General features: G+C 71.1%; 49 protein-coding genes and 1 tRNA gene (2 of these 50 running past the window's edge). 26 read left to right on the plus strand and 24 right to left on the minus strand.

Annotation, left to right across the window (positions count from 1 at the left end):
- The 4 genes from ACWG52_RS19330 to ACWG52_RS19345 form a co-directional block, all read left to right on the plus strand.
- A protein-coding gene (locus ACWG52_RS19330) for a cytochrome ubiquinol oxidase subunit I (protein ID WP_390139372.1) crosses the window boundary here: on the plus strand, positions 1 to 900 show its 3' portion. Its footprint begins 606 nt before the window's first position; 900 of the gene's 1,506 nt are visible here — the last part of the coding sequence; its start codon lies off the left edge, out of view; the stop codon is at positions 898 to 900.
- Positions 901 to 918: 18 nt separating this feature from the next.
- The gene (cydB, locus tag ACWG52_RS19335; protein WP_389804464.1) at positions 919 to 1,920 is read left to right on the plus strand and encodes a cytochrome d ubiquinol oxidase subunit II; all 1,002 of its coding nucleotides are present in this window, start codon (positions 919 to 921) and stop codon (positions 1,918 to 1,920) included.
- Positions 1,921 to 2,026: 106 nt separating this feature from the next.
- Positions 2,027 to 5,668, plus strand: a complete 3,642-nt coding sequence (gene cydD, locus ACWG52_RS19340) for a thiol reductant ABC exporter subunit CydD (RefSeq protein WP_389804467.1) — start codon at positions 2,027 to 2,029, stop codon at positions 5,666 to 5,668.
- 21 nt (positions 5,669 to 5,689) lie between these two features.
- On the plus strand, positions 5,690 to 7,507 hold the full coding sequence (locus tag ACWG52_RS19345) for a GAF domain-containing sensor histidine kinase (RefSeq protein WP_390139373.1): 1,818 nt from the start codon (positions 5,690 to 5,692) through the stop codon (positions 7,505 to 7,507).
- 15 nt (positions 7,508 to 7,522) lie between these two features.
- On the opposite strand, the gene ACWG52_RS19350 is transcribed toward ACWG52_RS19345, so the two are convergent.
- Positions 7,523 to 8,407, minus strand: coding sequence for a Cof-type HAD-IIB family hydrolase (locus ACWG52_RS19350; RefSeq protein WP_389804472.1), 885 nt, complete (start codon positions 8,405 to 8,407; stop codon positions 7,523 to 7,525).
- A 106-nt stretch (positions 8,408 to 8,513) separates the two neighbouring features.
- On the opposite strand from ACWG52_RS19350, the gene ACWG52_RS19355 reads away from it, so the two are divergent.
- The gene (locus ACWG52_RS19355; RefSeq protein ID WP_389804474.1) at positions 8,514 to 9,419 is read left to right on the plus strand and encodes an LLM class flavin-dependent oxidoreductase; all 906 of its coding nucleotides are present in this window, start codon (positions 8,514 to 8,516) and stop codon (positions 9,417 to 9,419) included.
- Positions 9,420 to 9,476: 57 nt separating this feature from the next.
- Here ACWG52_RS19355 and ACWG52_RS19360 read toward each other — a convergent pair whose 3' ends face one another.
- The 3 genes from ACWG52_RS19360 to ACWG52_RS19370 form a co-directional block, all read right to left on the minus strand.
- On the minus strand, positions 9,477 to 12,521 hold the full coding sequence (locus tag ACWG52_RS19360) for a tetratricopeptide repeat protein (protein ID WP_453125435.1): 3,045 nt from the start codon (positions 12,519 to 12,521) through the stop codon (positions 9,477 to 9,479).
- On the minus strand, positions 12,518 to 14,395 hold the full coding sequence (locus ACWG52_RS19365; RefSeq protein WP_389804479.1) for an HSP90 family protein: 1,878 nt from the start codon (positions 14,393 to 14,395) through the stop codon (positions 12,518 to 12,520). Before ACWG52_RS19365 ends, ACWG52_RS19360 begins: the two co-directional genes overlap by 4 nt.
- 133 nt (positions 14,396 to 14,528) lie before the next feature.
- Positions 14,529 to 15,068, minus strand: a complete 540-nt coding sequence (locus ACWG52_RS19370; RefSeq protein ID WP_389804482.1) for an RNA 2'-phosphotransferase — start codon at positions 15,066 to 15,068, stop codon at positions 14,529 to 14,531.
- A 143-nt stretch (positions 15,069 to 15,211) separates the two neighbouring features.
- On the opposite strand from ACWG52_RS19370, the gene ACWG52_RS19375 reads away from it, so the two are divergent.
- On the plus strand, positions 15,212 to 16,009 hold the full coding sequence (locus ACWG52_RS19375; protein ID WP_389804484.1) for an aquaporin: 798 nt from the start codon (positions 15,212 to 15,214) through the stop codon (positions 16,007 to 16,009).
- Positions 16,010 to 16,226: 217 nt separating this feature from the next.
- Here the strand turns inward: ACWG52_RS19375 and ACWG52_RS19380 are convergent, their stop codons facing one another.
- The 4 genes from ACWG52_RS19380 to ACWG52_RS19395 are packed head-to-tail and all read right to left on the minus strand — an operon-like array spanning position 16,227 to position 20,725.
- Positions 16,227 to 17,141, minus strand: coding sequence for a MerR family transcriptional regulator (locus ACWG52_RS19380; RefSeq protein WP_389804487.1), 915 nt, complete (start codon positions 17,139 to 17,141; stop codon positions 16,227 to 16,229).
- A gap of 10 nt (positions 17,142 to 17,151) precedes the next feature.
- A complete protein-coding gene (locus tag ACWG52_RS19385; RefSeq protein ID WP_390139377.1) occupies positions 17,152 to 18,072 on the minus strand; it encodes a metal-dependent hydrolase in 921 nt (306 codons plus the stop codon).
- Complete coding sequence (locus tag ACWG52_RS19390; RefSeq protein ID WP_237545428.1) at positions 18,069 to 19,859, minus strand: SDR family oxidoreductase; 1,791 nt, start codon at positions 19,857 to 19,859, stop codon at positions 18,069 to 18,071. Before ACWG52_RS19390 ends, ACWG52_RS19385 begins: the two co-directional genes overlap by 4 nt.
- Positions 19,856 to 20,725, minus strand: a complete 870-nt coding sequence (locus tag ACWG52_RS19395; RefSeq protein ID WP_389804496.1) for a M24 family metallopeptidase — start codon at positions 20,723 to 20,725, stop codon at positions 19,856 to 19,858. Before ACWG52_RS19395 ends, ACWG52_RS19390 begins: the two co-directional genes overlap by 4 nt.
- A gap of 217 nt (positions 20,726 to 20,942) precedes the next feature.
- Between ACWG52_RS19395 and ACWG52_RS19400 the strand changes: the two genes are divergently transcribed.
- The 5 genes from ACWG52_RS19400 (at position 20,943) to ACWG52_RS19420 (ending at position 25,171) form a co-directional block, all read left to right on the plus strand.
- The gene (locus ACWG52_RS19400) at positions 20,943 to 21,932 is read left to right on the plus strand and encodes an ABC transporter ATP-binding protein (RefSeq protein ID WP_030713789.1); all 990 of its coding nucleotides are present in this window, start codon (positions 20,943 to 20,945) and stop codon (positions 21,930 to 21,932) included.
- Positions 21,922 to 22,809: an ABC transporter permease gene (locus tag ACWG52_RS19405; protein ID WP_375936889.1), complete on the plus strand. Its 888-nt coding sequence runs from the start codon at positions 21,922 to 21,924 to the stop codon at positions 22,807 to 22,809. The genes ACWG52_RS19400 and ACWG52_RS19405 overlap by 11 nt, the downstream gene beginning before the upstream one ends.
- Positions 22,806 to 23,717: an ABC transporter ATP-binding protein gene (locus ACWG52_RS19410; RefSeq protein WP_033215037.1), complete on the plus strand. Its 912-nt coding sequence runs from the start codon at positions 22,806 to 22,808 to the stop codon at positions 23,715 to 23,717. Before ACWG52_RS19405 ends, ACWG52_RS19410 begins: the two co-directional genes overlap by 4 nt.
- 15 nt (positions 23,718 to 23,732) lie before the next feature.
- Positions 23,733 to 24,452 carry an ABC transporter permease gene (locus ACWG52_RS19415; RefSeq protein WP_453125441.1) on the plus strand — a complete coding sequence of 240 codons (720 nt, stop codon included), beginning with the start codon at positions 23,733 to 23,735 and terminating at the stop codon, positions 24,450 to 24,452.
- Positions 24,453 to 24,535: 83 nt separating this feature from the next.
- A complete protein-coding gene (locus tag ACWG52_RS19420) occupies positions 24,536 to 25,171 on the plus strand; it encodes a rhomboid-like protein (protein WP_389804501.1) in 636 nt (211 codons plus the stop codon).
- A 14-nt stretch (positions 25,172 to 25,185) separates the two neighbouring features.
- Here ACWG52_RS19420 and ACWG52_RS19425 read toward each other — a convergent pair whose 3' ends face one another.
- Positions 25,186 to 25,851: a response regulator gene (locus ACWG52_RS19425; protein ID WP_389804504.1), complete on the minus strand. Its 666-nt coding sequence runs from the start codon at positions 25,849 to 25,851 to the stop codon at positions 25,186 to 25,188.
- 10 nt (positions 25,852 to 25,861) lie between these two features.
- A complete protein-coding gene (locus ACWG52_RS19430) occupies positions 25,862 to 26,851 on the minus strand; it encodes a sensor histidine kinase (protein WP_389804507.1) in 990 nt (329 codons plus the stop codon).
- A gap of 163 nt (positions 26,852 to 27,014) precedes the next feature.
- Between ACWG52_RS19430 and ACWG52_RS19435 the strand changes: the two genes are divergently transcribed.
- The gene (locus ACWG52_RS19435) at positions 27,015 to 27,578 is read left to right on the plus strand and encodes a hypothetical protein (protein WP_389804510.1); all 564 of its coding nucleotides are present in this window, start codon (positions 27,015 to 27,017) and stop codon (positions 27,576 to 27,578) included.
- 118 nt (positions 27,579 to 27,696) lie between these two features.
- Here ACWG52_RS19435 and ACWG52_RS19440 read toward each other — a convergent pair whose 3' ends face one another.
- From ACWG52_RS19440 to ACWG52_RS19480, 9 genes are all read right to left on the minus strand, one after another.
- Complete coding sequence (locus tag ACWG52_RS19440; protein WP_030713758.1) at positions 27,697 to 28,509, minus strand: HAD family hydrolase; 813 nt, start codon at positions 28,507 to 28,509, stop codon at positions 27,697 to 27,699.
- Complete coding sequence (serS, locus tag ACWG52_RS19445; RefSeq protein ID WP_033215046.1) at positions 28,506 to 29,783, minus strand: serine--tRNA ligase; 1,278 nt, start codon at positions 29,781 to 29,783, stop codon at positions 28,506 to 28,508. The genes ACWG52_RS19440 and serS overlap by 4 nt, the downstream gene beginning before the upstream one ends.
- A 526-nt stretch (positions 29,784 to 30,309) precedes the next feature.
- A complete protein-coding gene (pheA, locus tag ACWG52_RS19450; RefSeq protein WP_389804515.1) occupies positions 30,310 to 31,245 on the minus strand; it encodes a prephenate dehydratase in 936 nt (311 codons plus the stop codon).
- 42 nt (positions 31,246 to 31,287) lie between these two features.
- Positions 31,288 to 32,565: an iron uptake transporter deferrochelatase/peroxidase subunit gene (gene efeB / locus ACWG52_RS19455; RefSeq protein WP_389804518.1), complete on the minus strand. Its 1,278-nt coding sequence runs from the start codon at positions 32,563 to 32,565 to the stop codon at positions 31,288 to 31,290.
- A 5-nt stretch (positions 32,566 to 32,570) separates the two neighbouring features.
- Positions 32,571 to 34,667 (minus strand): copper resistance CopC/CopD family protein, encoded by a 2,097-nt coding sequence (locus tag ACWG52_RS19460; protein ID WP_453125445.1) that lies wholly within the window; start codon positions 34,665 to 34,667, stop codon positions 32,571 to 32,573.
- Between the two features lie 22 nt (positions 34,668 to 34,689).
- The gene (locus tag ACWG52_RS19465) at positions 34,690 to 35,169 is read right to left on the minus strand and encodes a copper chaperone PCu(A)C (protein WP_389804524.1); all 480 of its coding nucleotides are present in this window, start codon (positions 35,167 to 35,169) and stop codon (positions 34,690 to 34,692) included.
- On the minus strand, positions 35,166 to 35,819 hold the full coding sequence (locus tag ACWG52_RS19470) for an SCO family protein (RefSeq protein WP_033215054.1): 654 nt from the start codon (positions 35,817 to 35,819) through the stop codon (positions 35,166 to 35,168). The genes ACWG52_RS19465 and ACWG52_RS19470 overlap by 4 nt, the downstream gene beginning before the upstream one ends.
- Positions 35,820 to 35,887: 68 nt before the next feature.
- Positions 35,888 to 36,613: a YcnI family copper-binding membrane protein gene (locus ACWG52_RS19475; RefSeq protein ID WP_453125448.1), complete on the minus strand. Its 726-nt coding sequence runs from the start codon at positions 36,611 to 36,613 to the stop codon at positions 35,888 to 35,890.
- 108 nt (positions 36,614 to 36,721) lie between these two features.
- Entirely contained in the window at positions 36,722 to 37,564 is an 843-nt protein-coding gene (locus tag ACWG52_RS19480; protein ID WP_389804529.1) for a hypothetical protein, read from the minus strand.
- 209 nt (positions 37,565 to 37,773) lie between these two features.
- Between ACWG52_RS19480 and ACWG52_RS19485 the strand changes: the two genes are divergently transcribed.
- Positions 37,774 to 38,217, plus strand: coding sequence for an ATP-binding protein (locus ACWG52_RS19485; RefSeq protein ID WP_033215060.1), 444 nt, complete (start codon positions 37,774 to 37,776; stop codon positions 38,215 to 38,217).
- Positions 38,218 to 38,349: 132 nt separating this feature from the next.
- On the opposite strand, the gene ACWG52_RS19490 is transcribed toward ACWG52_RS19485, so the two are convergent.
- Together ACWG52_RS19490 and ACWG52_RS19495 are read right to left on the minus strand one after the other, a co-directional pair.
- Positions 38,350 to 39,816, minus strand: coding sequence for an aminopeptidase P family protein (locus tag ACWG52_RS19490; RefSeq protein ID WP_389804533.1), 1,467 nt, complete (start codon positions 39,814 to 39,816; stop codon positions 38,350 to 38,352).
- Positions 39,817 to 39,936: 120 nt separating this feature from the next.
- Entirely contained in the window at positions 39,937 to 41,493 is a 1,557-nt protein-coding gene (locus tag ACWG52_RS19495) for a PP2C family protein-serine/threonine phosphatase (protein WP_389804536.1), read from the minus strand.
- Positions 41,494 to 41,889: 396 nt separating this feature from the next.
- Between ACWG52_RS19495 and ACWG52_RS19500 the strand changes: the two genes are divergently transcribed.
- Entirely contained in the window at positions 41,890 to 42,663 is a 774-nt protein-coding gene (locus tag ACWG52_RS19500) for a bifunctional DNA primase/polymerase (protein WP_390139387.1), read from the plus strand.
- Between the two features lie 109 nt (positions 42,664 to 42,772).
- Positions 42,773 to 43,345, plus strand: a complete 573-nt coding sequence (locus tag ACWG52_RS19505; RefSeq protein ID WP_453125451.1) for a hypothetical protein — start codon at positions 42,773 to 42,775, stop codon at positions 43,343 to 43,345.
- Positions 43,346 to 43,525: 180 nt separating this feature from the next.
- On the opposite strand, the gene ACWG52_RS19510 is transcribed toward ACWG52_RS19505, so the two are convergent.
- From ACWG52_RS19510 to ACWG52_RS19520, 3 genes are all read right to left on the minus strand, one after another.
- Complete coding sequence (locus ACWG52_RS19510; RefSeq protein ID WP_033223326.1) at positions 43,526 to 44,500, minus strand: DUF5926 family protein; 975 nt, start codon at positions 44,498 to 44,500, stop codon at positions 43,526 to 43,528.
- A gap of 194 nt (positions 44,501 to 44,694) precedes the next feature.
- Positions 44,695 to 45,210, minus strand: a complete 516-nt coding sequence (locus ACWG52_RS19515; protein ID WP_453125454.1) for an ATP-binding protein — start codon at positions 45,208 to 45,210, stop codon at positions 44,695 to 44,697.
- A gap of 180 nt (positions 45,211 to 45,390) precedes the next feature.
- Complete coding sequence (locus tag ACWG52_RS19520) at positions 45,391 to 46,179, minus strand: glycerophosphodiester phosphodiesterase (protein ID WP_202505833.1); 789 nt, start codon at positions 46,177 to 46,179, stop codon at positions 45,391 to 45,393.
- A gap of 240 nt (positions 46,180 to 46,419) precedes the next feature.
- On the opposite strand from ACWG52_RS19520, the gene ACWG52_RS19525 reads away from it, so the two are divergent.
- From ACWG52_RS19525 to ACWG52_RS19575, 11 genes are all read left to right on the plus strand, one after another.
- A complete protein-coding gene (locus ACWG52_RS19525; RefSeq protein WP_389804547.1) occupies positions 46,420 to 47,880 on the plus strand; it encodes a S1C family serine protease in 1,461 nt (486 codons plus the stop codon).
- Between the two features lie 100 nt (positions 47,881 to 47,980).
- Positions 47,981 to 48,886, plus strand: coding sequence for a LysR family transcriptional regulator (locus ACWG52_RS19530; RefSeq protein WP_033223332.1), 906 nt, complete (start codon positions 47,981 to 47,983; stop codon positions 48,884 to 48,886).
- Between the two features lie 79 nt (positions 48,887 to 48,965).
- Positions 48,966 to 49,514, plus strand: coding sequence for a cysteine dioxygenase family protein (locus tag ACWG52_RS19535; protein ID WP_389804551.1), 549 nt, complete (start codon positions 48,966 to 48,968; stop codon positions 49,512 to 49,514).
- Positions 49,514 to 50,560 (plus strand): YeiH family protein, encoded by a 1,047-nt coding sequence (locus ACWG52_RS19540; RefSeq protein ID WP_389804554.1) that lies wholly within the window; start codon positions 49,514 to 49,516, stop codon positions 50,558 to 50,560. Before ACWG52_RS19535 ends, ACWG52_RS19540 begins: the two co-directional genes overlap by 1 nt.
- 279 nt (positions 50,561 to 50,839) lie before the next feature.
- The gene (locus ACWG52_RS19545; RefSeq protein ID WP_389804557.1) at positions 50,840 to 51,787 is read left to right on the plus strand and encodes a trypsin-like serine peptidase; all 948 of its coding nucleotides are present in this window, start codon (positions 50,840 to 50,842) and stop codon (positions 51,785 to 51,787) included.
- Between the two features lie 51 nt (positions 51,788 to 51,838).
- Positions 51,839 to 51,923 (plus strand) — tRNA-Ser (locus ACWG52_RS19550).
- A 383-nt stretch (positions 51,924 to 52,306) separates the two neighbouring features.
- Positions 52,307 to 52,762 carry a DUF6344 domain-containing protein gene (locus ACWG52_RS19555; RefSeq protein ID WP_390168561.1) on the plus strand — a complete coding sequence of 152 codons (456 nt, stop codon included), beginning with the start codon at positions 52,307 to 52,309 and terminating at the stop codon, positions 52,760 to 52,762.
- Between the two features lie 768 nt (positions 52,763 to 53,530).
- Positions 53,531 to 53,842, plus strand: coding sequence for a hypothetical protein (locus tag ACWG52_RS19560; RefSeq protein WP_386235377.1), 312 nt, complete (start codon positions 53,531 to 53,533; stop codon positions 53,840 to 53,842).
- A 165-nt stretch (positions 53,843 to 54,007) separates the two neighbouring features.
- Entirely contained in the window at positions 54,008 to 55,159 is a 1,152-nt protein-coding gene (locus ACWG52_RS19565; RefSeq protein ID WP_389804564.1) for an acyl-CoA dehydrogenase family protein, read from the plus strand.
- A complete protein-coding gene (locus tag ACWG52_RS19570; RefSeq protein WP_390139393.1) occupies positions 55,156 to 56,154 on the plus strand; it encodes a bifunctional MaoC family dehydratase N-terminal/OB-fold nucleic acid binding domain-containing protein in 999 nt (332 codons plus the stop codon). The genes ACWG52_RS19565 and ACWG52_RS19570 overlap by 4 nt, the downstream gene beginning before the upstream one ends.
- Positions 56,154 to 56,995: the 5' portion of an acyl-CoA dehydrogenase family protein gene (locus ACWG52_RS19575; protein WP_453125458.1), read on the plus strand. Its footprint extends 217 nt past the window's final position; only the first 842 of its 1,059 coding nucleotides appear in the window; the start codon lies at positions 56,154 to 56,156; its stop codon lies off the right edge, out of view. Before ACWG52_RS19570 ends, ACWG52_RS19575 begins: the two co-directional genes overlap by 1 nt.

The following is a 56,995-nucleotide window of genomic DNA, read 5'->3' on the forward strand; positions in this document are numbered from 1 at the left end:
GCCGGAATATCGGCCTTCCACCTGGCGCGCAAGAAGCACATCCCCGTGATGCGGAGCTCGCTGCGCCTCGGCCTGATCGTCCTGATCATCGCCGGTACGGGTACCGCGATCAGTGGTGACCTGCTCGGCAAGGTGATGTTCAAGCAGCAGCCCATGAAGATGGCCGCCGCCGAGGCGCTCTGGGACGGCGAGGCGCCGGCTCCCTTCTCGGTCTTCGCCTACGGCGACGTCGAGAAGGGCCACAACAAGGTCGCGATAGAGATCCCCGGCCTGCTGTCCTTCCTGGCCAACGACGACTTCACCTCCTTCGTCCCGGGCATCAACGACGTCAACAAGGCGGAGCAGGAGAAGTTCGGTCCCGGCGACTACCGGCCCAACATCCCGGTCGCCTACTGGGGCTTCCGCTGGATGATCGGCTTCGGCATGGCCTCGCTGGGTGTCGGCGTGCTGGGCCTGTGGCTGACCCGCAAGAAGTTCATGCTGCCGGCGGGTCTGCGGACCGGGGAGGACGAGGTTCCGAACCTGGTCCTCTTCAAGAAGCCGCTGAGCCCGAAGTTCGCCAACCTGTACTGGATCGTCGCGCTCTGGACGATGGGCTTCCCGCTCATCGCCAACTCCTGGGGCTGGATCTTCACCGAGATGGGCCGCCAACCCTGGGTCGTCTACGGAGTCCTGCGCACGCGGGACGCGGTCTCGCCGAACGTGTCGCAGGGCGAGGTGCTCACCTCGATGATCGGCTTCACGCTCCTGTACGCCGTGCTCGCCGTGATCGAGGTCAAGCTTCTCGTCAAGTACGTCAAGGCCGGCCCGCCCGAACTCACCGAGGCAGACCTCAACCCACCCACCAAGATCGGTGGGAACGACAAGAACCCCGACCGGCCGATGGCCTTCTCGTACTGAGGCCGAGGAGCGCCCACCATGCAACTCCACGATGTCTGGTTCGTACTCATCGCCGTCCTGTGGACCGGCTACTTCTTCCTGGAAGGCTTCGACTTCGGGGTCGGCGTACTGACCAAGCTGCTCGCCCGTGACCGCACGGAGAAGAGGGTCCTGATCAACACGATCGGGCCCGTGTGGGACGGGAACGAGGTCTGGCTGCTCACCGCGGGTGGCGCCACCTTCGCCGCCTTCCCCGACTGGTACGCCACCCTCTTCTCGGGCTTCTACCTGCCGCTGCTGCTCATCCTGATCTGTCTCATCATCCGTGGCGTGGCCTTCGAATACCGGCACAAGCGCCCCGAGGACCGCTGGCAGACCAACTGGGAACACGCGATCTTCTGGACCTCGCTGATCCCCGCTTTCCTGTGGGGCGTCGCCTTCGCCAACATCGTGCGCGGCGTCAAGATCGACGAGAACAAGGAGTACGTCGGCAGCTTCCTGGACCTGCTGAACGTCTACTCGATCCTCGGCGGACTGGTCACCCTCACCCTGTTCACCTTCCACGGCACGGTCTTCACCTCGCTCAAGACCGTCGGTGACATCCGGGACCGCTCGCGGAAGCTGGCGACCCGGCTGGGCGCCGTCACCGCCGTACTGGCCCTGGTCTTCCTCATCTGGACCCAGGTCTCGCGCGGCGACAGCACGAGCCTGATCGCGATGATCGTCGCGGTGCTGGCGCTGGTCGGAGCCCTCGGCTTCAACCTGGCCGGCCGCGAGGGCTGGTCGTTCGCCCTGTCCGGGGTCACCATCGCGGCCGCGGTCGCGATGCTCTTCCTGACGCTCTTCCCGAACGTCATGCCGTCCTCGCTGGACGAGGCCTGGAACCTCACGGTCACCAACTCCTCGTCCAGCGCGTACACCCTGAAGATCATGACCTGGTGTGCGGCCGTGGCCACCCCGCTCGTACTGCTCTACCAGGGCTGGACGTACTGGGTGTTCCGCAAGCGGATCGGGACGCAGCACATCGTCGATGTGCACTGATCCGTCCACCGATCCGTGCACCGAACGGGTACCGGGCCCCGTGCCCGGTCCCCGCGACGTGTGACCCGCCCGTCCGGCTGACGACCTCCCCGAGGGGATGTTTCACGTGAAACCGATCGACCCGCGCCTGCTCCGGTACGCCCGGTCCACCCGCCTCTTCCTGGGGGCGGTGGTGGGCCTTGGTCTTGCCGGGGCGGGGCTGGTCGTCGGTCAGGCGATGCTGATCGCCGAGATCGTGGTCGGAGCCTTCCAACAGGGCCTCGACGGCCAGGCGCTCCGAACCCCCCTGCTGCTGCTCGCGGCGGTGGCGCTCGGGCGCGGGTTGATCGCCTGGCTCACGGAGCTGGCCGCGCACCGGGCGGGCGCGGCGGTCAAGTCGGAGCTGCGGCGCAGGCTGCTGGACCGGGCGGCGGAGCTCGGGCCCGGATGGCTGGCCGGGCAGCGGACCGGATCGCTGGTGTCACTGGCCACCCGGGGCGTGGACGCGCTCGACGACTACTTCGCCCGCTACCTGCCCCAGCTGGGGCTCGCGGTGGTCGTGCCGGTGGCCGTGCTGGCTCGTATCGTCACCGAGGACTGGGTGTCGGCGGCCATCATCGTCGTGACGCTGCCCCTGATCCCCGTGTTCATGATCCTCATCGGCATGGCCACCCAGTCCCGGATGGACCGCCAGTGGCGCCTGCTGTCCCGGCTCTCAGGGCACTTCCTCGACGTGGTGGCCGGGCTTCCCACGCTCAAGGTCTTCGGCCGGGCGAAGGCGCAGGCCGAGTCGATCCGCAAGATCACCGACGACTACCGGCGGGCGACGATGCGGACCCTGCGCATCGCCTTCCTCTCCTCCTTCGCCCTGGAGCTGCTGGCGACCCTGTCGGTGGCCCTGGTGGCCGTGACCATCGGCATGCGGCTGGTCCACGGAGAACTGGACCTCTACACCGGGCTGGTCATCCTGATCCTGGCGCCCGAGGCGTATCTGCCACTGCGCCAGGTGGGAGCGCAGTACCACGCGGCCGCCGAAGGACTGGCGGCCGCCGAGGAGATCTTCGAGGTCCTGGAGACCCGCACCGCCGGTACGACCGGCACGGCCGAGCTGCCCGCCGGCGCTCCCCTGCGCATCGAGGTCGAGGGCATCGCGGTGCGCTACGAGGGCCGCGGAGAGGACTCGCCACGGCCGGTCTCGCTGACGGTCGGGCCAGGGGAGTGCGTGGCGCTGACCGGCCCCAGCGGAGCGGGGAAGTCCACACTGCTCCAGGTGCTGTTGGGGTTCGTGACGCCGACCGCCGGGCGGATCCGCGTCGCGGGCGTGGACCTGGCCGAGCTGTCGCCGGCGCAGTGGCGGCAGCAGATCGCCTGGGTTCCGCAGCGGCCGCACCTGTTCGCCGGAACGATCGCCGAGAACGTGAGGCTGGCCCGCGCGGGTGCCTCCGACGCCGAGGTGGCCGAGGCCTTGAAGGACGCCGGTGCCTGGGAGTTCGTGACCGCGCTGCCGCGCGGGGTGGAGACCCCGCTGGGCGAGGGCGGTGTGGGGCTGTCCGCCGGACAGCGGCAGCGGCTGGCCCTGGCGCGCGCGTTCCTGGCGGACCGCCCCGTGCTGCTGCTGGACGAGCCGACGGCGGCGCTGGACGGCGAGACCGAGGCGGGGATCGTGGACGCGGTCCGGAGGCTCTCCACGGGACGGACCGTGCTGCTGGTCGTGCACCGACCGGCGCTGCTCGCCGTCGCGGACCGGGTGGTGGAGCTGGTGGCGGGCGACGGCCGCGAGGAGCTTGTCACCGCGGGGGCACTCCCCCGCCGCGCCGCTTCTTCCCCCGTCGGCTCCGAATCGCTGTCCTCGGGCGCGACCGGAGACCGCGGTGGGTACGTCCCGGACACCGGCGAGTGGATCCTCGGTTCGGCGCGTGAGCGGGCGGACGTAGCGGCCGACGGCCGTTCCGCTTCCGGCGCGCCCGGTGCGGAAGCGGTGGGTACGCGTGCGGCGGGTTCGGGCGCGGCGGGCGATCCGCTGCGCCGGGTGCGGGCGGTCGCCAAGGCGTGGCAAGGACGGTTCAGGCTCGGACTGTTGCTCGGCGCGCTGGCCGTCGGATGCAGCGTCGGCCTGATGGCCGTGTCGGGCTGGCTGATCTCGCGGGCCTCGGAGCAGCCGCCCGTGCTCTACCTGATGGTGGCCGTCACCGCCACACGGGCCTTCGGCATGGGGCGCGCCGTCTTCCGGTACGCCGAGCGGCTCGTCTCGCACGACGCCGTGCTGCGGATGCTCGCCGACCTGAGGGTCTCCGTGTACCGCCGGTTGGAGCGGATCGCGCCCGCCGGGCTGCGCGAGCACCGGCGCGGGGACCTGCTGGCCCGGCTGGTGGCCGACGCGGACGCGCTGCAGGACTACTGGCTGCGCTGGCTGCTGCCCGTCGGCACCGCCGTCCTCGTCGGCACGGGCTCGGTCGCCTTCACGGCCTGGTTGCTGCCCGAGGCCGGAGTCGTCCTCGCCGTCGGACTGCTCGCCGCCGGTATCGCGGTACCGCTGGTCAGCGGGGCCTGCGCCCGCCGGGCGGAGCGCAGGCTCGCGCCCGCCCGCGGCGAACTCGCCACTCGGGTGGCCGATCTGCTCACCGGGACCGCGGAGCTGACCGTGGCCGGTGCGCTGGAGGACCGCAAGGGCCGGACGCGCGAGAGCGACGGCCTGCTGACGCGCATCGCCGCGCGGGGCTCGGCCGCGGCCGGACTGGGCGGCGGCCTGTCCGCCCTGGTGTGCGGGCTCACCGTCGTGGCCGCCGCGGCCGTCGCCGCGAACGCCGTCCATGACGGCCGGCTGACCGGGGTGGCCATGGCCGTCGCGGTCCTGACGCCGCTGGCCGCCTTCGAGGCGGTGAACGGGCTGCCGCTCGCCGTCCAGTACCGCCAGCGGGTGCGCCGTAGCGCCGAGCGGGTCTACGAGGTCATCGACGCGCCGGTCCCGGTCGCCGAGCCGGAGCAGCCCGCCGCGGCTCCCACGTCGCCGTTCCCGCTGCGGTTGACGGGGCTCACCGCCCGCCACCCCGGGCAGGAGCGTGCCGCTCTGCGGGACCTGGACCTGACCTTGGAGGCCGGCCGCCGCATCGCCGTCGTCGGTCCCTCAGGATCCGGCAAGACCACCCTGGCCCAGGTCCTCCTCCGGTTCCTGGACCCTGCCGAAGGCGCGTACAGCCTGGGCGGGAGCGACGCGCGCACGCTCGACGGCGACGAGGTACGCGCCCTCGTGGGCCTGTGCGCCCAGGACGCCCACATCTTCGACAGCTCGGTCCGGGAGAACCTGCGCCTGGCCCGGACCGGGGCGAGCGAGGAGCAGCTGCGCCGAGCGCTGGCCGGGGCCCGGTTGCTGGAGTGGGCCGACGCTCTTCCGGACGGGCTGGACACCCTGGTCGGCGAGCACGGTGAGCGGATCTCGGGTGGGCAGCGCCAGCGACTGGCCCTGGCCCGGGCGCTGCTCGCGGACTTCCCCGTGCTGGTCCTGGACGAGCCGGCCGAGCATCTGGACCTGGTCACGGCGGACGCCCTGACGGCGGATCTGCTGGCCGCGACCGAGGGCCGGACCACCGTGCTGATCACGCACCGGCTGGCCGGCCTGGAGGCGGTCGACGAGGTGCTCGTGCTGGACCGCGGCGAGGTGGTGCAGCGCGGCCCCTACGCGGATCTGGCCGCCGCCGAGGGACCGCTGCGGAGGCTGCTGGAGCGGGAAAGGGCGACGGACGGAACTTTGGCCAACTTTCCCCGCCAATAGGGACTAACTACGCTCAGGACCATGTCAGCGCAGCAGTCGCAGGAATCGTCGGATCCCTCATCGGGACCATTGCCGGATCCGTTGCCGGGACCACCGCGACCACCGGGACCGACGAGCGCTGCGGGAGCCTCGGACGCGCCGGACCCGCTGGTGGCCGCCGCCCAGGCCACCAGAAGTCTGCAGGGCCTGTCCACCGAGCTCACGGCCCGGGTCCCGCAACTGCTGGAGGCCATGAGGTCGGTCGGTACCGGGCTCGAACTGCACTCCACGCTGGACCGCATCTGCGAGACCGCGGCAGAGCTCGCGGACGCCCACTACGCGGCGATCGGAGTCGTCGACACGGAGGGCCGCGGGCTCTCGGACTTCGTCACCCACGGGATCAGCCCCGCACAGGCGCGGAAGATCGGGCACCGCCCCGACGGAAAGAGGGGCCTGCTCGGAGCCCTGATCTCGCACTCCGACACGGTGCGGCTCGCCGATCTGACGAAGGATCCGCGCTCGGCGGGGTTCCCGCCGCACCACCCGCCCATGAAGACCTTCCTCGGGGTCCCGATCCGGGTGCAGGGAGAGATCTTCGGCAATCTCTACCTCGCCGAGAAGAACGGCGGCGGCGAGTTCAGCGACTACGACGTGCACATGGTCCGGGTACTGGCCACCGAGGCGGGCATCGCCATCGGCAACGCCCGGCTGTACGAGGCCGCCACCCAGCGCGAGCGCTGGATCGACGGATCGGTCGCCGTCACCACCGCCCTCCTGTCCGGCGGGGACGCGGACGACGCCCTCGCGGTGGTCGCCGAACAGGCCCGTCGGCTGGCCGATTCCGACGCCGGGATCGTCATGCTGCCGGCCGAGGAAGGCGGGATGGAGATCGTCGCGGTCTCCTCCGAGAATCCGGCCACCTCGCTCGGTGTGGTGATCCCGGCCGAGAGCCCGGTGGTCGACAGGCTGCTGGAGGGTGAGCCGATCTTCGTGGACGACGCCGCGTCCGACCCCCGCATGACCAGCGAGCTCACCAGCAGGTACGGCCCCTGCATGCTGCTGCCGCTGCAGAGCGGCGGACGGGTACTGGGCGCGCTGGTCACCCCCCGGGCCCGCGGCGGGCGGGCGTTCACCGAGGTCGAGCGGACCCTGGCCACCCAGTTCGCCTCGCAGGCGGCGCTCGCCCTGATGATGGCCGAGGCACAGCGTGACCGTGAGCGGCTGGCGGTGTTCGAGGACCGTGATCGGATCGCCCGCGACCTGCACGACCTGGTCATCCAGCGGCTCTTCGCCACCGGGCTGATGCTGGAGGGCGCCCAGCGCCGGACCGCCGTCCCCGAGGTGCGTGACGGCGTGGGCAAGGCGGTGGACGAGCTGGACGTGACGATCCAGGAGATCCGCACCGCGATCTTCGCCCTCCAACAGGGGCCGGCGGAAGCCCCGTCCGGGTTGCGCACCCGGGTGCTGCGGGAGATCAACATGGCCGCGGTGCCCCTGGGCTTCAAGCCTGCCCACCGTTTCCTCGGCCCGATCGACACGGTCGTCGGTGAGCTGGTGGGCAAGAACCTGATCGCCGCGCTGCGCGAGGCGTTGTCCAACGCCTTCCGCCATGCCGAGGCGAGCCGGATCGACGTCGTCATCGACTCCACCATCACCCTCGCCGACGGCCGGCCGGGGGTCCGGCTGGAGGTCGCCGACGACGGGGTGGGCATCCCGGAGGGCGGCCGCCGCAGCGGGCTTCGGAATCTGCGCCGCCGGGCCGAGTCGCTGGGCGGCGCCAGCTCCTACGGCCCGGGCATCGGTGAGGACGGCGGCGGGACCACCGTGGTGTGGGAGGCCCCGCTCGAACCGGAGGTCTAGGGCCTGTCCTTTGGATCAGGCCTGCTGTGCGGTCCGCTCTGCCAGGATGCGCTCGATGACGAGGGCGACCCCGTCCTCGTTGTTGGCGACCGTACGGCCGGACGCGGCGGCGATCACATCGGGGTGGGCGTTGCCCATGGCGTACGAGGTGCCCGCCCAGCTGAGCATCTCCACGTCGTTCGGCATGTCCCCGAAGGCGACGACCTCGGCGGGGGAAATGCCGCGCTCCGCGCAGCACAGCGCCAGGGTGCTCGCCTTGGACACGCCCGGTCCGCTGACCTCCAGCAGGGCGGTGGGGCTGGACCGGGTGATCGACGCGTGCTCGCCGGCGGCGGACCGGGCCAGTGCCAGGAACTCGTCCGGGGCCAGCTCGCCATGGTGTGCCAACAGTTTGAGCACGGGGGCGGCGCTTTCGTCCGTGTCCTCGTGCAGCAGCTTCTCGGCGGTGGCCACCCGGGCACCCGGGTCCTTGAAGAAGGGCGGGTACGCCGGCTCGTAGTTGATGCCGGTGGTCAGTTCGACCGCGAAGGAAGTGCCGGGGGCCGCGGCCCGCAGGGCATCGACGACCGCGAGCGCGGCCACCCGTGGAAGGGATCTGACCTGCACGAACTCTCGTCCGGCATGCAGGTCGACCACCGCCGCGCCATTGGCGCAGATCGCCAGGCCGTGGCCGTGGACATGGTCGCTGACCACATCCATCCAGCGGGCCGGGCGGCCGGTGACGAAGAAGACCTCGATCCCGGCCTCCTCGGCGGCGGCGAGCGCGGCGACCGTGCGTGGCGAGACGGACTTGTCGTCGCGCAGCAAGGTGCCGTCGAGGTCGGTGGCGATCAGCCGGGGCGTGGGGGTTGGCCCGTCCGGGCACTGGGGAGCCGAGGTCACGGCTCCATCTTCGCCCATGGCCGTAGAGCCCCTGACCATGGGAGGGAGGCTGTCACCGCGGGCGATGTTTCACGTGAAACGACGCCGTTTCACGTGAAACATCGGCTCGCCGTAGGCTCGAAGCATGAGTCTGCGTCTGAGCACGGTGATCCTTCCGGTACGTCGATGGCACGAGGGAGGACGCGATCAGTGGGTCCGGGCCGAGCAGCTCGGGTTCCACACCGCCTACACCTACGACCACCTGTCCTGGCGGACGTTCCGCGACGGCCCGTGGTTCGGGGCGGTCCCCACCCTGACCGCGGCGGCCACCGCTACCGAGCGGCTGCGCCTGGGCACGCTCGTCACCTCGCCGAACTTCCGGCACCCGGTGACGCTCGCCAAGGACCTCATCAGCCTGGACGACATCTCCGGCGGACGCATCACCCTGGGCATCGGCGCGGGCGGGAACGGCTTCGACGCGACGGCGCTTGGCCAGGAGGCATGGTCCCCGCGTGAGCGCGCCGACCGCTTCGCCGAGTTCGTGCCGCTGCTGGACCGGTTGCTGACCGAAGGCTCGGTGAGCCACGAGGGGACCTTCTACTCCGCCGAGGAGGCCCGCAACATCCCCGGCTGTGTGCAACGGCCCCGGCTGCCGTTCGCGGTCGCCGCGAACGGACCGCGCGGCATGCGGCTCGCCGCCCGGCACGGCCAGGCCTGGGTGACCACGGGCGACCCGAAGCTTTTCGAGGAGGGCACGCCCGAGCAGTCGCGCGAGGCCCTGCGCGGGCAGCTCGAACGGCTCGGCGCGGCCTTCCTGGAGATCGGCCGGGACCCGGAGCCCCTGGAGAAGATCCTCCTGACCGGCTTCACCCCGGAAGCCAACACCGTGCTGCAGTCGGTGGACGCGTTCGTCGACTTCGCCGGCCGGCACCGTGATCTGGGGTTCACCGAAGTGGTGATCCACGCGCCGATCCCGGATTCCGAGTTCGCCGCCGACGAGGGCGTGTTCGAGAAGATCGCCACCGAGGCCCTGGCCCAGCTCGACAGCTGACCCGGCGGTCGTCGTCGCCGCCCGCACGAGCGGCGACGACGACCGGGACCCGGGCGGCTAGTCCTTGTCGTTCAACTGCGCGAGCAGGCGCTCCGCGGCCGGCAGGAGCCAGTCCGGCACGTCGTCCTCGGGCAGCGCCCTGGCCTCGTCGATCAGCGCGGAGACGCGGGCGCAACCCGCGTCCGCGTGGCCCCGCTCCTGCTCGGTCCAGGCCGCGTTGTTCAAGGACTGGAACCGGTCCCGCAGATGGTCGGGGCCGAGCTCCGCGTAGACCCGGCCGGCCCGGTCCCACAGCTCGATCTCCTCCAGACGCAGCCCGTCGACCTCCGCGGGGCTCAGCGGGGCCGCCCGCTCCGCCCCGGCATCGGCGAGCTGCTCGTTTCCGGCGTCCTGGACTTCCCCGGTGTCGTCCTCGTCGTCGTCCTCATCGTCCTCGGGGGACTGCCCGTTGGCGTTGACGTGTCGGTCGAGTACCTGCGCCAGCTGGTGCCAGGTCTGGGCGAGTTCCGATCGCAGCCCAGGCGATCCGGGATCCGCCGCCAAGGCCGTCTCCAGCACCTGGGCGGCCTCTTCCATCCGCTTCCGGGCCCCCGTCACCGTGGCGGCGGTGACCTCCTCGCGCAGGTCCAGCCAGGCCAGGGAACGCAGGATCCGCACCTCGGCGATCGGGACCTCGCCGGTGAGCCGGTGCAGCTCCAGGGCCCGCTCGTAGGCGGCGGCCGCTTCCACGGTCAGTCCCGCGTCATCCAGCGTGTCGGCGGCCGAATGCGCGAGGCCCGCCTGCGGACGGGGGTCCTCCCAGTCCTTGGTGACCTCCGCCGCCAGCAGGTACTGCTCCGCCGCCGGCCGGGGCTCGTTCAGCCGCCGCAGCAGATCGCCCAGGAACTCCCGTACGGACACCGCCTGCTGGTCGCCGTGCTCCAGCAGGTCCGCCAGTGCCGACTGCAGGACCTCCACCGCCTCGGCGCTGCGGCCGTCCCTCGCGTACGCCCGGGCCAGCAGCAACCGGGCCTGCGCACCGCCGTCGGCCGTGAGCCCCGCCTGGTCGAACCAGTGGGCTCCGGTCAGGGCGTGCTCCACGCTCTCGGCGGCCGTGTCGCCCCGCTGCAGCAGGATGTCCGCGAGGGTCAGCCGTACGACGCCCTGCGTCTCGGCGTCGGTCACCTCTGCGGCGTGCTCCAGCGCGGAGCGCGCCGCGGCCTCCGCCTCCTCGGGCCGCTCCAGCGTCATCAACACCCCGGCCCGCAGCACCAGCGCGTCCACGGCCTGCCACGGCCAGCCCGCCAGGACCGCCCGCGCGGCGGATGCCTCGAGCAGCGGCACGGCCCGATCCGGGTCGCCCTGGGCCAGTGCCACCCGGCCCAACATCTCCTCGGCCTCCGCCACCAGGTCCGACGCGGTGCCCTCATGGGCGGCGACGAAGTCGGTCAGCTCGGCGGCCAGCACCCCGTGGTGGTCGTGGTGATCGTCCCCGTCGGGCGTCTCCACCGAGCGCAGATAAGACTCCATCCGGACCGCCGACAGTTCCGCGAGCGCGATGCGCCGGGCCCGCAGCGGTTCGGCGGCGTCCAGCGCCTCGGCGGACCGCAGGGCGACGCGCAACAAGGCCCGGACCTCCGACGGCGCGGCTCCGGACTGCGCTGCCACCCCGGCCAGCCGCAGTTCTGTGAGCGCGACGCGTTCGGCGAGACCGAGCGCCCGGTAGTCGTCCCGCACCGCGCTCAGCAGCTCCGGCGCCACCTCGTCGCCGCGCCGCCCGGCGGCCAGGGCCCGCTGGTCCGCGAGGTCGACGCGGACCAGCGGATCGACCTCCGGCTGCGTGTCCAGCCGTACCGCCACTTCCGCCCACAGCGCGTCCGTACGCGGATGGCCCAGGTCCCGGGCGCGGCGTGCCCGCTCCACCAGGTCGATGAAGGAGGTGTCCGTCAGGGCGGGCTCGGATCCGGGCGAAGTGGGAGTGGGAACGGGGGCCGAGGCGGTCTGCGGCAGCGGCGCACTGCGTACGCCCAGCGGCAGCGCCGCCGACAGCGGTTCCCGGCCCACCCGTACGAGGAAACGGTCGGAGACCCGGGTCGTGGCGTTGCGCGCGTCGAACTGCCGGGCGATGTCGAGGCAGCCCGCGTGCAACACCTCGTACAGCTCGTCGACGGTTCGCGGGGTTCCTTCGTAGGGCACGGCCGGGGTCCGACCGTGGCCCAGTTCCCGCAGGCGGCGCAGCAGCACGAGGATGCCGCCGTGGAAGGACAGCCGGTCGTCGAGGTTGGCCAGCGGAGCCACATGGGGGGCGTGTTCGGCCAGGATCTCCAAGCCGCGGGATTCGTTGCCGGTGAGGGCGCAGAACTCGATGTGCTTGCCGACCGAGGGCAGCAGGCTCTCGTTGCCGCGGGCCATGCGGTAGCCGCGCAGGTGGTGGGAGCGCGCCTCGTCGGCCCGACCGAGCCGCAGCAGCGGCAGCAGCGAGGTGGCGAGCAGCCGGTGGGGCTCCTCGGCACAGGTCAGGTCACCGTCGAGGACGGGCTTCCACAGCTCCAGAGCCTCGGCGTCGTTGCCGTGCAGGACGGCGTACTGGCCCTGACCGTTGAGTTCGCAGGCCCGGCAGTCGCTCATGTCGTCCCGCTCGGCGGCCAGCCAGCTCCGGAAGGCCCGTTCGGCGCGCTCGTCCTCACCGATCGCGTCGGCGAGCCACATTTCGGCCTCGCGTACGGGCCGCTCGCTGTAGCCGGCGATCCGGTAGCGGCGTTCCATCTCGTCCAGCCAGCCGGTGGCCGACTCCAGCGGAATCCCGGGGGAGTCGGAGATGGCCGTGGCCACCCACTTGAACTGCCAGAACAGTGAGTGCGCGTCCCAGTGGGAGAAGGCGCCCGGGTCCTTGTCGTACTCCTGGAGCAGCCGGGCGAAGGGCACCAGGATCTTCGGCGACTCGGAGCTGTAGAGATAGGCGTTGATCAGGTTGTCCAGGGCCTCGCGGAACAGGGCCCGGTCACCGCTGGTCTCCGCCGCGCCGGCCAGCGCCTCGGCGTGCGCGTTGCGCACGGCGCCGTTGGGCGACCGGCGGTTCTCCGCCAGACCCCGCACGATCTCCTCGCGCGTCAGCGTCGTCACTTCTGGTCCTCCTGGGCGTCGCGGGCATCGGTGGAGTGGGTCGCCCATTCCAGGAGTCCGAGGAAGGCCCGGTTGAGCAGGGTGGAGTCGGCGGGGCGCAGCGGCCGCTGGGACATCAACAGGGCCTGCCCGTAGAGCGATTCGACGGCCGTACCGGTCAGTGCCTCGTCGGGCAGCGCGGCGATCCGGCGGATGAGCGGGTTGTTGTGGTTGAGGACCAGACGGGCGCGGGGCGCCGAGCCTCGCAGGGAGCCGAGGATGCCGCTCCACAGGGAGTCGGCGCTCTCCAGTGCGGCGGTGCGGTCGCGCTCCTGTCGGGCCTGCCGGTCGTCCAGGTACAGCGCGGGCACGGAGACGGGCTGGAATGCGCGCAGCACCACGTCGCAGCCCTGGGCTTCCAGGCGGGTGCGGGCGGTGGCCAGGAACGGGGCGAGCGCCAGTTCGGTCGCGGTCGGCACCGGGTCGAGCCGCTCGGTGACGGCCCCGGCGTCGAGCTCGGTGACCTTGAGCTCCGGTCGTACGGCGGGCAGTAGGGCCAGCAGGTCCGCGTCGTAGGTGTAGCCGGCGTTGATGACGCCGAGCCCGTGGGCGGCGGCGATCGGTGCGATCTGGCGGAACTCCTCGACGGTGCGGGTGAAGTGGATGTCCGTGTGGGCGGCCGCGAACTCCTGGAGGCTCATCGAGCCGTCGCTGGTCTCGAACGGCAGCCACGGCAGCATCAGTCCGAGCAGCTCGGAGTCGTGCCGGGCCATGGATTTCACACCGAGGTGGTGGACCTGAAGGAAGGCGGTCAGGCGCTCCGGATCGCTCGCGGCGAGTTCGGCGAGCCAGCCGCGGACGCGGGCGCCGAGTGCGTCGCGTACCGCCGCCAGGGTCTCGTCGTCGTACAGGTTCTCGCGGGATGCGGTGGGGCGCAGGGTGTCCGTGTCGAGGACGGCACGGACGAAGAACGCCCAGTCGGGCAGCAGGTTGTCGGCCCGGTCGGTCAGCAGCATGCCCTTGAGGTGGACGCGGTGTCCGGCCCGGTGGGCGGGGCTGGTCGGCTCGGGCAGGACGTACGCCACCCCGCGTACGCCGGCGACCGGCAGGTCGAGGTCGATGCTGTCGAGCGGGGTGAAACCGAAGAGCTGGGCGCAGTGCCCGGCGAGCGCGACGCGACGGGCGGCCGGGGTGGGGAAGGCGCGGTCCCACACGGCGGGCCGGTCGGTGACGGGGCGCGGCTCGCCGCCCTCGCCGTCGTCGAAGGTGATGTCGTACGGCAGCAGGGAGCCGTAGTCGCGGGCCAGTTCCTCGACCCTGGCCGGGGCGGCCCATTCCGTGGCGCCCGGGCGGGCCTCCAGCACGACGGTGGTACCGGGCTCCGGCCGTGCCTCGTGGGGCAGTTCCCGGACGGTGTACGAACCGTCGTCCGTGGCCAGCCATTCGACGGGTGCGGCCTGGGGGTCGCGGGCGGAGCGGGTGACGACCCGGATCTGGCGAGCCACGACGAAGCACGCGAGCAGACCGATGCCGAACTGGCCGAGGAACTCCTGGCGGGTCGCCTCCAGGCCCGACTCGTCGAGGTCGGCGCCGTCGCCACCGCGCTTGGAGCTACGGCCGATGGTGGCGAGGAGGGAATGGGCCTCGGCGGCGGTCAGGCCGATTCCGCTGTCCTCGATGGTCACGCGGCCGGCGGACGCCGAGAGGCGGATGCGGACCTCCGCGGTCGGGTCGAGGGCGTGGCGTGCGGTGATCGCGTCCACCGCGTTCTGCAGGAGCTCGCGGACGTAGACGCGCGGGCTGGAGTAGAGGTGATGGGAGAGGAGGTCGACCAGGCCGCGCAGGTCGACCTGGAAGCTGTGCGGCGTGGACGGGGGCGTGGACGTGGACGTCATAGGGCGTCACCTCGCGTGCATACAGGGATGGTTCGGTGATCGCGAGGTCCCCCCTCACTGATCCCGGAGTGGTTCACACATTAGGGGGATGGTCGGACAATCTCTGCGTGAATTCCGGCGCCCTGCCCCGGATCTATTGGAAGCGCAGGAACTGCGGCGGTACGGCGTCCACCAGCCACACCCCGTTGGCGCTGATCCGGAAGACGTGACCGGCCGCCCGCATCGCTCCGGCGTCCACACTGAGCACGACGGGCCGGCCGCGGCGCGCGCCGACCCGGGTGGCGGTCTCCCGGTCGGGGGACAGGTGCACATGGTGGCGGGCCATCGGACGCAGGCCCTCGGCGCGGATCGGCTCCAAGGCGGTGGCGACGGTGCCGTGGTAGAGGTACGCGGGTGGTTCGGCCTCCGGAAGGTCCAGGTCCACGGCGACGGTGTGGCCTTGGCTGGCCCGGATCCGGGTGCCGTCGACGGCGAACCGCTGCTTGTCGTTGGCGGCGACGACGTGGTCGAGCTCGGCCCGGCTGAAGGGGAAGCCGTGCGCGGCGGCCGCGCTCAGCAGGTCGTCGATCTCCACCCAACCGTGGGGATCGAGCACCAGTCCGATCCGTTCCGGCTGGTGTCGCAGGTGTTTCGAGACGTACTTCGACACCTTCACGGTGCGTCTTTCATCCATGGCCCCAGCGTGCCCCGTCGAAGGGCCTCGTGGCAGGGATTTTCCGGGGGCGGTCGACGGTGACAGCTGGTGGACACCCTCTATCGTCATTCCAAGATGCGGAATACATTTTCCGCTGACACTTCTGTTCAGAGGGAGAAACCATGACAGCCCCACCCTCACTGTCACGCCGTGCCGCTGCTGAGCTGATCGGTACCGCCGGACTGCTCGTGGTCGTGATCGGCTCCGGCCTCAAGGCCGCCGAGCTCAGCCGCGACACCGGTGTCGCCCTCATCGCCAACTCGTTCGCGTCGGCCATCGGCCTCGGGTTGATCATCACGATCTTCGGGCCGCTGTCCGGCGCCCACCTCAATCCGGTGGTCACCCTCACCTCCTGGTGGTCCCGGCGGACCGGCGGCGAGGGTCTGGGCGGCCGCGAGGCGCTCGTCTACACGGCGGCCCAGAGCGCCGGGGCCATCGGCGGAGCCCTCGTCGCGGAAGTCATGTTCGGCCGGGTCCCGGGCACCTTCGCCACCCAGGTGCGCCACGGCGGGCACCTGCTCATCGGCGAGGTGGTCGCCACCGCGGGTCTGGTCCTGCTGATCCAGGGTCTCGGCCGGACCGGGCGCGGCAGGTTCGTTCCGCCGGCGGTCGCCGCGTACATCGCGGCCGCGATCTGGTTCACCTCCTCCGGCTCCTTCGCCAATCCGGCGGGCACCATCGGGCGCAGCTTCAGCGACTCCTTCACCGGCATAGCCCCCCAGTCGCTGCCCGGATTCCTCGGCGCGCAGCTGGTCGGCGGGATCCTCGGCCTGGCTCTGGCCGCCCTCCTGTTCGGGTCCGGGGCGGGGGGCGGGACCGGCTCCAAGCCCCGGTCCAGGTCCCGGTTCGGCCGGAGTGTGAAGCCGTCCCCGGTGGACGGGGCGAGCCCCGCCAAGGCGGAGTACGAGACCGTCAGGTGAGACGGCGGCTCAGTTGCCCACAGGAAAAGGGCACTTGTCCACAGCCGTTTGGGCGGGTTTTGACGGCAAACGCGTGATCCGCCCTGTGGAATCTGTGGAATCTGTGGATCGGGCTCGACCGGGTGGGATCGAGCCCTCCGCCGTGACCACCCACGCCGCCGTGATCACCCAGGCCGCCGTGGCAGCCCGCCCCCCCCGCATCACGACCCGCCCGGCGTCACCGCTCGCCGCGGCGCGCCAGATCGTTCATCGTCCGGGCCTGGAGCTCCCGCTCCGTCGCGGCCCGGACGAACTCCGCCACATGGTCGGCGCCCACCAGATCCTGCACCGCCCGAACCGTCCCGGCAGGCAAGGCCACCGGTGAGGGCCCCGTCGGCCCCGGTGCGCCGGCCGACCCCAGGTGCCGCTGGAGGTGCCGGGTCGCGAAGAGCCGCATCGCCCGCGCCAGCTCCGCGTCCACGGTCTGCTGGGCCAGCGGCCGCAGCCGCCGTACCATCGTCGCCGCCTCCGCCGCGTCCGCGTCCGTGGGCGGCACCTGCCCGAGGTAGCGCGCGAAGACGTGCTCCGTGGTGAACTCCAGAAACCGCGAAGCGATGTGTTCCACCTGTCCCCGCAGTTCCCGCAGGTGCCCGGTGATCGCCGTCAGCGGCACCCCGGCCGCGTACAGCTCGGCGGCCACCGCCAGCTCCTGCGGGGAGGGCACCAGGAACTGGTCCGGGCGCCCCGGGATCCGCTCCAGCACCCCGAGCTCGCAGGCCTCGTCCACGGCCTCGTCGTCCGGCCGGCCGCCGAACCGATCGTTCAGCTCCTCCCGGCTGATCCGGGCCGCCTCCTCATCGGTCCACGGCCCGTGCACCTCGGCGACCAGCCCGAGAACGCCGCCCAGACCGCGCCCCGCGTCCCAGGCCTCCAGCAGCTCCTTGATGGAGGCCAGGGTGTAGCCGCGGTCCAGCAGGTCCGCGATCTGGCGCAGCCGCGCCAGATGCGTGTCCCGGTAGACGTTGGACCGGCCCCGCCGCTCCGGTTTCGGCAGCAGGCCACGGTCCTGGTACGCCCGGATCGTGCGCACCGTCGCCCCGCTGTGGTGTGCCAGATCCTCGATCCGGTACTCGGCTACCGCCTGATCGGACAATCCCGGCTCCCTACGACATCGCGGCTCGGCCGACCGCGCCCGCTGCGGCCCGGGCGGCAGGTGAAGCCGCAAGGTACTCGACCGCCCTGCGCAGCGAGCCCTCCTGCGAGGGATGGTACGACCGCCGGAAGTAGCGGGGTATGGCCATGCCGAGCTCTCTCCACGGAGGTAGCAGGCCCTTGGCCACCGCGCGGTTGTGCGCGCCGAGCGAGTAGCGCTCCCGGCCGTCCAGTTCCGGGTCGTTGCGTATGAGGTACGAGGCCCCCCACAACCACAGCCACGCCAGCACGGGCGCGACCACGACCATTCCCTCGACGCGCCGCGCGTAGCGGGGCAGACCGGCTCCCCCACAGTGCTGGTACATGTCGAAGGCCACGGAGCGGTGCTCCACCTCCTCCGCGCCGTGCCATCGCAGCAGGTCCAGCATGATCTCGTCGGCCCCGGCCCGGTCGAGCCCCTCGGCGCGCAGCACCCAGTCCCCGAGCACCGCCGTGAACTGTTCGATCGCGGCGACCACCGCCAGCCGGAAGCGCAGCCACTCCCGCGCCGTGACCGGTATCCCGAACGGCGGGGCCTCCCCGAGGAGTTTCTCGAACAGGAAGTCCACGTGCCGTGTGTACGCCTGCGTCGGCAGTCGCTGCTCGGCGAGGTGGTCCAGGACGTAGGAGTGCTGCACGCTGTGCGTGGCCTCCTGGCCCATGAACCCCTTGACGTCACCGCGCAGCTCCGGGTCGGTGACCAGGGGCAGGCCCTCCTTGAGGACCCTCACGAACCACCGCTCCCCGGCGGGCAGGAGCAGGTGCAGCACGTTGATGACGTGGGTGGCGGTGGGCTCGTCCGGTATCCAGTGCAGTGGGGTGGTCCTCCAGTCGAAGGCCACCCGGCGCGGGCTGATCGGGTGCCGGTCGATCCGGTCCGTGGACCCGCTCACAACCTTGGCTCCAGCCTCGCGATGCGCCGCAGGGCGCGAGGGGCGAAGCGGGACATCCACAGGGCGCCCTTGGACTCCGGAGTCACCGGTACGACGGCCTCGTTGCGCACCACCGCCCGCAGGATCGCGTCGGCGACCTTCTCCGGCGGGAAGTTGCGCAGTCCGTACAGCCGCGAGGAGCGTTCCTGGCGGCGCTTCTCCTCGGCTTCGTCCACCCCGGCGAAGCGCGAGGTGGCGGTGATGTTGGTGTTGACGATGCCCGGGCAGATCGCGGAGACGCCGATCGACTTCGAGGCCAGTTCCGCGCGCAGGCACTCCGACAGCATCAGCACCGCGGCCTTCGAGGTGCTGTAGGCGGGCAGGGTCCTGGAGGGCAGGTAGGCGGCGGCGGAGGCGGTGTTGACGATGTGCCCGCCCTGGCCGCGCTCGGCCATCTGCTTCCCGAAGATCCGGCAGCCGTGGATGACGCCCCACAGATTGACGTCCAGGACCTTCTTCCAGTCCTCGGCGGTGGTGTCGAGGAAGGAGCCGGACAGGCCGATCCCGGCGTTGTTGACCAGGACGTCGACGATTCCGTACTCGGCGGCGACCTTCGCCGCGAGCTTCTCCATCGCTTGCTCGTCGCTGACGTCCACGCACTCGGCCCAGGCCTCGGCGGCGCCCACGAGGCGGGACATGTCGGCCGTGCGCGCCGCGCCTTCGGCGTCGCGGTCGACGGCGACCACCCGGGCCCCGGCCTCGGCGAAGGCGAAGGCGGTCGCCCGGCCGATGCCGCTGGCCGCGCCGGTGACCAGGACCAGCTGGCCGGCGAAACGATCGGCGTACCTGCCCGGGGCCTTCCGCTCCGGAGCCCGCGTGGCGGGCTCCTCCCGGTCGTCGACGAACTCGGTGATCCAGGCGGCCAGCTGGTCGGGCCGGGTCCGGGGCACCCAGTGCTTGGCGGGCAGGGTCCGCCGCAGCAGGTCCGGGGCCCACCGCTCCAGACCGTCGTAGAGCCGCTCGGACAGGAAGGCGTCCCCGGTCGGGGTGATCAGCTGCACCGGTACGTGGGCGTACGCGTCGGGGCGCGGCCGACGCATGCGCGGCCGTACGTTGTCGCGGTAGAGCCAGGCGCCGTGCGCCGCGTCCGAAGGCAGCGAGGCCGTCGGATAGGAGCCGGCCGGAACCTTTTCGATGCGCTGGAGCATCGCGGGCCACCGCTTGCCGAGCGGCCCGCGCCAGGCGAGCTCCGGCAGCACCGGGGTGTGCAGCATGTAGACGTACCAGGACTTGGCGCCCTGGCCGAGGAGCTGCGCCGCCGCACGAGGGGTGGGCCGCGTCATCCGCTTCTTGATCCAGTGCCCGAAGTGGTCGAGGGAGGGCCCCGACATCGAGGTGAAGGAGGCGATCCTGCCCTCGGTGCGGGCGACCGTCGCGAACTCCCAGCCCTGTACGGAACCCCAGTCGTGGCCGACGAGGTGCACGGGCCGGTCCGGGCTGACGGCGTCCGCCACCGCCAGGAAGTCGTCGGTCAGCTTCTCCAGGGTGAAGCCGCCCCGCAGCGGCTGCGGCGCGGTGGAGCGCCCGTGGCCACGCACGTCGTAGAGCACCACGTGGAAGCGGGTCGCGAGCCGCTCGGCGACCTCCGACCAGACCTCCTTGCTGTCCGGGTAGCCGTGCACCAGCACGACCGTCGGCCGGCCCGTCTCACCGAGCTCGACGACGCACAGCTCTATCCCCCCGGTGCTCACCCGGCGCTCGCGCGCACCCGCCAGGCCCACCGCTCCCGCTCCGGCCATGTCGCTCATGCTGCCTTCTCCTCGGCCCAGCGCCGCACGTGCGGCAGATCGTCGTCCAGCCAGAACGCGCTCTCCTCGGGGTCCCGGGAGTCGGTGACGACCAGGATCTCCTCGAACTTCGCGCCGGTACCCCGGAATCCGAGGTGGGGTTCCACCGCCCACAGGCCGGGCTGCGGCCGGTGGTCGGAGAAGTGGTACGGGCTCCACAGCGGGGACCAGCCCTCGCGGTGGCCGTGCAGGGCGTCACCGGCCAGTCCCTTGAGGGACTGGGTGCCGAAGCCGAAGGCGGTCGGTGACCAGCGCCGCTCCTTGACCCGGTCGATCTTGTGCGCGATCACCCCGAAGGGATAGGCCCGGTGCCGGTTGGCGTACCCCTGCCGGGTCATCAGCCGTTCGACGTTCTCGTAGATCTCGCGCAGGGAGCGGCCCTCGCGCACCTGCTCCAGGATCAGCACGCGGTGCGCCTGGAGATCGGACATGAGGCGGTCCTGCACCGGATTGAGCCCGAGGCTGCCCGAATAGCCGATGTCGGCCGCGTAGCCCTTGTGGACCGGTGCCATGTCGAGGATGAACGGCATCCCCGGCTCCAGCTTCCGGTTCGTCGGGAAGAACTGCAGCGGGATCCTGAAGTTCGCGAAGGCGGTGCGGTCCCCGAACCAGGCGAAGGGCAGGTGGAACCAGTCCCGCACCCCGCGCTCCCGCAGCCACTCGCGCTGCATCCGCGCGGCCTCGCGCTCGGTCACCCCGGGCCGCAGCTGCGCGGCGACGGCCTCGGCGCACTCGTACGCCAGGCGCTGCACCTCTCTGAAGCCGCTCAGGTCGGCGGAGCCTCGTCCGGAGAGTCGCGCGGTGCGTTGCTTGGTGTCCCCAGCCATCTCAGCCCGTCCATCCGTGTAGCCGTACGCGCCCGTAAGTTGACACTGATGAATGTGACAATGACCGGAGATCACGTCAAGGGTCGTGCACGGACCTGTGGACAAAGTTGTCGGGTCCACATCAGCCTCCAGTACGGGCATGTACGCCTGAAGGCTGAGACCGGATCCAGCTCCAGGTCTGACGTTTCACGAGAGCCACGCCACTAACGTCGAACCCGTGACTGTCATCGCGACCGAAAGCCTGAGCAAGCGGTACCCCCGAGTGACCGCCCTCGACCGGCTCTCCCTGGACATCGGGCCTGGTGTGACCGGCCTCGTTGGTGCCAACGGAGCCGGCAAGTCCACGCTGATCAAGATTCTGCTGGGACTGTCCCCCGCCACCGAGGGCAGCGCCGCCGTGCTCGGCCTCGACGTCCACACGCATGGCAGCGCCATCCGTGAACGCGTCGGCTACATGCCCGAGCACGACTGCCTGCCACCCGACGTCTCGGCCACCGAGTTCGTCGTCCACATGGCGCGCATGTCCGGGCTGCCGCCGACCGCGGCCCGCGAGCGCACCGCCGACACCCTGCGCCACGTCGGGCTGTACGAGGAGCGCTACCGCCCCATCGGCGGCTACTCCACCGGCATGAAGCAGCGCGTCAAGCTCGCCCAGGCCCTCGTCCACGACCCCCAGCTGGTGCTCCTCGACGAGCCCACCAACGGCCTGGACCCGGTCGGCCGCGACGAGATGCTCGGCCTGATCCGCCGGATCTACACCGACTTCGGCATCTCCGTCCTGGTCACCTCCCACCTCCTCGGCGAGCTGGAGCGGACCTGCGACCACGTGGTCGTCGTCGACGGCGGCAAGCTGCTGCGTTCCAGCTCCACCAGCGACTTCACCCAGATCACCACGACCCTCGCGGTCGAGGTCACCGACTCCGACACGCACCCGGACGGCACCGCCGCCCTGCGCAAGGCGCTCACCGAAGCCGGCGTCACCCTGCACATCGGCGAGGAGCAGGGCCTGCCCGGGGCCGGCCACATCCTCCTCGTCGAGGCCACCGGCGAGGAGACGTACGACACCGTCCGCGACACCGTCGCCGACCTGGGCATCGGCCTGGTCCGCATGGAGCAGCGCCGTCACCACATCGCGGAGGTCTTCCGCGACAACGACCAGCCCTCGCCCACCGTCCAGCAGAAGGGAGCCGGTTCCGATGGCGCCTGACACCTCGACCCAGATCCACAACATCGGCTACCGGTCCTACGACGGACCCCGGCTCGGCCGCGCCTACGCCCGCAAGTCGCTGTTCTCGCAGTCCCTGCGCGGCGCCTACGGACTGGGCCGCTCCGCCAAGTCCAAGGTCCTCCCGATGCTCCTCTTCGCGGTGATGTGCGTACCCGCGCTGATCATCGTCGCGGTCGCCATCGCGGTGCCCGGCTCCACCGACCTGCCGATCAAGTACACGACGTACGCCCTGACCACCCAGGTGATCATCGGCCTCTTCCTCGCGTCCCAGGCGCCGCAGTCCGTCTCGCGCGACCTGCGCTTCAAGACGGTGCCGCTCTACTTCTCGCGGCCCATCGAACGCGTCGACTACGTCGTGGCCAAGTACGCGGCCATGGCCTCGGCCCTGTTCATCCTCACCGCGACCCCGCTGCTGATCATGTGGATCGGCGCGTTGCTCGCGAAGTTCGACTTCGCCGACCAGACCAAGGGATTCGGGCAGGGACTCGTGTCGGTTCTGCTGCTGTCGCTGCTGTTCGCGGGCCTCGGCCTGGTCATGGCCGCGCTCACCCCGCGCCGCGGGTTCGGCGTCGCCGCGATCATCGCGGTGCTCCTGATCCCGTTCGGCGCGGTGACCGCGGTCCAGGGGATCTCCTACAGCACCGGGAACACCGGAGCCATCGAGTGGATGGGCCTGTTCTCCCCGATCACGCTCATCGACGGCGTACAGACCGCGTTCCTGGGCGCGACCTCCGCCTTCCCCGGCGGCGAGGGTCCCTCGGCCGGCACCGGCGTCGTCTACCTGATCGTCGCCCTCGGCCTCATCGTCGGCTCCTACGCCGCCCTGATGGCCCGCTACCGGAAGGCCGGGCTGTGACCACCATCCACATCGACCACACCTCCCGCTGGTTCGGGAACGTCGTTGCCGTCAACGACGTGACGATGAACATCGGCCCCGGCGTCACCGGGCTCCTGGGTCCCAACGGCGCCGGGAAGTCCACCCTCATCAACATGATGGGCGGGTTCCTCGCTCCCTCCACGGGCACCGTCACCCTCGACGGTGCGCCGATCTGGCAGAACGAGCAGGTCTACAAGCAGATCGGTGTCGTGCCCGAGCGCGAGGCCATGTACGACTTCCTCACGGGCCGGGAGTTCGTCGTCGCCAACGCCGAACTCCACGGCCTCGACGACACGGCCGCCCAGCGGGCGCTCGCCACCGTCGAGATGGAGTACGCCCAGGACCGCAAGATCGCCACGTACTCCAAGGGCATGCGCCAGCGCGTGAAGATGGCTTCGGCCCTCGTCCACGACCCGGCCGTCCTGCTCCTCGACGAGCCGTTCAACGGCATGGACCCGCGCCAGCGCATGCAGCTCATGGACCTGCTGCGGCGCATGGGCGACGAGGGACGCACCGTCCTGTTCTCCTCCCACATCCTGGAGGAGGTCGAGCAACTCGCCTCGCACATCGAGGTGGTCGTGGCCGGCCGGCACGCCGCCTCCGGCGACTTCCGCAAGATCCGCCGCCTGATGACGGACCGCCCGCACCGGTACCTCATCCGCTCCTCCGACGACCGGGTCCTCGCCGCGGCCCTGATCGCCGATCCCTCCACCGCCGGCATCGAGGTCGACCTCAAGGAAGGCGCGCTGCGCATCCAGGCCGTCGACTTCGGCCGCTTCACCGAGCTGCTGCCCCGCGTGGCCCGGGAACACGGCATCCGGCTGCTGACGGTCTCGCCCTCCGACGAGTCCCTCGAGTCGGTCTTCTCCTACCTCGTCGCGGCCTGAAAGGAGCTGGCACCCATGTACGAACCCACCGTTGCCCGGCTCACCTACCGGGCCCTGCTCGGCCGGCGCCGCGCGCTGATCCTCTTCGCGCTGCCCGCCCTGCTGATCGTCATCGCCCTCGTCGTCCGTGCTTTCGTCGGCGTGGACGACAAGGTGGCGGCCGACCTCCTCGGCGGCTTGGCCCTCGCCACCATGGTCCCGCTGATCGGTGTCATCGCCGGCACCGGAGCCATCGGACCCGAGATCGACGACGGCTCCATCGTCTACCTGCTCGCCAAGCCGGTGAAGCGTCCGAAGATCATCATGACCAAGCTGATCGTGGCTATCTCCGTCACGATGGTCTTCTCCGCGATCCCCACCCTGATCGCCGGATTCATCCTCAACGGGAACGGTCAGCAGATCGCCGTCGCCTACACGATCGCCGCCCTCGTGGCCTCGATCGCCTACAGCGCGCTGTTCCTGCTGCTCGGCACCGTCAGCCGGCACGCGGTGGTCTTCGGCCTGGTCTACGCCCTGATCTGGGAGTCGCTCTTCGGCAGCCTGGTCTCCGGAGCCAAGACCCTCAGCGTCCAGCAGTGGGCCCTGTCCGTCGCCGAGAAGGTCGCCGGGGACGGGTACGTCGACGCCACCGTCGGCCTGCCCACCGCCGTGATCCTGCTCTGCGCGGTCACCGTCGCCGCCACCGTCTACGCGGGCCAGAAGCTCCGCCGCCTCACCCTGGCGGGCGAGGAGTAGTCCCCGCCGCACCGCACGCGAACCTGTGCCCCGCCCGGCCCACCGGCCGGGCGGGGCACAGGTTCGCGCGGCATCATCGGTGCATGGTCGCGCACACCGAGCCGGAGCCGTCCAGGCCACTGCGGTCCTGGATACGCTCCTCGCCCGGAACGCACATCTGGCTACTGATCATCGCCGTGACCAGCGTCATCGTCGCGATCGCACCCGACCAGGTCGACAGCGTCCTGCTCCACCGCAACAGCAGCAACATCAACCAGCTCGTCAAATACCCCCTCCGGGCGCTCGTCAGCAGCGCCTTCTGGATCGCGAACCCGGCCTCGCTCGCCCTCTACGCCGTGCTCTTCGAGGTGTTCCACGCCCCCGTCGAACGCTGGCTCGGCACCCTGCGCTGGCTCCTGATCGTCGCGACCGCCCACATCGTCGCCACCTTGGTCAGCCAGAAGATCCTCCTGACGGCCATCCAGGACCACCGGGCCCCGCACAGCATGACCCACGTCGTCGACATCGGCGTCAGCTACGGCCTCGCGGCCTCCATCGGCGTCCTCACCTACCGGCTCCCCAGCCCCTGGAGATGGCTCTACCTGGCCGGAGCGGTCGCCTTCTTCGGGATGCCCCTGGTCACCGGCGGCACCTTCACGGACCTCGGCCACGCCATCGCGCTCTCCGTCGGTCTGCTCTCCTGGCCACTCACCCGCAACGTCGTTTCACGTGAAACATGAGCGGCAGGACCCCCTCAGGGGGTGTCGTGCGAGCCCGTAGCCGTGTCCGGTTCGGCGACGCCGTGCTCCCAGGCCCACGCGGCGATTCCCACCCGGTTGCGGGCCCCCAGCTTGGCCTGGACGTTCGCGATGTGGGTCTTGGCCGTACCCGCGCTGATGAACAGCTCGGCGCCGATCTCGGCATTGGTGAGCCCCCGCGCCACCAGACGTACGATCTCCACCTCCCGCTCCGTCAGCGGATGCGCCGTGGGGCGGGCGACGGGACCCGTCTGCGCCAGGCGGCTCAGCAGCCGCACCGTGATCTGCGGACTGATCAGCGTGTCCCCCGCCATCGCCGCCCGGACCCCTTCGATCAGCAACGCCGGCCCGGACCGCTTCAGCAGAAAGCCGCAGGCGCCGTTGCGGAGCGCGGTGTGCACGTACTCGTCCAGGTCGAAGGTGGTCACCACCACCACCCGTGTCTGCGGCGCCAGCAGCCGGGTCACCTCCAGCCCGTCGAGCCGCGGCATCCGGATGTCCGCGAGCACCACGTCGGGCCGTAGTTCCCGGGCCAGCGTCACCGCGCTCTCCCCGTCCGCGGCCTCCCCCACCACGGTCATGTCCGGCTGTGAGTCCAGGATCAGCCGGAATCCGCTGCGGATGTCATCTTGGTCGTCGGCTATCAGGATGCGTGTGGTCACGCCGCCATGATCACCCGAGGGCGCGCCCCTGAGCCGGGAAGACGGCGCAAACCCGCCATCCGCCGTCGGCGCTCGCGCCGGCTCGCAGCGTCCCGCCCGCCGCCTCCACCCTGCCGCGCAGACCGGCCAGCCCCGTTCCGCTCCGCCGCCGCAGCCCCAGCAGTCCCCCCGCGCCCCGGGCCGGCGCCGAGTTGGCCACACTCAGCTCGATCCCCTCCGCGGCCCGGTGCAGGCGCACCCGTACGACCGCCGCCCCGGGCGCGTGTCGGCGTACGTTCGTCAGCGCCTCCACGGCCACCCGGTAGGCGGTGGTGTCCGCCTCCCGCGACAACGCCCGGGCCGCCGCCGGATCGGCGTCCAGTACCCCGCCCTCGAACCGCTCCACCAGACCCGGCAGCTCCGAGATCCCCGGGACCGAGGCGGACCGCGCACCGGCCGCCTCCCGCAGCGCGTGTACCGTCCGGTCCATCGAGGCGAGCGCGCCGAGCCCCGCCGCCTCGATCCGCTCCAGCGCACGGACCGCCTGCTCGGGGTCCTTGTCCGCCACGAACCTGGCCGCCTGGGCCTGCACCACGATGGCGCTCACGTCATGCGCCACGAAGTCGTGCAGATCCCGGGCCAGTTCCAGCTGCTGGTCCCGTCGGCCGTCCCGGACGGCCTGGCGCATCCGACTCGCCTGACGGCGTAGGTAGCCCCCGGCCGCCAGGGCCCCGAGCGCGGGCACCGCCCAGAACGCCGCTGCCCCGCAGACCTCCAGCCACGACGCCGGCCCCCACATCAGCGGTACCGGCCACAGCGCGACGGCCGCCACGCCCAGTACGGCCGCGCCGGCTCCCGCACGCACCGGGGACCAGCGGGCCACCAGGGCCAGCAGCGGCAGCAGCAGACCCACCCAGACCAGCAACCATGCCGGGGGCGCCCCCAGGAACCCCCCGAGGAGGCCGACAGCACCGGCCAGGGCGAGTAACGGGGCGTAGGAGGACCGAAGATCGAGGGACATGCTCCGACCCTACGAGCGCACCCCGGGTACCGACCATCCGCCGATCGGCAGAGCCGCAGGGACCTCATGGGACCACCGGCCCGCTGATCGGCGGATGGTCGCGAAGGCGCCGGCCGACCAGGCTGGAGTCATCAACCAGTAGCCCCTGAAGAGGACTTGGCAGATGACCTCGCACGCCGCCGTTCGCGCCTCGCACATGGTGCCCGGAGTCTCCCCATGGCTTCGCCGGCTCGCCCAGCTGACCTCGCTGACCGTGCTTCCCAGCTGCGTGTGGCGACTCGCGATCGCGGTCGGCATACCCATGGGCTGGGGACCGGGCAGCGATCTGCACCACGCGTACTACCCGGGCCGGGAGTCCTTGGTCCTCGTCTTCGTCTGCGTCCTGCAGGAGTGCCTGGGCCTGCTGAGCCTCGGACTGGTCCAGCGCTGGGGTGAGGAGCTGCCCTGCTGGATCCCCCTGCTGGGTGGCCGTCGGATCCACCCCCTGGCGGCGGTGGTACCCGCGGCGCTCGGCGCGATCGCGGTCACCGCCGTCACCGTTCTCGGCGCCTGGACGTGGAGCGAGGTCAACGCCGCGAATCCCGATGCGCCCACCGGGCTCGCCCTGTGGATCTTCGACCTGTCCTACCTGCCCCTGTTGCTCTGGGGTCCCCTGCTGGGCGTGCTCACTGTCGCTTACTGGCGCCGCCGCCGGATCCACGGCCGGCCCACGGAAATTCGCTGGTAAGGGACCTGCGGCCGGTGCAGAGTGAGTGGTGCGGGGAGCAACAAAAGGTCCGGGGCAGCCACTTCGAGCGCGCCTCGCGGCGCGGGCTGTCCCGGACCTCTCTCCTACGTCGTACGCGTTATGCGGCGCCCAGCAGTCGCTCCAGCACCACCGCGATGCCGTCCTCCTCGTTGGAGGTCGTCACCTCGTCGGCCACGGCCTTGAGCTCGGCGTGGGCGTTGGCCATCGCCACCCCGTGCGCGGCCCAGCCGAACATCGGGATGTCGTTGGGCATGTCACCGAAGGCGATCGTCTCCGCCGCCTTCACCTTCAGCCGGCGCGCGGCCAGTGACAGGCCCGTGGCCTTGGTCAGACCCAACGGCAGGATCTCGACGATGCCGGGACCCGCCATGACGATGTCGACCAGGCTGCCCACCGTTTCGCGAGCCACCTTGACGAGAGCGTCGTCGTCCAGCTCCGGGTGCTGGATGTAGAGCTTGTTCAGCGGAGCCGCCCAGAGCGCCTTGGCATCCTCCAGGTAGAGGGCCGGAAGGCCTTCCTGCACCTGGTACCCGGGCCCGAACAGGACCTCGCCGTCCACCCCGTCCCGACTGGCCGCCAGGGCCAGCGGGCCGACCTCGGCCTCCAGCTTCGACAGCGCCAGACCGGCCAGCTGCCGGTCCAGGGTCACCGAGGTCAGCAGCCGGTGTGCACCCGCGTCGTAGACCTGCGCCCCCTGCCCGCACACGGCGATCCCCTTGTAGCCGAGATCGTCCAGCACGTGCCGGGTCCAGGGCACGGCCCGGCCGGTGACGATGATGTGCGCCGCGCCCGCCGCGGTGGCCGCGGCGAGCGCTTCACGGGTGCGTTCCGAGACGGTGTCGTCGCCACGCAGCAGCGTGCCGTCGAGATCGGTCGCGACGAGCTTGTACGGGAACGGGGCCGGGCTCACTTGGTGATCGGCTCCAGAACCTCGCGACCACCGAGGTAGGGACGGAGCACCTGCGGCACCCGTACCGAGCCGTCGGGCTGCTGGTGGTTCTCGAGGATGGCGACGATCGTGCGCGGTACGGCGCACAGCGTGCCGTTCAGCGTGGACAGCGGCTGGGTCTTCTTGCCGTCGCGGTAGCGGATCGACAGGCGGCGGGCCTGGAAGCTGTCGCAGTTCGAGGCGGAGGTCAGCTCGCGGTACTTGCCCTGAGTGGGGATCCACGCCTCGCAGTCGAACTTGCGTGAGGCGGAGGAGCCCAGGTCACCGGTGGCGACGTCGATCACCTGGAACGGCAGCTCCAGAGCGGTCAGCCACTGCTTCTCCCATTCCAGGAGTCGCTGGTGCTCGGCCTCGGCCTCTTCCGGCGCGACGTACGAGAACATCTCGACCTTGTCGAACTGGTGGACGCGGAAGATGCCGCGGGTGTCCTTGCCGTAGGTACCGGCCTCACGGCGGAAGCACGGGGAGAAGCCGGCGTACCGCAGCGGCAGCTTCTCGGCCTCGATGATTTCGTCCATGTGGTACGCGGCGAGGGGGACCTCGGAGGTGCCGACCAGGTAGAAGTCGTCCTTCTCCAGGTGGTACACGTTCTCCGCGGCCTGGCCGAGGAAGCCGGTGCCCTCCATGGCACGCGGGCGCACCAGCGCCGGGGTCAGCATCGGGATGAAGCCGGCCTCGGTGGCCTGGGCGATGGCCGCGTTGACCAGCGCCAGCTCCAACAGGGCGCCCACACCGGTCAGGTAGTAGAAGCGCGAGCCGGAGACCTTGGCGCCGCGCTCGACGTCGATGGCGCCCAGCAGCTCACCGAGCTCCAAGTGGTCCTTGGGCTCGAAGCCCTCGGCGCCGAAGTCGCGGATGGTGCCGTGCGTCTCCAGGACCGTGAAGTCCTCTTCGCCGCCCACGGGTACGTCCTCGTGGACGATGTTGCCGAGCTGGAGGAGAAGTCGCTTGGCGGCTTCGTCGGCCTCGTTCTGCTCGGCCTCGGCGGCCTTGACGTCCTGCTTGAGCAGCTCGGCCCGCTTCAGCAGCTCGGCCCGCTCCTCGGGGGAGGCCTTGGGGATGAGCTTGCCGAGGGACCTCTGCTCATTGCGCAGTTCGTCGAAGCGCATGCCGGAGGACCTGCGGCGCTCGTCGGCGGAGAGCAGCGCGTCGACGAGTTCGACGTCCTCTCCACGGGCGCGCTGCGAGGCGCGGACACGGTCAGGGTCTTCACGGAGCAGCCGGAGGTCAATCACCCCTCCAGGCTACCGGGCGGGGCTTCCCGGGATCACATCGATATCACGCTGCGTGTCGCTATGTCCCAATTGCAACGAATGGATAAGTCTTGACGACTGACCGGAAGTGGTCCTTCTCGGAGCGTCAATAAAGCGGCCCCATTCCCCGAAAAGGGGCAGAATGCCAGCGGTCGGGCGTGGCCTGAGCAGGGCCGGAGAGGCTTCTTGTCCACAGGAATTGCCGTGGTCCGCATCTTATCCACAGGCTGTGCGCTGCCTCTGTGGACACAGGAATAGCTCATTCCTGATCGGCGGATGGCCGGGATGAATCAGGGTTCAAACCACCCTCACACACTCATTCGGGTGGGAATGACTCGCCCCAAAGAGTTGATCGGCGATGCGGAGGTGACACCGTTCACCTCCCGCTCCCCAGAGCGAAACCTGAGTCACTCGGGCGATTTGTCGACCTTGTCGTGCCGTTCTGTCGACTTGTCCCCAGGTCCCCATCTCCGCCTGTGGATAACTCTGTGGACAGTGGACGACGGTCCTAGGCCCGCCCGTCGAGGCAACGCCCCAGCCAGTCGGAGGCGGTCGTGAAGTCACCGTCGGAGGTCCCGGGCCGCGGAGCCCGGACATCACTCTGAGCGACACCGGCACGGGGGTAGGAACCGAGGAAGCGGACCTGGGGACAGGTCCGCTTGAGGCCCATGAGCGCCTCACTGACCCGCCGGTCGGAGATGTGCCCCTCGGCGTCGACGGCGAAGCAGTAGTTACCGATCCCCTGCCCGGTCGGACGGGACTGGATGAGCATCAGGTTGACCCCACGGACCGCGAACTCCTGAAGGAGCTCCAGCAGCGCACCGGGATGGTCGTCGCCGAGCCACAGCACGACGGAGGTCTTGTCCGCGCCGGTCGGCGCGGCCGGCCGGGCGGGGCGTCCCACCAGGACGAACCGGGTCTCGGCGTTCTCCGCGTCGTGGATCTCGGTCACCAGCGGAACGAGTCCGTAGGTGGCCGCGGCGAACTCACCCGCGAAGGCGGCGTCGAAGCGGCCCTCCTGGACCAGCCGGGCGCCGTCGGCGTTCGAGGCGGCAGACTCCCAGACCGCGTCGGGCAGGTTCGCCCGCAGCCAGTTCCGCACCTGCGGCTGGGCGACCGGGTGCCCGGTGACGGTCTTGACGTCCGACAGGGCGGTTCCGGGCCGCACGAGCAGCGCGAAGGTGATGGGCAGCAACACCTCGCGGTAGATCATCAGCGGTTCGCCCGAGGCCAGCTCGTCGAGGGTGGCGGTGACCCCGCCCTCCACCGAATTCTCGATCGGGACGAGGGCAGCGGCCGCCTCGCCGTTGCGCACGGCGTCCAGGGCGGCCGGGACCGACACCATCGGGACGAGTTCCCGGGTCGCGGCTTCCGGCAGGGTGCGCAGGGCGGCCTCGGTGAAGGTGCCCTCGGGACCGAGATACGTGAAGCGGGTGGCTGACATGCGATCAGCCTAATGCCGGGGTGCTGCCCACCGGGTCGCTGTTCATCCTTCGAGCAGACGCTGCCCCACGTACTCGCCGCTGCGCGGACCGGGGGGAACGGCGTACAGGCCGCTGGACTCGTGCCGGATGAACTGCGACAGCGCGTCGCCGCGGTCGAGCTTGCGCTGAACGGGTACGAACCCGCGCAGCGGATCGGCCTGCCAGCAGACGAAGAGGAGCCCGGCGTCGGGAGAGCCGTCGGGGCCGATCCCGTCGTGGAAGGAGAAGGGCCGCCTCAGCATGGCGGCCCCGCCGTTCTGCTCGGGGGCGGAGATCCGCGCGTGCGCGTTGGCCGGAATGACGGGCTTCCCGTCGGGACCGATCTTGTCGAGCCCCATTTCGGTGGTCTCGCCGCCACCGGTGAGCGGGGCGCCGGTGGCCTTCGTCCGCCCGATGACCTGCTCCTGCTGCGCGAGGGACTGCTTGTCCCAGTCGTCGAGGAGCATGCGGATGCGCCGGACGACGGCGTACGAGCCGCCGGCCATCCAGGCGTGCTCGGCGGGCCCGGGGCCGGTGCCGGGCACGAAGATCCGCTTGTCGAAGTCGGGCTCCGAACGCTTCGGGTTGCCGGTGCCGTCGATCTGGCCCATCAGGTTGCGGGCGGTCATCGGGGTGCCGGTGGCACCGGGAGAGCGGTTGAAGCCGTTCATCTGCCAGCGGACGCGGGCGGCCTCTCCGGCGTCCTTCTGCAGGGCCCGCAGCGCGTGGAAGGCGACGAGGCCGTCGTCGGCACCGATCTGGACCCACAGATCGCCGTTGCTGCGCTGGGCGTCCAGCCGGTCCGAGGAGAAGTCCGGCAGCGGGTCGAGGGCCGCGGGACGGCGTGCGGTCAGGCCGGTGCGCTCGAAGAAGGAGTGGCCGAAGCCGAAGGTGACCGTGAGGGAGGAAGGACCCGCATCCAGCGCGATCCCGCTGTCGGAGGTCGCGGCCGGCTCGCCCGCCATCAACCGCCGGGCGGTGTCGGACCAGCGCCGCAGCAGCGCGGCGGCCTCCGTACGGCCCGCCCCGGCGGTGAGGTCGAAGGCGACGAGGTGCCCCTTGGCCTGTAGGGGGGTGGTGATGCCGGCCTGATGGTCCCCGTCGAACGCCACCTGGGTGGCGCCGAGGGACGCCAGGCTGCCGGCCGCTCCGCGGGCGGAGCCGCTGCCGGAGTCGTCCAGCGCGGAGTGCGCCAGAGCGCCGCCTGTGGTGCCGAGGGCGATCCCGACGGCGCCCGCGGCGCCGACGGTACCCAGCAGCCTGCGCCGGGAGATCTCGATGTCGGGGTTGGTCTCGGTCACGCTGGTCAGCCGATCTTCACAGTCTTCTGGGCAGTGGTCTGGTCGATGTCGGAGGTACGGACGGTCACGTCGATGCGCCATGCGCCGGTGAGCGGCAGCTGGACGCCGGAGGCGGTCCAGTGTCCGGGGGCGGCCCGCTCGGGGACGAGCGGCAGGGGGCCGATGTCCTGGGCGGGAAGGGTGAAGGCGACCTTGATCTCGGGGAGGTCGAAAGGAGTGCCGTCGGCGGATTCGGACCACAGGTGCAGGGTGTTCGCGCCGACCCGACCCGGGTCGAGTTCGAGCCGGACGGACCCCTTGCCGTTCGGGCCACCGGTGTCGAAGGGCAGGGTGATCTTGACGGCGCGGTCGGGGACGGCGGTGGCGGTGGAACCGCGGCCCGCCTCCCGCTCCACGGTCCGCCCGGGCTCGGTGCCGGTGAGCACGGTGGTGACGGCGAGCAGGATCACGGCGATGGCCGCTTCGGCGAGGACGGAGCGACGCAGGCCGGCACGGTCCGGGTCGGCGTCCCGCACCCGCTTCTCCAGCGCGCTCTCGCGAGCGGCCCGCTGCCGGGCGAGCTGGGCGGCCCGCTCCGGGTCCGCGGGGACGGCCACGGGCTCTGTTTCACGTGAAACACCAGAGCCTTCGGAGACTGCACCCGAGGCTGTTTCACGTGAAACATCGTCGGAGCTCTGTCCGACGGCCGCGACAGCCGGGACGGATGCGACGGCGGCCTCGGCATCCGTCGGGGCCTCGGCGAGTCGCGCCGTCCACCTGCGGGACACGTAGGCGATGCCGAGGAGGACGGCGACCAGGCCGACCTTGAGGAGCAGCAGCTGCCCGTAGTCGGTGCTGGTGAGGGCGGACCAGCTGCCGAGCTGTCGCCAGGACTGGTAGACACCGGTGACGGCGAGCACCAGGACACTGACGAACGCGACCCGGGAGAAGCGCCGGACGGCCACGCGCTCGATCCCGGGGACCTTGTGGAGGGCGACGAGCAGCGCGGCGAGACCGCCGAGCCATGTGGCGACGGCCATCAGGTGCAGGATGTCCGCGGGCATGGCGATACCGGGCTGGATACCGGTGGAGGCGTGCTCGGAGAGGGCCCAGGTGGCGGCGATACCGCCGGCCACGACGGCTCCGCCGATGGCCAACCCGAAGGTGAGATCGCTGGTGTCGTCCGGCCTGCCGGCCTCGTCGGCCGGATCCGCCTCATCGGACCCGTCGGGTCGGCCATCGGTGGAGCCTTCGGCCTCCCCATCGGCCCGGTCGGCCTCATCGGGTCCGAGGCCCGCCACGCGACGTGCGTAGACGCCGAAGAGGACCGCGACGAACAGGGCGGCAGCCCCCAGCAGGAGCAGCCTGGAGACGAGCGAGGCCCCGGTCTTGGTCTCCAGGACGGCCCGGAGCCCGTCGAGGTCGAACACGTCGGAGAAGCTCCCGGACCCGGTGTACGGGGTCCGCAGCACCAGCATGGCGAGGGTGGCCGCGGTCAAGGTGACCCAGGCACGCACGACGAGCTTCTGGAGCGGCCGTTCGGCGGCGCCCCGGCGCCAGCACAACAGGATGAAGGCGGCGCCGCCCACGAGGACGGTGAACCCGGCGTAGGCGGCGTAGCGGGCGATCCCGTAGGCGATGCCGACAGGTCCGCCACCGGCCTGCGCGGTGGGCAGGGAGACATCGGTGGCCGAGGGCGCGCCGATGGAGAAGGTGAAGGCGCCGGAGATCGGATGGCTGTCGGCCGAGACGGCCTGCCAGGCGACGGTGTAGGTGCCGTTCGGCAGTCCGGTGTGCAGAGCGGTGCCGTAGCGGACGGTGTTCCCGCTGCACATGTCCCGCAGCTCGCCGGTGTCCACGCGTTTGCCCTGGGGGTCCAGGACGCGGATCGAGTCGTCGCCCATGGCGACCTGCTCCGAGAAGGAGAGCGTGACCTGGGCGGGGGCCGTGGCGACCACCGCCCCGTCCGTGGGGTCGCTCGCGGTGAGTGCGGCGTGCGCCGTGGCCGGTACGGCCGCGGTGAACAGGGTTGCCAGCAGGGCTGCGAGGACCAGCGCGAGCCGCGGCAGAGATGCCGTGACACGGGCGCGGGCCGTGGAAGGGGCGGGGGCGGTGGCCGTCATGGCGTGTGAGCTCCTCGGTCCGTCAGTGGTGGTTGCCGGACGCGTTGGTCGGAGCCTGGGCGTTGTACGTCCGGTCCTTCACGTCCAGCTCGACCTTGACCGGACCGGCCTTCTCGAAACGGAGCTCGACGCTGACCTTGTCACCGACCTTGGGAGTGCTCTTGAGCCCCATGAACATGATGTGGTTGCCGCCGCGCTCCAGCCGGAGCTCGCCGTTCGCCGGCACGTCCATCGACTGGACCTGCTGCATCTTCTGGTCCTTGGTCTCGTGGATCTGAAGATCGTCGGAGAGCGAGGAGGTGGCGCCGGTGAGCTTGTCGGCGTTCTCGGAGCCGTTCTTGATGACCAGGAACCCACCGGCCATCTTGTCGTTCACGGGCTCGGGCATGAAGGCGCCGCTGACGGTCATCTTCGGTTCGGCCTTGCCCGAGCAGCCGGATATGGCGAGCACTGCCGTCAGGGAGAGGGCGGCGGCCAGGGTGCGGGTGGTGCGGGCGTTCACGGGTTCTCCCCCTTGATGAGCTTCGGCAGGTCCTTCGTGTAGTCGTCGACGGTGGTGCCCTCGCCGTAGAGGACGTAGCCCTCGTCGGTCTTGGGCGAGAACGCGATGACCTGGGCGCCGTGCATGGAGACGACCTTGCCGTCGGCCCCCGTCGTGGCGGCGTCGATACCGATGCCGAGCGTGCGTGCGGCCGCCTGGATGGTCGCGAAGTCTCCGGTGAGTCCGACGAAGGACGGGTCCTGCGCCTTGAGCCACGCGGCGAGGGACTCGGGAGTGTCCCTCTCGGGGTCGGTGGTGACGAAGACGACCCGGAGGTTGTCCTGGTCGGCCTTGGGGAGTGCCTTCTTGGCGACGGCGATGTTGCTCATCGTCAGCGGGCACACGTCGGGGCAGTTGGTGTAGCCGAAGTAGATGAGCGTCGGCTTGCCCTTGGTCTGCTCACGCAGGTTCCACGGGTTGCCGGTGGTGTCCGTGAGGACGAGCTCCGGCTTGGTGAAGGGGCGGTCCAGGAGGGTCGCGGCCTTGTCGTTGCTCTGACCGCCGGCGATCTGGGTGACTCCGCCGGGCTTGGCGGACTCACCCCCGCAGGCGGTGAGGGTGAGTACGGCCGCCGCGAGCAGCGCGGCGACCGTCACACGTGTGGTGCGCATGAAGAAATGTCCCTGGGATCGGGGATGCTACGGACGTTCGGAACGGCAGCGCCGATGGGCGCGGTAGGTCAGGCGTTGCGGCGGCGCGAGGCGATGCCGAAGGCGACACCGCCGAGCCCGACGACGATGCCGGCGACACCGAGGACGCGCGCGGTGGTGTCGGAGCCGTGTTCGGCGGCGGCCTTGTCGTGGCCGTGCTCGGCGTCCTTGTCGGCGTTCTTCGGCTCGTCGGCCTTCGCACCGCTGTCGTGGTGGTCATCGCCCTTGGGGGCGGTCAGCTTGAGGACGGGCGCGGGGTTCTGCGGCTCCGCGGCGCCCTCCTTGGCCTCCTCGATCCAGCGGACGACCTCGCCGTTGTCGTACGTCTGGATGGACTTGAAGACCATCTGGTCGACGTTCTCGGGCAGCTTGCCGACGGAGAGCGGGAACTGCTGGAACTTGCCGGGCTCGATCTTGCCGCCGGACCAGGTCACCTTGGTGACGGCCTTGGTGATCTGCTTGCCGTGCACGGTGAGCGGCTTGTCGAGGTCGCTCGTCTCGACCTTCACGGTCCAGCCGGGAACGTCCTGCGGCATGACGGAGCTGAGCGGCTGGTCGATCGGGAAGTTGACCTCCAGCTGGGTGGTCGACGCGTTGTCCCGCTCGTTGGGGACCTTGAAGTTGATCGTCGCGTAGCCGCCCTTGGCCGCCTCACCGGCGGGCTGCACGCCGACGTGGGAGAAGGCCGGGCCGGAGAGGAGGAGGACGGAACCGGCGGCGATGGCGGCGGCGACGGAGACGCGAGAGGTCTTCATGGCAGGAACACTCCACGGAAGCAGTGGTGGCGGTTGCTCCGTGCACGGGCGCGCACGGAGTTCGCGGCACCGGTGTCCCGCCCTGTGTCCGGGAAGGAGGGTGCCGCGTCAGGCTGCGAGGGCGAATGCCATGGGTGGGCCGCGCCGGATCACCGTGTGCTGGAGTGCTTCCCGACCCGTGTGGCGGGCGGGAGCGGACCCGGTCCGCAGGTCCTGCGGGGTACGGGGGGCCGAGCCCGGCAGCCCGGCGCCGAGGGCGCGTACGAAGGCGAGCGCGGCGCGCAGCGGACGTATCGGGGCGGCTTCGGAGGAGCGACGGGACAGCTCGACCAGCCGGAAGAGCGCGGCGTCGCCGCGACCGAGCAGCCAGCCCGCGGCGAGTGCGGCCAGCAGGTGACCGGCCAGCATGGCCGGGCTGAACAGGCCGGTCGCGGGTGCCATGGTGACGGCCTGGGCCACGTGCGCGTGCGCTTCGTGTCCCTGTGCCACGGCCTGCCCGGCCTGTGCGGCCTGTGCCGTCTGTTCGGCCAGGGCGGCCGGGTCCAGGCCCGCGGCTTCCAGGATCCGCCGAGCGTCGGCCGGGCTGAGCGGTACGGAGTTGCCCCCGCACACCAGCCGTGCGGCGAGTTCGGCGAGCGAGGCGTCGGCGGTGCCCGCCGGGGCCTGCGCGGCCGCGGCGCCGTGCTGGCCGAGGCCGAACACGGCGTGCAGGCCGAGTTGTCCGGCGGTGAGTCCGGCGGCGATGCCGGGCAGCGTCCGCCGACGGCCCGCGAGCGAGGCGGCGACCGCGAAGACGGCGAGGAAGCCGAGGCACAGCGACCACCAGGGCACGGTGGCGCAGGACGCCAAGGCGTGCCCGATCGCGGACAGCACGACACAGACCGCGGTGAACACCGCGGCCCGGATCAGCCGGAGGCCGGCTCCGGCGTGCGTCGCGTGGGGGTCAGACATGGCCGGGCCATCATCGCACTGCGCTCAGGCCCTTCATACGGCAGGTCCGGAAGGTCCGCATGAGTCCTCTGTGCGAGGGCGTCCGGGCTCACCGCGGGCGGCCGCATACACCGCTCCCCGGAAGAGCCGCGTCGGCCGGACGGGCGTAATGAGCTCTCGGACGGTCGCAGGGCGCTTACGCCCCCTCGCGGGCGGCAATACGTAACCGTATGAGCATCTGGTGGTCTCTCCACTTGAGGCGCGAAGCCGCGAGCGTGCCGCTCGCCAGGCGACTGCTGCTGGGGACGATGGAGACCGCGGGGGTGGACCCGGACATCTCCTTCGATCTCTCGGTGGCGCTGAGCGAGGCGTGTGCGAACGCGGTGGAGCACGGCGGGGGTGGCGAAATCCCGGACGATACCGAGGCCTACCACGTCACGGCCTATCTGGACGGGGATTGCTGCCGCATCGAGGTGACCGATTCCGGTCCGGGGTTCCCGCCCGCGACGGTGGCCCGCCGTAGATCCTCCCTGGCCGAACACGGCCGGGGCCTCCACCTGATCGCCGAACTCGCCGACCACGTCCGCTTCCGCAACCGGCCGGGCCGCGGTGCGGTGGTGAGCTTCGACAAGATGCTCAAGTGGCGCGACGACGCGCTTTTGAAGGTGTCGTAGGCGTCGTAGGTGTCTGTGGCGCCCGGGACGTTCTGGGCGACCTCGGTGTCCTGGCGCCCCGGCGGCCCCGGGAACGCCGATGGGCGGGACCCCGTGGAGGAATCCCGCCCATCCGTGCGCGACGCGGAGGCGTCAGCCCTTCAGGCGTGCCATCCAGGCCTCGACGTCGGTGGAGGTGCGGGGCAGACCGGCGGACAGGTTTCGGTTGCCGTCCTCGGTGACGAGGATGTCGTCCTCGATGCGGACGCCGATGCCGCGGTACTCCTCGGGCACGGTCAGGTCGTCGGCCTGGAAGTAGAGGCCGGGCTCTACGGTGAGGCACATGCCCGGCTCCAGGGTGCCGTCCACGTAGGCCTCGCGGCGGGCGGCGGCGCAGTCGTGGACGTCCATGCCGAGCATGTGGCCGGTGCCGTGCAGGGTCCAGCGGCGCTGCAGGCCCAGCTCCAGGACCCGCTCGACCGGGCCCTCCAGCAGGCCCCACTCGACGAGCTTCTCGGCCAGCACGTGCTGGGAGGCGTCGTGGAAGTCACGGAACTTCGCACCCGGCTTCACCGCGGCGATGCCGGCTTCCTGGGACTCGTACACGGCGTCGTAGATCTTGCGCTGGATGTCGGTGTACGTGCCGTTGATGGGCAGGGTGCGGGTGACGTCGGCGGTGTAGAGGGAGTGGGTCTCCACGCCGGCGTCGAGCAGCAGGAGGTCACCGGAGCGGACGTCGCCGTCGTTGCGGACCCAGTGCAGGGTGCAGGCGTGCGGGCCGGCGGCGCAGATCGAGCCGTAGCCGATGTCGTTGCCCTCGACGCGGGCACGCAGGAAGAAGGTGCCCTCGATGTAGCGCTCCGAGGTGGCCTCGGCCTTGTCGAGGACCTTCACGACGTCCTCGAAACCGCGGACGGTCGAGTCGACCGCCTTCTGCAGCTCACCGATCTCGAACGTGTCCTTCACGGCGCGGGCCTCGGAGAGGTAGACGCGCAGTTCCTCGTCGCGCTCCTTGGTCACCTTGTCGGTGAGGGCGGACTCGATCACCGCGTCGTGGCCGCGCACCGCGCGGACGGGGCCCTCGGCCTCGGTGAGGGCCTCGGCGAGCTCGCGGACGTCCTTAGCGGGGACGCCCAGGAGCTGCTCGGCCTCGGCGAGGGAGTGGCGGCGGCCGACCCACAGTTCGCCCTGGCCGGACAGCCAGAACTCGCCGTTCTCCCGGTCGGAGCGCGGCAGCAGGTAGATGGTGGCGACGTGCCCGGTCGGGCCGGTGGGCTCCAGGACCAGGACGCCGTTCTCGGTCTGGTCACCGGTGAGGTACGCGTACTCGGTCGAGGCCCGGAAGGGGTACTCGGTGTCGTTCGAGCGGGTCTTCAGACGGCCTGCGGGGATGACGAGACGCTCACCGGGGAAGCGCCGGGACAGCGCGTCACGACGGGCGAGGGTGTGCGTGGCCTGGGCGATGGGCTCCAGACCGTGCAGCTCGGTGTCGGCCCAGCCGCTGCGCATGTTCTCCGCGAGTTCGTCGCTGACGCCCGGGTACAGACCGTTCTTGCGCTGCTTGTGCGTCTTCTTGGGCTGCTCTTCTTCCGGGGTCTCCGGGGTGAGCTCGTCAGCCACGTCTTCTCCTCAGCTACGACGGTACGGACCTGGGTGTGGACCGCATCCATCGTATGCGTGTACGGGAGAGAGCTGTTCCGAATCGTGCCGTCCATCACGATTCGGAACATGCTCCGGGCCTCATTCGAATCGGGCCGCGAGCAGCACGATGTCCTCGGGGGCGTCGGTCGGGTTCCCGCCGGGCAGGACGGTTCGCAGGATGTGCTCGCACAGGGCGGCCGGGTCCTCGCGGACGCTGCGGGGGACCCCCGCGGCCGCGGCGTGCAGCCGGGCGTAGGCCCGGTCCATCGGGTCGCCCGTGTGGTGCAGCAGCCCGTCGGTGTAGAGAAGCACCGTTTCTCCGGGTGCGGGTTCGATCTCCATGCTGGGCGCCTCCCAGCAGGACAGCATCCCCAGGGGCGCGGAGAGCGAGGTCTCCACGTACTCGGTGCGGTGCTCGCCGATCAGCAGGGGCGGGGTGTGTCCGGCCCCGGCCAGGATGATCTTGCTGCCCTGGCCGGCGGACTGCGGGCCCCCGGCGGGTTCGCAGTAGGCGAAGAGCGCGGTGGCGCAGCGGGCGGGCTCGGTGAGGCGCAGCAGCAGTTCCAGGTCGGACAGGACCGCCACCGGGTCCTCGCCCTCCATGACGGCGTAGGCGCGCAGTGATGCGCGCAGCCGCCCCATCGCGGCGACGGCGCTCGGCCCGGATCCGGTGACGGAGCCGACGGCCAGGCCCAGGGCGCCCTCGGGCAGCGGCAGCGCGTCATACCAGTCACCCCCGCCGAGCGGCCCGGTGTGGTGGCGGGCCGCGAGCTGCACCCCGGGGATCCGGGGGAGCCTGCTCGGCAGCAGTTCCTCGGAGACGGTGGCCAGGTGTGTGCGGGAGCGCTCCACCTCCAGCATCCGGGCCAGGTGCTCGGCGCCGTGCCGCACGTACAGCCCGACGAGGTCGCGCTGGCGGTCGCTCGGCTCGGCCTGCTCGTCGTAGAGCCAGACGGCCGCGCCGAGCCGGCCGGTGGCCTCCGCGGTGAGGGGGAGCGAGTAGCTCGCGGCGTAGCCGAGGCGGGCGGCGACCTCACGGTGGCGGGGGTCCACGGGGGCGGCGAACCCCCCGGTTCCGGGGGCTGCGCCCGGCTCGGGAAGGAATTCGGAGCCGCCCTGGGCGTCGGGCAGACCGTCGAGGATCCGCCCGTAGGAGGTGGCGCTGCGCGGCACGGTCTCGATGTGGCCGAGCTCCGCGTGCCCGAGCCCGAGGCCGATCGTGCTCGTCGGGCCGAGTCCGTCGGAGGGCTCCAGGACGATCAGACCGCGTCGGGCGCCGACGAGCGTGGCTCCGGCGCGCAGGAACTCGCGCAGCGAGGTGTCGAGGTCACTGGCGCGAGCGAGGCGTTCGGTGAGCTCGTGGAGGGTGGTGAGGTCCGAGACCATGCCCGCCAGCCGGTCCTGGATGACACTGCCCGGGCCGCCGGGCGGAGGGGCCGGTGCGGGGGTGGTCCGGGCGGGCGTGGGCGCCGCAGTGTGCGGTGACGCCGTTACTGCTGGATCGATTCCAGCCACTTTCGGCAGATGCGGGGCGCTCATGGCGTCCGCCTTTCCACCTGGTGCGATTCGCCAAATAGCATCGCAAACCCCCAGATCGTGCTGCGCCGCCATCAAGGAATCCACATCTACACGCACACATGGATGCATGTCCAGCATTGCCCAGGTGGGAATCCTGGTGTCCGTGGGGCCGCAACTCACGGTCGAGCCAAGGCTAGAACTTGGCCGGAAAAAGCGGCAAGCAGTCGGTTTTTGCGATCGACTGAGCGGGCTCCGCAGGGGGCTCGGGTACGTACTCGTTGATGCACGGGGCCAGTTGGCGTTGCCGGGAACCACCCGGTGCGGGTCGTCGTCCTTAGCGGCGGCCGCCGGTCCCGGTGGCCGGCGCGGGTCGCGCTCCACCCCCGCGGGACGTTTGATGGACCTGTAAGAACCTGCACGAACCGTGTGAACCTGCTTCTGGCGGACAGTGACGCGAAACCTGTACGTGTGGTGAGACACCGGTTACATGGTGTGATGTGGCCCTCGGCGTTCAACGGAAAGGAACGAGCGCACATGCGCGAGATCCTCGGAAGGCGTCTCCAGCGGCTCCGTGATCGCTTTCAATTCCTGCGCCCCGACCCGGTACAGAGCAACGGCTCTTCGGCTCTCCTCGACGCGGCGCTCGTCTGCGTCACCACCTGGCAGTGGCCCGTCCTGCCCGGCGTCGGCCGGTCCGGCACCGACGGCAAGCGATGTGCCTGCCCCGACCCCGACTGCGCCGTGCCCGGCGCGCACCCCTTCGACCCCGGACTGCTCGCCGCCACCACCGACCCCCGGATGGTGGCCTGGTGGTGGACCAACCGGCCCACCGCCCCCGTCCTGATGGCCACCGGTGGGACCGCCCCGTGCGCGGTGAGCCTGCCGGCCGGCGCGGCCGCGCGCGCCCTCGTACGACTGGACGCGCAGGGCATGCGGCTCGGTCCGGTCGTCGCCACGCCCACCCGCTGGGCGTTGCTGGTGGAGCCCTACTCCCTGGAGCGGCTCGGCGAACTGCTGTACGCCAAGGATCACGTGCCCTCCTCCCTGCGCTTCCACGGTGAGGGCGGCTACCTGTTGCTGCCGCCCTCCGCCGCGTCCAGCGGGGGTCAGGTGCGCTGGGAACGGGAGCCGGGCGCGCAGTCGACGGCGCGGCAGCCGCGGGCACGTTCGGCGCGGGCTCAGGCGCGCGCACAGGTGCCGCAGGCGCCGGCGGGAAGCCTCTGGCTGCCCGAGATCGAGGCGGTCGTGGACGCGCTGGTCGAGGCCAGCAGCGGCGCGCCCGGCGGCGGCAGCAGGCTCGCGTACTGACCTGCGGGGCCTGTGAGGATCACTCGTACGGGTGCCAGCGGGACGAGTTTCCAAGGGAATTGGGCGCGGGGATCTCCGCGCCCCATTCCCTCCTCGCTATGTTCGGCGAATGAATCTCCGCCTGATCGGTATCGGCGCCGGTGTGTTGATCATCTTGTCGCTCCCGCTCGCCGGCGCGATCGCCGGGACGGACTTTGCCGGTCAGGACGACGGAAAAGGCGGCGGCGTGTTCTCGGCGCTCGGTCTTTCGGACTCCTCCCGCACACCCCCCGCCGCGCCCGCGCGCTCGGCGCCCACGGCCGCCCCGCAGCAGCCCGGTCCGGCCGAGCAGCCGCGTACGGATTCGAGCTGCGGTCCCGAGCTGTCCTCGCCGCACGGGGTGGAGGCGCAAACCTGCGTGTTGGTCGGCGAAGGTCGGACGTGGGGCCGGAGTTACTACCGGAACACAAGTGGTCGCACTTTGGACGCGGTGCTCACGGTGATGGGTCCGGCCGGGCGCACGATCCAGATTCGGTGCGCGGTGGGCGCGGGGGACGAACCGGGTTTGTGCGAGACGCCCAAAGAGGCTTCGGCCGGCGGCCCGGAGAGTTACTCGGCCGTAGCGGAGTTTGCAGTTCCGGATGATGAAGGGGAACTGCTCTTGAGGTCCGGGAGCAACTCACCGGCACCGGGTGACCGTTGATCGGATCCGGAAAATCAAGGGCCCGGTCGCTGGCGACGGGGGATGCACCAGCGACCGGGCTACAAGAACGGTAACAAGAGATCGCCTGTACGCAAATTCGATCTCCGATATTCAGACACCGATTTGCAGACGATTAGCGGGAGTTGTGACTCCGGTCACCGGCTCCGCGCGGGCGCCCGGTCAGCTGAGCGTCACCTGGCGGTTGGTGAGTCCGCCACGTGCCCGGCGCTCCTCCGTGGTCAGCGGGGCGTCCGTGGCCAGCGCCCCGGCCAGCCGTTCCGCGAACTCCGCCGCGGGCTTCTCGACGTCGTCGGCCGTGACCCCGGTGGGCAGGTCCCAGACCGGGACCATCAGGCCGTGGGCGCGGAAGGAGCCGACGAGCTTCGTGCCCTCGCCGAGCGAGGTGGTGCCGGCCGCGTGCAGTCGCGCGAGGGCGTCGAGCAGCTTCTCCTCGGGGTGCGGCATGACCCAGCGCAGGTGGTTCTTGTCCGGCGTCTCGCACCAGTAGGCGGCGTCCACGCCGGTCAGCTTGACGGTGGGAATGGCGGCCGCGTTGGCGCGCTCCAGCGAGGCGGCGATCTCCGGCGACGCGTTCTGGGCGTTCTCGGATTCCGGAATCCAGAATTCGAAGCCGGTGTGCACAACCGGCTCGAAACCGCCGTCGGCGTCCAGGAGATCCTGAAGTCGGGGACCCTCGGCGGGAACCCGGCGAGCGGCGACCGGCGTACCGGGCTCCGCCACGAGGGCGCGCTCCAGGGTGTCGGCCATGTCGCGGCCGAGGTCCCCGGAGGACGAGTCGTTCTGCAGGCCGAGGAGGACGGACCCGTCCTCGCGGCGCAGCGCGGGCCATGCCATGGGCAGTACGGTCACCAGGGTGACGGAGGGCACGCCCTCGGGCAGACCGCCCTTGAGGGACAGCGGGACGGTGGCGGCGGGCACCAGCTCGCGCAGCGCGACCCAGTCGCACTCACCCGGAAGCCCTTCGAAGGGGCGCCGTACGTGCTCGGTGACGGCGTGCGCGGCGGCTGCGCCGTGACAGGCCTTGTAGCGGCGGCCGGATCCGCAGGGACAGGGCTCGCGGGCACCCACAACGGGGATCTCACCGTTGTTGAGCTGCGGCTTTGCAGTCTTGGCTGCGGGGCGCTTCTTGGCCATCGTGCGTGTCTCCCGGTTGCGGCGGTACGGCGTCGTGTCTGGGCGCGAGCCTAGCCGTTCGTACCGCCGGAACCGGTTGGGTGCGGCCGGGAGCACGGTCGGCGTGCGCTCCCGGACGGCCGCCTGTGCGGATGACCGGTACTGCTGTCGTGCTGTCTTGCTCTCGTGTCGTTCGTGCGGTCGGGGCTCCCTGTTCAGGAATCCAGGTCGTCGAACGCCGTACTGAAGTCGATCGCCGGGGGCGCAACGCGCGTAGCGAAATCCTCGTGCCGGGGCCCACAGGCAACGATCACCCACACGGTGACCTCACCCGCCGCTCCGTCCCGGACACCCCAGTCCTGGGCCAGGGCGCTGATGATGTTCAGCCCCCGACCGCCGCGTGCGGTGACCGAGGGCGTGGCAGGAACCGGGCGGGTGGGCCCGCCCCCGTCCGTCACCTCGACCGTCAGTCGACCCGCTCTGTCGACGCGCCACGCGGCGCGTATCTCCCCGTCCCCGACCTCCCGAGAGCCCAGCGGCCTGCCGTGTCGGCAAGCGTTGCTGAGCAGTTCGGAAAGGATCAGTACGGCATCGTCCACGACCGATTCAGGCACTCCGCTGATGCGCAGTTGCTCGCGCATCCGGTGTCGTGCCTCGCTCACGCCCGCAGGACCATGGCGTACGTCCATGCACGACGACGTGGGCACTTCTTGTGCCACCACCAACGCCACCCCCGGAACCTCCTTAGCCCCACGCATGGTCTGGATGCCCCAATGGCCTGGACCGGAAACCGCCGGAGCAGCCCGAAGCGGGCCCCCTGACGCATTCACGCTGATCGAATGCGGAGCGGATGCGCCGGGGCACACCCTGTAACGAACGGGTCAGGGGTGGCGGGTGCGCAAAAGGGGGCTTCAGCGCCCGAGTTGGGACAGAACTTGGCGGGGTCTGTTCGTGATGATTGCTTCCACGCCCAGATCAGCGCAGAGCTGAACGTCTTCGGGTTCGTTCACGGTCCATACGTGTACGGAGTGGCCCGCGCCCTGGAGCTTGTGGATGAAGGCGGGGTGGTTGCGCACGATCCGCATCCCGGGGCCCGCGATCGTCACGCCGGCCGGCAGCCGCCCGTCCCGCATCCGGGGCGAGATGAACTGCATCAGATACACGGTCGGGATCGTCGGCGCGGCCGCCCGGACCCGATGCAGGGAGCGCGCGGAGAAGCTCATGACCCGCACCGGGTGCGGACCCTCGGCCGGTGGGGCGTCCAGACCGAAGCGCTTGAGGAGGGCGAGGAGGCGCTCCTCCACCTGTCCGGCCCAGCGCGTCGGATGCTTCGTCTCGATCGCGAGCTGTACCGGCCGTCCGGCGTCGGAGACCAGCTCCAGCAGGCGCTCCAGGGTGAGGACGGAGGTGCGTTCGGGGTCCGCGTCCCAGTCGGGGGATTCCTCGCGGTCCTTCCAGGAGCCGAAGTCGAGGGCGGCGAGATCGGCCAGCTCCAGGGCGGAGACGGCGCCGCGGCCGTTCGAGGTGCGGTTCACCCGGCGGTCGTGGACCAGGACCAGATGGCCGTCCGCGGTCAGCCGGACATCGCATTCGAGGCCGTCGGCGCCGTCCTCGATGGCCTTGCGGTAAGCGGCCAGGGTGTGCTCGGGGGCATCCTCCGAGGCGCCGCGGTGGGCGACGACCTGGATGGTGCGCGGCATTGCGTGGGTCACCGGGTCATGGTGCCACCGACCGACGCCCGGGCGTCGGGGTGGACCCCGAGAGTGCATCCGAAATGTCGGATATAAAGAATGGGGAGAGATGCACAGGTCCGGCTTACAGTGCTCTGACGGGTCATGGGAAAGGCTTTGCCCAGGAACTTGTGCGGCACGTCGAACGTTCAGTCGGACCGATATCGCCAGAGGATTTTCCGAAGCCGTGTGTGACGAGGAGAGAGCGCTGTGAGCAACGAGAACGAGGGCACCGCGGCCCCGACACCCCCCGCGGCCCCGTCCGTACCCCCTGCTCCGGCCTCCGAGACGCAGGGCGTGGCCCCCGCGCCCGCCACCGGCGAGCCGGTGACCCAGCAGCTGCCGCCGACCCCGGCGCCCGGCACCGAGCCCACCCAGCAGTTCCCGCCCGCACCGGCGGCCCCGGCCTACGGCCAGGCTCCCGCCCCGGCCGCGTACGGGGCCGAGGGCTGGCCGCCTCCGCCGCCCACGGTGCCGGCGTACGGCGCGGGCGGCCATGGCGGCGGTGCCTGGGGCGCTCCCCTGACCACCGACGGCCACCCCGCGCCCAAGCCGAAGGGCAAGGGCGGCCTGGTCGCGGCCGTGCTCGTGGCGGCCCTCCTCGCGGGCGGCATCGGCGGTGGCGTCGGCTACTGGGCCGCCCAGCGCAGTGACAACGGCACCGGCTCCACCACGATCAGCGCCGCGAACACCCCCAAGGACCTCAAGCGCGAGGCCGGCTCCATCGCCGGTCTGGCCGCCGGGGCCCTGCCCAGCGTGGTCACCATCGAGGCCTCGGCCGGCGACGGCGAGGGCGGCACCGGCACCGGGTTCGTCTACGACCAGCAGGGCCACATCCTCACCAACAACCATGTCGTGGCCTCCGCCGCTAACGGCGGCAAGCTCTTCGCGACGTTCTCCGACGGCAAGCGGTACGACGCCGAGGTCGTGGGCCGTGCCCAGGGCTACGACGTCGCCGTCCTCAAGCTGAAGAACCCGCCGGCCGGCCTCAAGCCGCTGCCGCTGGGCGACTCCGACAAGGTCGCCGTCGGTGACTCGACCATCGCGATCGGCGCCCCCTTCGGCCTGTCCAACACGGTCACCACCGGCATCGTGAGCGCCAAGAACCGTCCGGTCGCCTCCGGTGACGGCTCCGGCAGCAAGAACTCGTACATGAGCGCCCTCCAGACGGACGCCTCGATCAACCCGGGCAACTCGGGCGGCCCGCTGCTCGACGGACGCGGCGCGGTCATCGGCATCAACTCCGCGATCCAGTCGGCGGGCAACGGCGGCTTCGGCGGCGGCCAGGCCGGTTCCATCGGCCTGGGCTTCGCCATCCCGGTCAACCAGGCGAAGAACGTCGCCGAATCGCTCATCAAGACCGGCAAGCCGGTCTACCCGGTGATCTCGGTCTCGGTCGACCTCCAGGCCAAGTCCGAGGGCGCCAAGATCTCCGAGCAGGGCGGGGCCGCCAATGAACTGGTCGACCCGAACGGCCCGGCCGGCAAGGCGGGCCTCAAGCCCGGCGACATCATCACCGAGTTCGGCGGCAGGCCGGTCGACAGCGGCCCGACCCTGATCAGCATGATCTGGACGTACAAGCCCGGCGACACCGTGAAGCTCACCTACCTGCGCGGTGGCAAGCCGACCACCGTCGACATCACGCTCGGCTCGCGGGTCGGCGACAAGTAGCGGCACCCCGGCACCACCGGTCGCGGCGGCGACCCGATCAGGAGGGGCCGTAGGCGGGATTCCGCCTACGGCCCCTCCAACGTCCGCTTATGCTTCGCTCGTGTTCGATTCTCGGCACATACGGACCTTTCACACGGTGGTCGCCTCCGGGTCGTACTCCGCCGCCGCCCGCGTGCTGGGGTACACCCAGCCCGCCATCACCCAGCAGATGAAGGCGCTCGAACGCGCCGTAGGCACCCCGCTGTTCACCCGAGTGGGCCGCAAGATGCAGCTCACCGAGGCCGGGGAGTCCCTCTCCCGGCACGCCGAGACCATCCTCGGCAATCTCTCCGCCGCCGAGGCCCAGCTGAGGGCGTACGCCCGGCTACGCACCGGCCGTGTCAGGCTGTGCGGCTTCCCCAGCGCCAATGTCACCCTCGTCCCCGAGGCCCTGAGCGGCCTGGCCAAGGACCATCCGGGCATACAGGTGGAACTGCTGGAGGGCGAGCCCCCCGAGTCGCTGCGCCGGCTGGAGCGTGGGGAATGCGACATCACCCTGGCCTTCACCTATCCCGGCCTGCACGAGGAGATCCCGGAGGAGGTCGCCGAGGTCAGGCTGATGGAGGACCAGCTGACGGTGCTGCTCCCGACCGGGCATCCGCTGGCCCGCCGCCGCGCCGTGCACCTGGCCGACCTCGCCGAGGAACGCTGGATCGCGGGCTGCCCGCGCTGCCGGGCGAACCTGCTGCACGAATGCGCGGAGCTGGGGTTCGTGCCCGACATCCGGTTCGCCACCGACGACAACCTGGTCGTGCAGAGCCTGGTCGCACAAGGGCTGGGCGTGGCGATGATGCCGGCGCTGGTGCTGCCCTCCCTCTCGCTGAGCCGGGTCTGCGGGCGGGCCCTCCAGCCCGCCGCTCGCCGGCACATCGCCGCGTACGTCTACCGCGACCATCTGCGGATCCCGGCGACGGCCGTGGTGCTCGACGCGCTGAAGCAGGTGGCGGGAAACCGGGTCGGCTGCTGACCGACCCATAAGCGGTGCTTGGGATTTCGGGTCATAACTGTCGTTGGACGTGATGGAACGTCGGCAGCACGCTGCCGATATGACCACCACCACGCCGGCCCGCACCACCACGAGGATGGCCGCCCTCGTCAGTGAGATCCGCACGGTCGTGGAGCGGGGGCTGGCTCCCGACCTCACCGCGTACCTGGTGGGTGAACGGCTCGCCCCGCACCTGGGCGCGCCCGACCTGCTGAGCCCGGCGCAGCAGGAAGGCGACCCGGAGCGCTACCGGCAGCACATCCTGCACGCCGAGTCCGACGGCAGCTTCTCCGTGGTGGCACTGGTGTGGCTGCCCGGACAGGAGACCTGCATCCACGACCACGTGTCGTGGTGCGTGGCCGGGGTGCACCAGGGCGAGGAGAGCGAACGCCGCTTCCGGCTCGCCCCGGGCGCCGGTCCCGCCCGGCTGGTGGCCACCGAGGACGTGGTCAACGCCCAGGGCGAGGTCTGCGGGTTCGCCCCGCCCGGTGACATCCACAAGGTACGCAACTCCTGTACGACCAAAGCGATATCGGTGCACGTGTACGGCGCCGACGTCTCCCGGCTGGGCACCAGCATCCGTCGCGTCTACACGCTCCCCGTCGACTGATGGCCCTCCTCCACCGCCCTCAGGGCACGCCGGTCCGGCCTGTTTCACGTGAAACACCCACGCCATGGCCCGGGTTGGCGATGGCGGCGGGCGGCGCGCTGACGGCCTGGTGCGTCCATCGCCTCGTGCCCGCCGTGCCGATGCTGACCGCGTCGGTGGTGCTGGGCATCGCGGTGGCGCACCTGCCGCGCCTCCGGACGTTCGTCCGCGCGGCCGCACGCCCGGGCCTCTCCCTCGCCGGCCGTCGGCTGATGCGGATGGGCATCGTCCTGCTGGGTCTCGGCCTCGGACTGGACCAGGTGCTCCGGTTGGGCTGGGCCACGGTGGCCATGGTGGTCGGCGTGGTCGCGGCCACCTTCCTCGGCACCCTCTGGCTGGGCCGCCGGCTGGGACTCCCGGGCGATCAGCCGCTGTTGATCGCCACCGGGTACTCGATCTGCGGTGCCTCGGCGATCGGTGCGGTGAGCGAGGTCTCCGGGAGCGACGAGGAGGACGTGGCCGCCTCGGTGGCCCTGGTGACTCTCTGCGGCACGCTCGCCATAGGGATACTCCCGCTCCTCCAGGGGCCGTTGGGACTCTCCGACCCCGCCTTCGGGCGGTGGGTCGGCGCAGGCGTCCACGATGTCGGCCAGGTCGTGGCCACCGCGCAGACCGCGGGCCCGGCCGCCTTGGGCGAGGCTGTCCTGGTCAAGCTGATGCGGGTGGCGCTGCTCGCCCCGCTGGTGGCGGCCGTGGCCTTCTCGGTACGGGCCCGGCGGCGCGGGGTGCGCACCGCCTCGGGCCGCAGGCCGGCGCCGGTGCCGCTGTTCGTGCTCGGGTTCCTGGCCGCGGCCGCGCTGCGCGCCACCGGGGTCCTGCCCGACATAGCGCTGGAGTGGGCGCACACCGCCCAGGAGGCCCTGCTGGCGGCGGCCCTGTTCGGCCTGGGGAGCGCGGTGCACCTGCCGACGCTGGCCCGGACCGGCGGGCGGGCCGCGGCACTGGGCCTCGGGGCGTGGGTGGTGGTCGCGGGCGTCTCGTACGCGGGCGTGCTGCTCACCGTATGACGCGGCATGACACCGTCTGACGCAGCATGGCGCCGTATGGCGTTGCAACGGCGCGGAGTTGGCCATTTCCTGGCCGGAACCGACCGAACATTCCGACTGCCCGCTGACATTGCGACGCGCCCGTGCCACTCTGCCCCGGCAATCAGCACGACGCACCGCGCACGACGCACGACGCACGACGTTCCACGAACCGCGCACAGCCGATCCGCACCGACCGCTCTTCACCCCCACCCTGCCCGGCTTCGCCACCCGGCCCGGGCACGGCAGAAGGAGTCATGCGTGAATCGTCATCGCACGGCCTTGTCCGTCCTGCTCGCGGCCGGCGCCCTGGTCGCGAGCGCCCTGACGGCGGCCACCCCCTCGATCGCCGCGGATGCCCCCGCGTCCTTCCGGCAGCAGCACACCCAGGGCTTCTGGACCGCCGAGCGGATGCGCGCAGCGGTCCCGCTCGACGTGACGGCGTTGCCCGGAGCGGCCCGTACCCCGGTCGCCACGTCGGCGACCTCGACGACCGTCGCCCCGACGGCGGCCGCGTCCCCCACGGCGTTCCCACAGGCGGGAGGCGCCTGGACGACCGGCGGCGCCGTGGTGAAGACCTCGGGGCGCGTCTTCTTCAAGATGGGCGACCGGACCGCGTCCTGTTCCGGCGACTCGATCACCAGCACCAACGGCAGCACGGTCATCACGGCCGGCCACTGCGTGAAGTACCAGGGCGCCTGGCACACGAACTGGGTCTTCGTCCCCGCCTACAACAACGGCTCCGCTCCCTACGGGCAGTGGTCGGCCACCAAGACCTTCGCCACCGACCAATGGGCCGCGAGCGAGGACATGAACATGGACGTCGGCCTCGCCGTCGTCGCCCCGCTGAACGGGCAGACCCTCAGTCAGGCCGTCGGGGCCCAGGGGATCGCCTTCAACGGCGGCTACAACAAGAAGATGTACTCCTTCGGCTTCCCCGCGGCGGCCCCGTACGACGGCAGCAAGCTGGTCTACTGCAGCGGCAACAGCGGCAAGGACTTCCTGCTGACCAAGGACCACAGCCTGGGCTGCAACATGACCGGCGGCTCCAGCGGCGGCCCCTGGTTCCAGGACTTCAACGAGGCCACGGGCCTGGGCACCCAGGTCTCGGTGAACAGCTTCGGCTACACCTTCCTCCCGAACCGGATGTACGGCCCGTACTTCGGCAACGAGGTGAAGGCGGCCTACGACAAGGCCCAGACCTCCTGACCCCCGAGCCGCTCCCGCCACTCCCACCTGGCCGGTACTCTGTACCGGCCAGGTGGGTTGCCCGAGCGGCCTAAGGGAACGGTCTTGAAAACCGTCGTGGCGCGAGTCACCGTGGGTTCAAATCCCACACCCACCGCACCAGGTCAGACGATGTGCTGATCAGAAGGGGTGTCCCGACCAGGGGCACCCCTTCCGCCGTTCCCGGGCCTCGATCAGCTTGCGGGCGAACTCGACCGCGTCGTCCCTGCTCCGCCGGGGCAAGGTGGGCGAGGCGATTCCCGGCTTGCCGGTCCGGCGGGTGCGTGCTGAAGGAAACGCGCAGGTCAGAGCGAGTCCAGAGGCGTGTTTCCGGCGGATCCGGGGAGGGCGGGCGCGAGGGCCGAGCCACGGTGTTGAGCCTTCCGAGTGGTGTTTGTCGGAAGATCGGCGCGCGTCGTGGGGGCGACGCGGTTGCGACCACATCATGACGAATGTATTCAGATCCGCCCGTCCGAACATCGTGAATCGAGGCACCTCGTCATGACTCAGCGCAGCATCCTCACGTCGATCTGGACCTCCGTCCTCGCCGTCCTGATGGCCGTCCTCTCCGGCTTCGGTTTCGCGGTGAAGTCGGCCCCGGCCGCCGCCTCCGCCCCCGCCGCCGCGGGCACCGAGGGCGCCGAGGCCACCGCCGTACGTCGCCCGGCCGTCGCGGCCCGGCGGAGCTGGCGGGCGATGATGCGGGGCGGTTCGCTCCCGCCGACCATCAAGCAGCGGATCCACGCCGAGGCGCACGGCAAGACCCCCTCCGTACGACGTTCCACCACCGCCGCGGCCATGGGCGCAGGGACCGGATCCGGGACCGGAACCACCCCCCGCACGTCGGCCTCTCCCACGGTGCCCGCCGCGACGCACGCCGCGGTACCCGCGCCCGCAGCCGCGGTGCCGGCAGCCGCCTCCGGTGCTGCCCGGGACGGGCTCGCGCTCGCCGCGTAGTCCCGTAGCCCGGTACGTACGTCCCGTACACGCAGTCCGTGAGAGCGCAGAGCAGAGCAACACACAGCAGAGCAACACACAGCAGTGCAAGACAGAGCAGCACAAGGCACGGCAGTCGCAGGGTCCGGTTCGCAGGCGCACGCGCCGCCACCGGACAGGAGCAGGGGCAAGAGCGGTAGCGGAACGAGAACCGCGGCAGGAAGAGCGGGACGAGCAACAGGCGGAAACAGCGGACGGAAACAGCAGGCGGAAGCCGCAGCGAGAAGCAGCGGTCAGAGGATCGGCAGGGACAAGAGCAGCAGTAGGCCCGGTATCAGCGCTGGAGCCCGGTCGGTCGTGACCGTGGATCGCGCTACGAGGGTGCCCTTGGGCAGGGCATGGATGGATCACCCCGGCTCACGCCGGGGCGCGCAGGGGGCGTGAAGCTTGGCATTGCAGGGCCGTAGGCCCGGGAGACGGTGGGGTTCCCGGACGGCGCGGCCCTTTTCGGCATGTTCGGGACAGGCGGTCTGGCGGAACGCTTCACCCCTTGCGCGGCGCGGGATTCAGCCGCTTCCAGAGCGCTGACCTGGGGCTTCGAAGGTGCGAATGAGGTTTATCCGATGTTGGTCATACTTGCGGGGGAATCGGCGGCTCCGTGGTGGTTCGCCGGGGATTCGGTGGGCAACTCTGGTCTCGCGACGTCGTCACCACACGGAACGAACCAACAAGGCGGTCGGCCAACTGCCTTGGAAGAAGTCCCACTTCGGTTTTCTGGAGGATCGAGACATGGCAAGCATCCGTACCGCCCGCGTCATCGCCGCTGTCGCCGCTCTCCCCCTCGCCGCCGCTCTCTTCGGCGGGGTGGCGTCGGCCGACAACGGCGCCCTCGCGAACGACGGATCGAATGCGAGCGTGGCCGGCGTCGTCGGCAGCGGTGTGGGCGGCGACAACAACGGCAACTCGTCCACCTCGCAGCAGGTGGCCACGGGTTCCGGCGCCTCCAACCAGAGCAACACCGCCCAGGTGAACGGCTCGGCCCTCACCGCGATCGACCAGTCCCACACGACCGTCGCGGTCAACTTCGTCCCCTGGTGGTAGCCGCGGCCTGAGCCGCTCCGATTCTTGAGGGCGTCTGTGCGACCGGACCGGCTGGGGTCCGGTAGCGCAGGCGCCCTCGCGCATGCCGCCCCGACCTTGACACCACGGGTGAATCTGACGGACAGTCAGGTTCCCTCGATGATGTGATGCCGGGAGGCCCGCGCCGTGCACCTCGCCCCGACCGAAGGCCAGTTGCGGCTCCGCGCCGAACTGCGCGCGTACTTCAAGGACCTGCTGCCGAACGGCCTCCCCGACGACCCGGCCCGCCAGCGCGAACTCCTGCGCCGGATAGGCGCCGACGGACTCCTCGGCCTCGGCTGGCCCGTCGAGTACGGCGGCCAGGGCCGCGGCGCCGACGAGCAGTTCGTCTTCTTCGACGAGGCCTACCGGGCCGGTGCCCCCGTCTCCATGGTCACGCTCAACACCGTCGGCCCGACCCTGATGAAGTACGGGACCCAGGAGCAGAAGGACTACTTCCTCCCCCGGATCCTCGCGGGCGACGTCGTCTTCGCCATCGGCTACTCCGAACCCGAGGCGGGCACCGATCTCGCCGCCCTGCGCACCCGCGCCGTCCGCGAGGGAACCGACTGGCTGATCGACGGGCAGAAGATCTTCACTTCCAACGCCCAGAACGCGGACTGGATCTGGCTCGCGTGCCGCACCGATCCCGAGGCCCCCAAGCACAAGGGCATCTCGATCATCCTGGTGCCCACCGACACCCAGGGCTTCTCCTGGACGCCGATCGACACCGTGGGCGGCCTCACCACCACGGCCACGTACTACGACGGCGTCCGCGTGCCCGCAGGTCATCTCGTCGGCCCCGAGCACGCCGGCTGGGGCCTGATCACCAACCAGCTCAACCACGAGCGCGTCGCCCTCGCCGCCATCGGCATGCAGGCCGAGGACTTCTACGTGTACGCCCTCGACCACGCCCGCACCCCCGACCCGGTCACCGGCGACCGGTCCGCGGACCGCCCCTGGGTGCAGTCCCGGCTCGCCGAGGCGCACGCGCGCCTGGCCGCCGTACGCCTCCTCAACTGGCGCCTCGTCCAGGACGTGGGTAGCGGCGCCCTGGCCCCCGGCGACGCCAGCGGAGTGAAGTTCCTCGGCACCGAGTCCACCGTCGAGGTGTACCGGATGTGCCAGGAGGTGGTGGGCGAGGAGGCCCTCATCCGCGGGCCCGCGGCCTTCGCGGGCGGCGAGCTCGAACGGATGAACCGGGCCGCCCAGATCAACACGTTCGGCGGCGGGGTCAGCGAGGTCCAGCGGGAGATCGTCGCCATGATGCGGCTCGGTATGAAGGGGAGGAAGCGATGACGGCGGACGCGGATGCGGACGTGCACGACGTGGACACGCACGCGAAAGCGGCCCGGGCCACGGCCACGCCAGAGGCCGAGGAGGCGGCCCGGTTCCACACCCTGCTGGCGGCCTTCGAGGGCCGGCCGGCCGCCACCGGAGGCCGCGGCAAGGACGCGGTCAACGAGCCGATGATCCGCCACTGGTGCGAGGCGATGGGCGATGCCAACCCCGCCTACACCGGGCCCGACGCCATCGCGCCGCCCACCATGCTCCAGGCCTGGACGATGGGCGGCCTTTCCGGACACGCCGACCGCTCCTCCGCCTACGACGAACTCCTCACCCTCCTCGACGGCGCCGGCTTCACCTCCGTGGTCGCCACCGACTGCGAGCAGGAGTATCACCGCCCTCTGCGCCCCGGCGCCGCGATCAGCTTCGACGCCGTCATCGAGACCGTGTCGCCCCGCAAGACGACCAAGCTGGGCACCGGCCACTTCGTGACCACCCGTATGGACGTCCGGGCCGACGGGGAACCGGCCGGCACCCACCGCTTCCGCATCCTCAAATACGCGCCCGTCGCCCGACCGGTAGCGCGGCCGGCGGCCCAGCGCCCGCCCGCACAGCGCCCCCGCCCAGTGATCAACCGCGACAACCAGGGGTTCTGGGACGGGGTGCGCGATCACAAACTGCTGATCCAGCGCTGCACCTCCTGCGCGGCCCTGCGCTTCCCCTGGCTCCCCGGCTGCAACGCCTGCGCGAGCCCCGACTGGGACACGGTCGAGGCCTCCGGCGTCGGCACGGTGTTCAGCTACGTCGTCATGCACCACCCGCCCTTCCCGGCCTTCGACCCGCCCTACGCGGTCGCACTCGTCGAGCTCGCCGAGGGAGTCCGGATGGTCAGCAACATCACGGGCGTGCCCTCCGACAAGGTGCGCATCGGCCTCCCCGTCCAGCTGGAGTTCCTGCGCGTCGACGACGGCCTCGAACTTCCCGTTTTCAGAGGGAGCGAGGGCTGATGGACTTCCACCCCACCGAGGAGCAGGCCGCCGCGGCCGGTCTCGCCGCCCGGATCTTCGCGGATCTCGCCACCCATGAACGCCTCGCCGAAGCCGGCACCGGCAGCGACGCCGAGCTGTGGAAGGCCCTCACCACCGCCGGACTGACCGCCGCGATCGAGGAGATCGGCCTGCTCGGCCTGGTCCTGCTGCTGGAGGAACAGGGCCGCACCACCGCGCAGGTCCCGTACGCCGCCACCTGCGTGTACGGGATCCTCCCCGTGGCCGCGCACGGCAGCCCCGAGCAGCGCGCCCGGCTGCTGCCCGCCCTCGGCACGGGCGAGGCGGTCGCCACCGGAGCCTTCCCGGCACACGGTCGGATCACATCCGAAGGCGGCCGGCTCACCGGGACCGCCCCCGCCGTGCCGTGGCTGCGCGACGCCACGCACCTACTGGTCCCGGACGCGGACCGGGCACTGTGGCTGCTACGGACCGACGCGCCAGGCGTACGGACCGCACCGGTGGAGACCACCGCGCCTTGGTCGGCGGGCCGACTGACGCTGACCGGGGCCGAGGGGGAACGCCTCGGCTCCGAGGGCGCGTACGAGGACACACTGGCCGCCGCCCGCACCGCCTTCGCCGGACTCCAGGCGGGCGTCTGCGCGGGCTCCCTGGCCCGCGCGGTGGAGTACACCTCCATCCGGGAGCAGTTCGGCAGGCCGCTCTCCACCAACCAGGGGGTCATGCTGCGCGCGGCCGACGCGTACATGGACACCGAGGCGATCCGGGTCACGACCTACGAGGCGGCGTGGCGGATCGACCAGGGCCTCGTGGCCCATGAGCACGCGCTGACGGCCGCCTG

It is taken from the genome of Streptomyces sp. CLCI03 (assembly GCF_053615355.1).

Excerpts from the sequence above, each read along its gene's own strand:
- cydB (WP_389804464.1), top strand. The coding sequence starts at position 919 with ATGCAACTCCACGATGTCTGGTTCGTACTCATCGCCGTCCTGTGGACC.
- ACWG52_RS19345 (WP_390139373.1), top strand. The coding sequence starts at position 5,690 with ATGTCAGCGCAGCAGTCGCAGGAATCGTCGGATCCCTCATCGGGACCA.
- ACWG52_RS19350 (WP_389804472.1), bottom strand. The coding sequence starts at position 8,407 with ATGGGCGAAGATGGAGCCGTGACCTCGGCTCCCCAGTGCCCGGACGGG.
- ACWG52_RS19355 (WP_389804474.1), top strand. The coding sequence starts at position 8,514 with ATGAGTCTGCGTCTGAGCACGGTGATCCTTCCGGTACGTCGATGGCAC.
- ACWG52_RS19365 (WP_389804479.1), bottom strand. The coding sequence starts at position 14,395 with ATGACGTCCACGTCCACGCCCCCGTCCACGCCGCACAGCTTCCAGGTC.
- ACWG52_RS19370 (WP_389804482.1), bottom strand. The coding sequence starts at position 15,068 with ATGGATGAAAGACGCACCGTGAAGGTGTCGAAGTACGTCTCGAAACAC.
- ACWG52_RS19375 (WP_389804484.1), top strand. The coding sequence starts at position 15,212 with ATGACAGCCCCACCCTCACTGTCACGCCGTGCCGCTGCTGAGCTGATC.
- ACWG52_RS19390 (WP_237545428.1), bottom strand. The coding sequence starts at position 19,859 with ATGAGCGACATGGCCGGAGCGGGAGCGGTGGGCCTGGCGGGTGCGCGC.
- ACWG52_RS19395 (WP_389804496.1), bottom strand. The coding sequence starts at position 20,725 with ATGGCTGGGGACACCAAGCAACGCACCGCGCGACTCTCCGGACGAGGC.
- ACWG52_RS19405 (WP_375936889.1), top strand. The coding sequence starts at position 21,922 with ATGGCGCCTGACACCTCGACCCAGATCCACAACATCGGCTACCGGTCC.
- ACWG52_RS19415 (WP_453125441.1), top strand. The coding sequence starts at position 23,733 with ATGTACGAACCCACCGTTGCCCGGCTCACCTACCGGGCCCTGCTCGGC.
- ACWG52_RS19420 (WP_389804501.1), top strand. The coding sequence starts at position 24,536 with ATGGTCGCGCACACCGAGCCGGAGCCGTCCAGGCCACTGCGGTCCTGG.
- ACWG52_RS19430 (WP_389804507.1), bottom strand. The coding sequence starts at position 26,851 with ATGTCCCTCGATCTTCGGTCCTCCTACGCCCCGTTACTCGCCCTGGCC.
- ACWG52_RS19435 (WP_389804510.1), top strand. The coding sequence starts at position 27,015 with ATGACCTCGCACGCCGCCGTTCGCGCCTCGCACATGGTGCCCGGAGTC.
- pheA (WP_389804515.1), bottom strand. The coding sequence starts at position 31,245 with ATGTCAGCCACCCGCTTCACGTATCTCGGTCCCGAGGGCACCTTCACC.
- ACWG52_RS19460 (WP_453125445.1), bottom strand. The coding sequence starts at position 34,667 with ATGACGGCCACCGCCCCCGCCCCTTCCACGGCCCGCGCCCGTGTCACG.
- ACWG52_RS19470 (WP_033215054.1), bottom strand. The coding sequence starts at position 35,819 with ATGCGCACCACACGTGTGACGGTCGCCGCGCTGCTCGCGGCGGCCGTA.
- ACWG52_RS19475 (WP_453125448.1), bottom strand. The coding sequence starts at position 36,613 with ATGAAGACCTCTCGCGTCTCCGTCGCCGCCGCCATCGCCGCCGGTTCC.
- ACWG52_RS19480 (WP_389804529.1), bottom strand. The coding sequence starts at position 37,564 with ATGTCTGACCCCCACGCGACGCACGCCGGAGCCGGCCTCCGGCTGATC.
- ACWG52_RS19485 (WP_033215060.1), top strand. The coding sequence starts at position 37,774 with ATGAGCATCTGGTGGTCTCTCCACTTGAGGCGCGAAGCCGCGAGCGTG.
- ACWG52_RS19495 (WP_389804536.1), bottom strand. The coding sequence starts at position 41,493 with ATGCTGGACATGCATCCATGTGTGCGTGTAGATGTGGATTCCTTGATG.
- ACWG52_RS19500 (WP_390139387.1), top strand. The coding sequence starts at position 41,890 with ATGCGCGAGATCCTCGGAAGGCGTCTCCAGCGGCTCCGTGATCGCTTT.
- ACWG52_RS19505 (WP_453125451.1), top strand. The coding sequence starts at position 42,773 with ATGAATCTCCGCCTGATCGGTATCGGCGCCGGTGTGTTGATCATCTTG.
- ACWG52_RS19510 (WP_033223326.1), bottom strand. The coding sequence starts at position 44,500 with ATGGCCAAGAAGCGCCCCGCAGCCAAGACTGCAAAGCCGCAGCTCAAC.
- ACWG52_RS19520 (WP_202505833.1), bottom strand. The coding sequence starts at position 46,179 with ATGCCGCGCACCATCCAGGTCGTCGCCCACCGCGGCGCCTCGGAGGAT.
- ACWG52_RS19535 (WP_389804551.1), top strand. The coding sequence starts at position 48,966 with ATGACCACCACCACGCCGGCCCGCACCACCACGAGGATGGCCGCCCTC.
- ACWG52_RS19540 (WP_389804554.1), top strand. The coding sequence starts at position 49,514 with ATGGCCCTCCTCCACCGCCCTCAGGGCACGCCGGTCCGGCCTGTTTCA.
- ACWG52_RS19555 (WP_390168561.1), top strand. The coding sequence starts at position 52,307 with ATGACTCAGCGCAGCATCCTCACGTCGATCTGGACCTCCGTCCTCGCC.
- ACWG52_RS19560 (WP_386235377.1), top strand. The coding sequence starts at position 53,531 with ATGGCAAGCATCCGTACCGCCCGCGTCATCGCCGCTGTCGCCGCTCTC.
- ACWG52_RS19570 (WP_390139393.1), top strand. The coding sequence starts at position 55,156 with ATGACGGCGGACGCGGATGCGGACGTGCACGACGTGGACACGCACGCG.